Source organism: Acinetobacter sp. YH12126 (assembly GCF_013418745.1).
Classification (GTDB): domain Bacteria; phylum Pseudomonadota; class Gammaproteobacteria; order Pseudomonadales; family Moraxellaceae; genus Acinetobacter; species Acinetobacter amyesii.
The window spans coordinates 57,672-115,342 of sequence record NZ_VPBM01000010.1; the positions used below are offsets into that span (position 1 = coordinate 57,672).

Below are 57,671 nucleotides of genomic sequence, written 5' to 3' on the forward strand. Positions count from 1 at the left end.
TAGTAATGTTTGATTTAAGGTATTCAGCAACTTTCTCTTCAGAAAGCGTGATAGAACAGCCTGCAGCAGAACGTTCAGCAGATGCGTCAGAAAGTTCGAACGCTTGCTCAACAGTAAGGTCAGTTTCCATTTCTGTAAGGTCGATCTCAAGGATACGGCCAGAGAAGATGTTCTTCTTACCTTTTTTCTCTACAGTTAAGTCGCCTTCTTGGATCGCTACGTAAGGAATTGCATGTACTAGGTCACGTAGAGTGATACCAGGTTGCATTTTACCTTTGAACTTAACAAGAACAGATTCAGGCATATCTAGTGGCATAACACCAGTCGCTGCAGCGAACGCTACAAGACCAGAACCCGCTGGGAACGAAATACCGATTGGGAAACGAGTATGCGAGTCACCACCAGTACCTACTGTATCTGGAAGAAGCATACGGTTTAACCAAGAGTGGATAATACCATCACCTGGACGTAGAGAAACACCACCACGGTTCATGATGAAATCAGGAAGCGTGTGCTGCATTTGAACGTCAACTGGTTTTGGATACGCAGCTGTATGACAGAAAGATTGCATAACTAGGTCAGCAGAGAAGCCTAGGCAAGCAAGATCTTTAAGTTCGTCACGAGTCATTGGACCTGTTGTATCTTGAGAACCAACAGTAGTCATCTTAGGTTCACAGTAAGTACCTGGAAGTACACCTTGACCTTCAGGAAGACCACAAGCGCGACCAACCATTTTTTGAGCTTGAGTGAAGCCTTTACCAGTAGCTGCAGGTTGAACTGGAGTACGGAATAAAGTTGAAGGTGCAAGACCAAGAGCTTCACGAGCTTTAGTTGTTAAACCACGACCAACGATAAGGTTGATACGGCCACCAGCACGTACTTCATCTAAAAGAACTGGAGTTTTAAGTTCAGATTCAGCGATTTGAACGCCGTCTTTGAACGCAGTTACTTTAGCAGCAGCGTGGTCGATTTTAAGCGTGATTTCGTCGCCCATGTTCATGTTTTGAACATCGATTTCTACTGGCAATGCACCAGCATCTTCCATTGTGTTGAAGAAAATCGGAGCGATTTTAGAACCTAAGCAATAACCACCGTCTTTTTTGTTCGGGATGTGAGCAATTTCGTCACCAAAGAACCAAAGTACAGAGTTAGTTGCTGACTTACGAGAAGAACCAGTACCAACAACGTCACCTACGTAAGCAACTTGGTTGCCTTTCGCGATAAGCTCTTTGATTTGGCTAAGTGGACCAACTTCGCCAGGAACTTCTGGATTGATACCGTCACGTACGTTTTTAAGCATTGCGTTAGCATGTAACGGAATGTCTGGACGGCTCCACGCGTCTTGTGCAGGTGACAAGTCGTCAGTGTTAGTTTCGCCAGTTACTTTGAAAACTGTAAGTTTGATTTCTTCAGGAACGTCTTTACGGCTAGTGAACCATTCAGCATCTGCCCAAGATTGCATAACTGCTTGTGCATTCGCATTGCCCGCTTTTGCTTTATCAGCAACGTCGTGGAAGGCATCAAATACAAGAAGAGTTTTCTTAAGTGCGTCAGCAGCTAATTCACCAAGCTCTGCATCATCAAGAAGTGCAACTAAAGGAGCAACGTTATAACCACCAAGCATAGTACCTAGTAGGTAAACCGCACGTTCTTTAGTTACTAGTGGAGAAGTCGCTTCACCTTTTGCCAAAGCAGCTAAGAAAGCAGCTTTAACGTATGCAGCTTGGTCAACACCCGCTGGAACACGGTTTTCTAGTAAATCAACTAAAAATGCTTCTTCGCCAGCTGGTGGGTTTTTTAATAATTCAACTAATGCAGCTGTTTGAGCATCGTCAAGTGGCTTCGGTGGGACTCCGAGTGCGGCACGTTCTTCAACGTGTTGGCGGTAAGCTTCTAGCACGGTGTTATTCCTCTTTTTTAAAAAATTATTTACGCATTCCTGCTTTAAATAAAGCTACGCAAATAATATGGACTGCTAAATTTTACTAAAATTCCAGTTAAAAGTTAATGCACTACAAGTGTTTCTTCGTGATGCCCGTTATTTTATAAATAAATGATCCTCATATCGTTTATACATTAAGCAAAATCAATACTTAGAACACGCTTTTCTTGCGCATATTAACTTTTGACTAAAATTAACCATCAAAAAAAGGCAACTAAATGTTGCCTGTTTTTATCAGCATTGGATATTCCACCTTAGTGTACAGTGGTTGCAGTGATATATTGCTGAAGTTCTGCTCGATCGCCTGTAAATCTGAGGCACCATTCGTCCTGACATGTGGTTTGATGTTGATTACTTGCAAAGCTGATATCGACCAAATAGCGTTGATAAAATTCATCTACTTTTTGGCGTAATGTGACTTTATCTCCAATGCTGAGCACGTAGTTCCCACCACCGATAATTGCTACGCCTTGTTCATCTTCTAGGAGTAGATCTGAGTGATGCATATAACCTATAACGTCCATATTCTGCTCCTCTACTGTTTTTTATTCTCCATTTCATTATTCATTAAAAAGATTTGCTTTTCTATATTTATGATTTAGCAAGTTGTCACAATTTGTATTCCACTCTGCTTAGGCTATTTTAAAATCTTTAAGCATCTCATATTCAAAGTAACCCGAAGATAAATATGCATTCGCAAAATAAGCATGAACTCCATCATATGGCTAAACAACGGATAGTTACCCCGTTGTAACTACTCACTGCTGAATAGAGCCTTTAGGTTTTGCTTTACGCGCTTTCTCGCATAAAAAACCGTTCCTTAGAACGGTTTATAATCTGGCATTTCGGTATGCGGTGTTGCGATACATTTTTCAGTAAACTCAGCACGAATTTTTTCACGTGCTTTTTCAACATCAGTATTAATCTCAGCTTGCGGCAAGGCATAAACTTCATCAATGATGTTCAGGATAAATCCTTTGGTGGTTTCATCCTCAATTTTGTTGGCATGCTCAACTGCTTTGTCTTTTTCAATTGCATTTTGACGATCTAACATAATCGTACGTGCAGCATTACCTACACTGCGGCAGTAACCCTGCCACTGCTCTTCAGGGGTTAATGGTTTTTTTTCAGCACAGCCGACCAAAGCCACCATAACGGATAAAGCAAATAACTTTTTCATGAACTTCTCCTTACGAGGGGCAATATAAAAGATCGTAATGGATTTGTCATTTAAATTAGTCGTAGCCGAACAAACAAAAAAAGCCCTTTCGGGCCTTTTTTATGCGTTTGAATTAACCACAAGTTGCTTGAATAATCTTTTTATTGATTGGATTTACAGTGACGGTGACGCGCTCTACACGATAATCCATTGTTACTGGCTGCCCAGGTTTTACTAAACGGACAATTTGAGCTTGGCTAATCGCCTTGATCTGATCTTCAGTCAATTTTGCTTGACCAATCAGCGTCTTAGCCTTATCAGCTACACATTCAGTTTGGCTACTACGGAATAATGCCCACTCTTCAACCACTTGTCCGTTTGGCAGATGGCAATACCCGACCTGAGCATTTGCTTCATCACGAATTTCAAGCTTACCTTTTTGTTCTACACAATACTGGCTGGCTGGATTTGCCATACCAATTTTTTCTGATGTAGTTTCAGTTTGCTGTGTTGTGCTACAACCCGCCATAAATGCTGTCAGTGCAGCTAAAATCCATATATTTTTCATCAAGTCTATTTCTGAATATAAAAATTTAACTTACCAAGTTTGTGCCAAATAAACGAGTTGTTTATTGAAATTTTTAGTTGTCATTCCACTTTCTTTAATTAGGCAGCAATGTGCCCTATGTTCAAAATACAGAACGTCATTTTCTTTGAACTGATGATGATTTTTGCAATATTTAAAACGACTAAACTTGTCGCAGCTTTGATTTTAAAGGTTTTATAAATTTGAAAAATGACCTGCTCAACGCGTATGCTAAAAAAGTACTTTTCTTCAAACACGCCACGTTGCGTAGGAGCAAAATATGTCAAAAAAACTGCCGATTTATTTTTCGGACGAAGCTTGGTCGTCTTTGCAACAGCTCATGGGCGCAGATGGCAAACCCAGTCCCACCATCAATGCCCTGCTTGAAAGGCAATCTCAAGAACTATCTATGGATCCATTTTTGGATTCTTCGCTCAATGTTCAGCCTGTTCAGAAAAATACCCGTATTGAACTTCCCGTTGCCTTGGAACGTATTCCTGCTGGCCCAGCTTTCGCCAATAAAGATGTTTTTGAAAAAGCCTTAGACCTAAATGATTATTTGGTAATTAACCCGCTCGCTACATTTATTGCGCATGTCGATAGCGAGTCTTTACTCAACGCCGGCTTTGAAATTAATGATACTTTTTTAGTCGATCGTAGCTTAGAAGCCAAACATGGCGATATCGTGGTTGCACTGATTGATAATCGTGAAATCACCTTAAAGCGATTGATGATCACCGCAAAAATGTCAAAAGAAGAAATTGCCGACATTTTTGGTGACCCCAATAAAGTCTTACCCAAAATTTGGCTAAAAGCAGAAAATCCAGCCTATGCGCATATTATCCCTTCAGATAGCGAATCTATCGTTGTTCAGGGTGTCGTGACCTTTAATTTAAAGCAATTTTATAAGCGCTCATCACACACCTAAACACAAGAATTCACAATGAAAGCTGCAAATAAAATATTTGCGTTAGTTGACCTTAACAACTGCTACGTCAGTTGTGAGCGTGTCTTTAACCCAAAGCTCAATAATGTCCCTGTCGTCGTGCTGTCCAATAACGATGGCTGTGTTGTATCCCGAAGTCAGGAAGCCAAAGACCTCGGGATTAAAATGGCTGTGCCAGTCTATCAAATTCAGGATTTAATCCAACAGCATCATGTTCAGGTGTTGTCGAGTAACTATGCTCTCTACACCGAAATGTCGAATCGATTTATGAATATTTTAGGCCTGTATGTCGGCCCCGAAGACCGTGAAGTTTACTCGATCGATGAGTGTTTTTTAGATTTCACTGCCTATCAAGAACTGTTTGATTTGAGCCTATATGCCAAAGAAATACGAGATACGATCCTAAAATGGCTAGGTTTAACCTGCTGTGTCGGGATTGGTCGCTCTAAAACGGAAGCCAAAATGGCCAACCATTTTGCCAAAAAAATGCTTATTTGAACGGTGTGTGCAATTTAGTTGAAATGGACCCTTGTTCCTCAGAACAACTCCTTGCGCAGACACCAGTCAATGAAGTTTGGGGCGTCGGTCGCAATCATACAAAAGCCCTGAATCAGCTTGGCATTCATTATGTTTTAGATCTGATCAATGCACAGCCTAAAGATATTCGAAAAAAATTTAGTGTGGTGATGGAAAAAACCGTCTTGGAACTGCAAGGTCTATCTTGTCTGTCTATTGAAGAAGAAGCACCGAGCAAACAGCAAATTATCAGTAGTCGTTCCTATGGTCAGCCAGTCTACGAACTGGAAGATATTAAGGCCTCTATTCGTGTATATATCGCGCGAGCCGTCACACGTTTAAGAGCAGATCATTCTCTATGTCGTATGGTGGGAGTTTTTATTCAAACGAGTCGCTTTAATTCTGCTGAAAAATACGCACCTTATCTGGCCATTACACTGAATGAGCATACCGATGACTTAATTAGTATCACCCAAGCAGCAACGCGTGCCGCCGAAAAAATCTTTAGAGCGGGATTTAAATATAAAAAAGCCGGTGTAGTGTTATTAGAAATCATTCCAAAACAAAATTTTACCCCAGATTTGTTTTGCGATATGGCGTTAAGACAAAGCCGTTTGAAACTGTCCGACACCATCGACGATATTCAAAAAAAATTTGGGCATCATTTTGTCTCGATCGGCTTAGCGCAGGACGATGCTGCAACATGGCGGATGAAGAAAAATCTGTGTTCCCCCGCTTATCTGAGTAATTGGAACGAACTGCTCCGTGTGAAATAAAACGTTTGATTGAAACGCTACGCTGTAGTGGCGCTGTTAATGTCTGCTGTGTTAACCGAAATGATCATTTGCAATTGCTGAATATTTATTTAGTATTTAAATGAATATTCATTTGTATATTCTCCTATTTTAAATTATGTCTGATGTTCAATTAACGCTGAGCGAATACCTATCTGCGGTCAAAGAAGTCATTCAATTGGCTTTTGATGATGCCGTGTGGGTCAAAGCCGAGATTCGAAATTTAAACATCAAAGGTGGACATTACTATTTAGAATTGGCTGAAAAAGAACAAGAAAGTGATAGAGTCATTGCCAGTTGTAAGGCCACAATTTGGAAATTTACTGCAAATAAAGTTGTCGGAAAATTTGAACGTGAAAGCGGCATTGAGCTCAGTCGTGACTTAAATGTCTTGGTTAAAGTGCGTGCCAAATTTGACCCGCAGTATGGTTTTTCGGTCAATATCGAAGAAATTGATTCGAGTTTTACTTTGGGTGATCTGGCTCGACGTTATCAACAAATTTTAGAGAAACTCACCAGCGAAGGTCTGATTCATAAAAATCGAAACTTGCCTACGCCATTTGATATTCAGCATGTCTTGGTTATCGCACCTGAAAATGCAGCAGGCTTAGGTGACTTTAAAAAAGATGCAGATGCGTTACAACATGCTGGCTTGTGTGAATTTGTCTATCATGCTGCAACCTTTCAAGGAAATACCGCAGCACAAAGTATCCGAGATGCTTTAGCACTGGGTTTAAGACAATGGGCCAATGACTTTCAAACTGCGCCAGATTTGATCGTGATTATTCGTGGTGGCGGTGCTGTTAACGATCTTGCTTATCTGAATGATTATGATTTGGCTGCACTTTTATCTAAGCGTAGCGTGCCAATTTGGGTCGGTATCGGCCATGAAAAAGACCGCACGATCTTAGATGAAGTTGCACATCGCTCTTTCGACACCCCGAGTAAAGTGATTGGGGGGATTCGTAATCATATAGTTGAGCGAACACAAGAAGTTTTAGAGGCCTTACAAAGCATTCAACTGCGCTCTCAACATCAAATTGCTCTGTATCAAAGTCAAAATGATCAGTTGCTACAGGTCATAAAGACCTTGGCACAGAGTCAAATCAATGACTCAACTCGGCTCTTACAGCAATACCAAGATAACACTGCTTATTTTGCTCAGTTACAACTTAAAACAGCTGCACAGAATATTGAAATACTCATGCGTGAGACTTTGTTGCAAAACCCTGCACATGTGCTCTCCAAAGGTTATGCCATCGTGCGGCAGCAAGGTCACGCCATTCGCGCAACGAAAAATCTTCAGCCTTCAACGCATTCACCGATTGAAATTGAAATGCAAGACGGCATCATCACGGCTGACATTCAACATATACAGGTAAAAAATCATGACGACTGATACTCTAAGTTTTAAAGAAGGCTATGAAGTTTTAAAACGTAATGCTGAATTACTCGAATCTCAGCAAGAACCCGACATTGATAATCTTATGAAAATCGTTGAAGAGTCGATGCAAGCCTATAAAGCCTGCAAGACTCGTGTTGAAGCAGTACAACAGGCACTGAATGATACGTTTAAAGATTGATTTCTCAGCTCATCATTTGCAAAAAAACGCAGCCTAAGCTGCGTTTTTTTGCTCAAATTTTGCTTCACTTAGAAGCGCCAATTATAGAACAAGTCGATTGCTCGTTCTAAAGACTGACTCGCTTCCAAGTACAAACGTTGATTCATTTGATAACGTAAGGTCAGTTTATTCACTGGTGTAAATACCCCGACACCATAACGAATGAATAAGTCAGGTGTGATATAACCCGTCACAGAAACCTGAGTATCATCTCCTGTTCCTTGAGCATCTAATGCCAAACCACTCAGACCAAATGTACGACCAATTTGATTGGTCAATGCACGTGTACCACCCAAGCCCATACTAATACCGGCTGCAGCAATCGTGTTGTTCACATCAGAACGGAAACCTTCCGCCTGACTTAAACCTGAACTTCCTTCATTGATACGACCTGTAATTAAGGCATTTAAGGCTTCTTGTTCAGATAGACCTGCATCGTTATACACCTGAATTGCAGGGCTTGATGCTGTACCTGTCACACGAACACCAACAGTACTGCCTTGCACGGCTTTATTGGCATCAATATCTAAAGTAGGGTTCGCCAATGGTCCATTAAAACGGGCAATCGCACGGTTCAAGTCCAGACTTTGACCATAAGCTTCGATTTTCACACGCTGAGAAACACCGATTGCACCATTGGCACGCATTGCTGTTTCTAATCCACGTTGTGTCAAATTCAAACGACCAATCAACGGAATTCGGCTATCAAAACCTTGGAAAATCACTTGATTACCAATATTCACCTGTACGTCAGCGCGAATATCCCAAGGACGTGCCGATTTTAAGATTTCAAGTTGATTATCACCTTCATGTACCACACGTACATCTGAAGATACCCCAACCACTGTTGCAGACGATTCTGGCATCGAAATTAATGCGCGCGGCACATCAATTTTACCTTTTAGGGTTAATTTCTTACTGAAAGGCAGCACATCTAAAGATAAATCAGGCGTTACAACAGCGGTGATCAATGGTGCTTGACGGACCAACATTTCATTACCCGTTAAATTCAACTGGATACGTGGATCATTTTTCCAGTCAATATTTCCGGTTAATTTGCCCACACCACGACCACTATTAAATGCACCATCAATCGTCGCGTAGTTTTGACGCACAGCAGAATACAACTGAATATTGGTCAAGTTTACAGGCAATGAAATCATGCTAATCGAGCCATTTTTCACTCGAATCTCACCATCCATTAAAGGCTGAGACAATGTTCCGCTAATTTTTGCCGCATAAGACAACGTACCGCCCATTGAACGGACATCTTGTATAAATGGTTTTAAGATTTTCAATTGAACTTGGTTAAAGGCCACTTCACCACGGATCGGTTTGTTGGCTTTATACGGGTCAATAATAATATTGGCATAACCTGTACCAATATCTGGAGCTTTGGTATCAAGTCGAATTTGTAGCCCTTCAGCGACACTTTTCGCAATCAAACCTACTTCATCATATTTTAAAGTAGATGCTAAATACTGTGGGTCTTCCGCTGCTAAACCCAGTAAACCATCACGAGTCACTAAACGTGCATCAATTTTAGGTTTTGCACCTTTCGCCCAAGACGCTTTCGCATAACCATTCACTTTACCCGTAATCGCCAGGCCTTCAGGCATAAATGCTGCAAAATCATTTAAGTCTAGGTTCTTTGTCACAAAAGATACATTGCCGCGGTTTTTATTCACACGAATCGGCTGATCAAAACATAATTCACTTTGCTGACTCATCCAACAATGTGCGCCAACAAATAAGTCAGACTGTGCAGTGTTGTAAATAATCGATGCATTTTGACGCTGCACAAGACGTGTACGCAAGGAGTCAAAATCGCCTTTTTGAATCTGACCAAGCCACTTATTTTGTGCGTTAAAACCACCAGCTAACTGCACATAAAATTTTGATAATTTATTTTCAGCACTGACTTTTAATAAATGCGCATTACGTGTTCCTGCTAGTGAAATTTGACCTTTCACAATCTCACGGTTGTTACTGCGTAAATTATCCATCGTTGCCGTTAATAAACTTGGTGAAGTCGCAGAAGTTGGCAACTCGCCTTGCACCCGTATTTTTTTCACACTGAATAAATTATTAAAAGCAAAATCATCTATTGCGATATTGGCAGATGCTTGCAGTCGTGGCTGTGCTTGAACATTTAAGTAGCCATAAGCACGTCCACGTAGGCCTGCATAAATTTCATATAACGCTGGTGCATTAATTTTCAATTGTAAATTTTGTGCATTACCAGTGGCTTGAATTTGGTTATTGGCATAAGCCAACAGCAAATTATTCGCTTCAAACTGTTTTGGCATAAAACCGGATTGATTTGAATTAATCACCATCGCCAAGTTACCTTGACCACGGACAGGTTTGTTATTGATCATACCTGCCAAATTCAGGCGTTCAATTTGAATACGTTTTAGCGCATCTGACCACACACCACTGGTTTTTAAATTTCCAGATAATTCACCCCGTACATTTGAGGCAAAGTAATGCGGCTTAAAATGCACCAGTGATGCATTGATATCCCAACCAATGGCTTTTTGTAGTAAAACTTGTCCATTAGCAGAAATTTTACCTGCCACGCCATCATGACGCAGCTCGGCTATTTTAATTAATTCAGGTGTACCCGATACTTTGAAAATCAAACTGCCTTTACTTGCAGCAACTTGGCTTGCATTAAGGCCACCATCATAATTCACAGCAAAAGCTTTAAAGCCTCCACCTTGTTTCTCATCATGGAAAGTCAGCGCAGCAGTAGATTGACCTGTTAAATGAACTGTTTCATTTTGCTGTGCTAGTCGGCCTAACAAATCAATATTATTCAGCTGAATAATCTGTTGATTTGGTTTTGCATAACCATTGGCTTTTAATGACCCTGTAATTTGATCGACAGGCGCAGCAGCTACGATGGTTTGCGGATTGAACTGCTGTGCTTGTACATTGGCTTGCCATTTCAGCATACGTTTTTGATCAGGTAATTCTACAACTGCGTTACCTTTGAGCTGACCTTTGTCGGCCACATAACTAAAGGCAGGGACATTGAGATTGTTATTTTTCAGATTGAGTTTGGCTTGATATTGTCCAGCAGGCAGAGCACCTTTTTCATGTCGTGACACGGTGGTCGCCACATTAATGTTTTGCTGACCTTCTGTAAGCGCCAATTGCACATTGCCCGAATCACTACTCAACCATCCAACATATGGCACTGCACGGTCTATATTTTTCCAAGACACATCCATCAGCATCGGCTGAGCTTTATTATTTTTAGCAGGCGCTTGATCGAGTTTTAAATTCCAAGTTTCATATTGATCAAAATCCACCAACGCCGTCAGGTGCATGCCTTTTTCAAGGGTGCCTTTAGACGCAATCTTACTGTTTAAATTTACAGGTAGAAAATCTTGAACCACCTGCGGAATCAACTTATGTTTTGGATTAATTTTATCTAAACGACCGCTTACATCCCAAGTAACCTGATCTTTCCAACTCACCACGCCGCCCAAATTGACAGCGCCGCTCATCACTTGACCATTTAGGTTAGTAATATCAAGTTGGTTGACCAAGTCCGTACTCATGAGCGCAGTATATTTACCCTCAGGAATATTGGCCCCGCTCAGGTCCGTATCTAAATCTAAATTGAGACGCTGAATATCCCCATTGAATTTTGCCAGACCATTTTTAGCAAAGAGCTTTTGCTCAGTCAGTAACGGTAAATGATAGTTTTTAAATTTGAGCGCACCAAACATCGGGACATGTGGACGCATCGGATGGACCACAGCCCAACCAGTTAAAAGATCTGGGGTATGGGTTGCCACACCAGCTTGAATCGTATCAAGAGATCCTTTAGCCACCACTTGAATATCATGAATGTTCAAGCTTTCACGTAGTGAAGGTAAATTGACAATACCCACAGCATTTAGCGGATACTTGCCTTCAAATTTCATATTCCCAGACGCTTGGCGCACAGATAAATAGCCCATATCCATACGGGTATCTTCAAATTTTAATTCCGTCCCAGACCAAAGCGCTTCATTTAATTCAATATCATAAAAATCCACACCTGAACTATGCGTTTTAATCAGCATATGATCTAGATCTGCATGATCGACACGAAGGACGAAAGGAAGACGGATTTCACTAAATGCAAAAGGTTTATCGCTAGGTGGGGTCTTGGTAATAATTTGCAGATTTTTAACATCTGCTTTATTTAAATGAATTTCTTTATTAATAATGGCGCGCCAACCGAGTGTAATATCGGCACGGTCAATTTTTACATCGACAGGTTTTAGCGTAACGAGGACATTTCGTAAAATAATGCCGCGCCACAGGTTACCACCTTCATATTCATAGTGAATGATTTGCTGACGTTCCAGAACACGGTCAAGTAAAAACTTACTGCCTTTGTCTGTAGAGAACATGACTGCTAATGCAGCCACCAAAAAGATAAGCACGAACACGAAGGTCAAAATGACACTTCGAAGAATACGACGCTTCTTCGGCAGTTGCTCTACCGGCGTTTCGTTTTCTGGTTCTTGCTGTTCTTGTTCAGTCATAAAAAACACATCACCTAAAAATTATAATTGTGAACCAATAAAGAAATGTAAACGAATTGGTTTGCTGTCGTCAGAAAGTCCGGTAGCGACATCTAAACGAATTGGGCCAATTGGAGAAGCCCAACGTATCCCCACACCGGCGCTATATGCAGTCGGTGTATTGAAGTCTTTATCGTACGCATTACCAAAGTCACTAAAGACCGCAGCACGCCAGCCTTCTTTAAATTGGTAGTTATATTCTAATGAACCCGTTGCCAAGACTTGACCACCAATTTTATAGCCATTTTCTTCGGCAGCTAAACTCTTATAGTCAAAGCCGCGAATGGTTTGGTCACCACCGGTAAAGTAGCGTAAGTTATAAGGAACTTTATCAAAGTTCTCTGTCAGAATATAACCTAAATCACTGCGCCCAACGACTTGGTGATTATCATTTTCACCCAATGAATAAATAAAGCGCCAGCCCGCATTCAAGATCGCCATATCAGCATCTGAAAGTAAGCTTTCACTTCCGACTTCAACTTTATAGGTTTGCTTGATCCCTTTACTCGGATTCACACGTTTATCAGAGTCGGTTCGAGAAATTTCATAGCCAAACATCAAGGACTGTTGTTCATTGTTGGTATTCACCAAGAATGCATCTGGAATGTCATCACTAGGACTTAGGCCGTCATCGGTAATACGGTCCAAACGGTAACGTAAACCAAAGGTATGCTGCCAACTACCACGTGGGTTTTTAATAATCCGGTCAACCCCAGCTACAGCAGATTCAATCGAAAGATTGACGCCTTGACCGACATCATCACGTTCTTCACGCTCATAACCACCGACCAAGCTGACATAGTCATTTAATGGATGGTTATATGGAATGTTATAGCGACCATCAATCGATTGACGGATTTTGGATACTTCCATGTTGGCGTCAAAAGAATGACCACGTTTGTTTACAATGGCACGACGATACTGGCCACGAACACGTGTACCGGTGTCGGTACCAAAACCAGCACCAATTTCTGCACTATTCAACTTATCTGCATTTAGTGTCACGATCACAGGGACTTTTTTATCTTCACGTGCTTGCGCTTTTAAACGTTCTTGTTCTGCTTGTTTGGCATCTTGCGTATCTTGCAAACTGCGTAATTTAGATGATTGCTCTGCATCATTCACCCCCGCAAATTGGTCTTCATCAACCACTTTTTGCGTGACTTCCTTATTCGACATCACTTCCGTTTTGTCTTTCACTACTTGTGAACTTTCAGACAACTGATTTTGATCGACCAAGGTCTGAATATCTGGTGGTAATTCAAGCGGTTTTTCAATCGGGTCTGGTCGAATCGCATCAACTAAGGTGTAGTTAAAATAGCGAGAGTTGGTCAGGTTATTGGCTAAACCATTTACACGCCAGAAAGTATAATCAGCACCATCTTTCCACGTCACTAAGCTTTCTAAAATATCGCGATCCAATGGAAACTCTGCATTAGGATCACTCATTCGAAATTCGACTTCGCCAAGCTTATAACGCTCACCCGTTTCAAATCGCAAATTGATATCGGCTGTATTTTGTGGTTGAGCCACTCTTACATCGTGCAAACGCCAGTACGAGTCGAAATAACCGTTATTAGTTGCTGCATCATTAATTCGGCCTTTCGTCGTTTCGTATTCACCATGATTAAGAATGTCACCTTCTTCCTGATCTGGTAAAACACCAATCACCTGAAACTGAGCTTGATTTGCTCCAGCCCCTGAAAATTCAATATTTTGCTTTTGAATTTGCACAGGCGTATTTGGTGTAACCAATACACGAACTTTACTATCAGACACTTTTTCAAATTTGAATTCTGACTGATAAAAACCTACAGCTTGTGCAGCTTGATTGGACAAGCTGCGTAATTGAGGCAAAGCCGATGGAAAATCGCTAAAAGACTCTTGAGTAAAACTTGAAAGCTTGCCTTTAATATTGGCTTTGAGATCTTCCAGCGCCGCACCGTAAGCCTTACTCGAAGTCTGACTGGTATTATGTGCTGAGGTAATTTCAACATCCGCACTAATTCGTGGCACTTTTGCCGTATTCATCTGACGTGGCGGACGCACTTTATATAATAAGCGCTTGAAAATACCCGGCTCTGCATCATCTTCCACAGTTGGATTATTCAGCTCTTGCAGCGTACTCGCATTTTCATTTTGTGTTGCAATAATTTCATTATCAGAGCGAATTTCACTCATGAGCTGATCAATATTGACTGGCGCTTGGTTAATTTCCGTTAACTCTTTTTGGGTAATATCCGCTACAGCAACTTCTGTTTGCTGTGTCGCACGGTACTCCTGCGCCTGACGTTTGGCTTCTTCAGCAACTTGGAAGATTTCATTCGCCATGTTTTGATCAACAGGTGTCACGGGTAAGTTTTCTAAATCTTCGAACTCAATGGGTTTAAATTCTTGTAGTTGTGCTCCTGCTTGCTGCTGTTCTTGCAGCATTTTCATGCTATCAACAGATTTTTCCGGCTCATTTATATTTTCAATTTTTTCAATTGCTTCAGGCGTCGACAGCCCTTGCTTTACAGCCTCATCCTTGATTTCAGCAACAATCTCTGCTTTTGTATCTGCAGAGGTTGGAACAGTTTCCGCGGGAGTTTGGGCGAAACTATGCTGAGCACACAAGGTCAAAAAGATGCTCATATATAGACTTTTATTGCTATGATGCTGTCGTATGCAGTGAGCCATACTGTGATGAAGCATTGTTTTTTTAAACTTGATTTTTGCAGGCATAGCAAACTCTAACAAATTTCATTATGTAATGGACTTAGTCAATCAGATGTAGAGCTAAAGATCTTATATCTATTGGTTTTTCGCCATCCCCAAACTCAAAAACATATTACATGATTTTTTTAGAGATTTTACCAATCACTCACATTTCTTAATAAAACTTAATGTAGCAAGACGCTTATGAATAACAACGAACATCTGCTAGGTACACGCCGTTTCCTGCCTATGTTTTTGACCCAATTTTTTGGGGCGCTCAATGACAATGTCTACAAACAGGCTTTATTGTTGGTCATCACCTATGGATTAATCCAACAACAGGCATTACCCATCAGCACGCTAAACAATCTAGCTGCATTATTGTTTATTTTACCCTACTTTATTTTTTCAGCGACAGCGGGACAGATCGCAGATAAGTTTGAACGTTCACAACTTGTCCGTGGCATCAAAATTTTAGAAATTATCATCATGATCATCGGCAGCATTGGCTTTCTGACCGGTCATTTATGGTTGTTATTGTTGGCTCTATTTTTGATGGGAACCCATTCGACATTTTTTGGTCCAATCAAATATGCGATTTTGCCTGAAATTTTAAAACCCAATGAGCTAATGTCAGGCAATGCGCTGTTCCAATCTGCAACATCCATGGCGATTTTATTCGGGATGATTTTGGGTGGTGCTGTGATTGCTTCATCACAAGGCAATTTATTGTGGATCAGCCTGACCGTAATGACCATCGCCATTTTAGGTTATATCACCAGTCGTTTTATTCTTAAGCAAAATGTCACTACACCAGATTTAAAAATCGATTGGAATTTTTTCCGAACTAGTTACCAAACCATCAAATACGCTAAAAGCTTGCCTTTAGTCTTCACAATTTTACTCGGTAATTCATGGTATTGGTTTTATGGTGCAACCTACCTCACCCAAATTCCACAAATGACTCAGCAAAATCTACATGCCTCTGAAAATGTCGTTAGCTTGCTATTGACCTTTTTCTCTGTCGGTGTGGGCGTAGGTTCATTGCTTTGTCGTAAATTGGGCGGCACTCAAGTCAATATTAAGATGGTTCCCATCGGTGCTGTCGGTTTAACGGTATTTGCACTGTATTTAGCGTTTAGTTTGACCCTCGTCCCGACTCAAACTGGCCCACTTATTACCCTTTCAGAAGTATTTCACCAAGGGTGGAGCTATTACCATGTAATGATCGCAGTGACTTTATTGGGGATTAGCGGTGGTTTTTACATTGTTCCACTATATGCCATGATGCAAGCCTATTCGCCTCGCTCACATCGTGCCCGTGTAGTTGCAGCAAACAACATTTTAAATGCTGTATTTATGGTATCTTCTGCTTTATTCTGTATTATTATTTTGAGCATATTACAGATTGATATTAAAATACTTTTCTGCACGACTGCTGTACTTAGCGCCATTTTCTGTATTTGGCTGTTAAAACGAATCAAACCTTTGCTTCAAACTACGCAAGTCTCTCTGGAGGATTAATCCATGCGTCAATTTACAGGTGTCGACAAACTTATTCACTCATTTGATCAAGCCTTACGTAGTTTAGTACCTGGGGCGACTGCCGCACATCGAGAAAACCCTGCTAACATTGAAGAAACACAATTAGCAGTGAGTGAAGCGCGTCATGTTGCAGGTTTAATGCGGGTCAATCATAGTGGTGAAGTATGTGCACAAGCGCTTTATCATGGCCAAGCCCTCACCGCGAAACTGCCAAATGTCCGCCGTGAAATGGAACACGCTGCGATTGAAGAACAAGATCATTTGGCTTGGTGTGAAGACCGCTTAAAAGAATTAGACAGCCATACCAGTCTGCTCAACCCTGTTTGGTACGGCCTTTCTTTTGGGATGGGTGCATTGGCAGGTATTGCCGGTGATCAATACAGCCTAGGTTTTGTCGCTGAAACTGAGCGTCAAGTGAGCCTGCATTTAGAAGATCACATCCGCCAACTTCCTGAACAAGACGAACGTTCACGTAAAATCTTAGTGCAAATGAATGAAGATGAGCTGCATCACCGTGATACAGCACTCAATGCAGGTGGTGTAGACCTTCCTGTTCCAGTTCGTATTGCCATGACTGGTATTTCAAAGCTGATGACCAAAACCAGTTATTACATTTAATGATTTTCTAATGATTGTCGCTAAGTTTTATAAATAGTGAAAAAAAAGCCTGCAATGATGCAGGCTTTTTTATGAGAAATCTTTTGACTTTAATACAATAATTCCTTCACCATCAAAACAGTTTATAGGCTGCCATCGACTTGGTGTAAACCAATCAAAATTCAAACTATAACGTTGTGCAGTGGACGGATAACCTGATCCCCCTAATTCAAGCAGCCATCCTGCCGGACAAATTTCCTTTTGGTTATTAATCACAACAGAATGATCATGTGCCAATTCCAGCAATAAATGACGATCCAGCTCAAATGCAATAACATCAAATCCAGCTATTTGAATAAGCTCTGGAAAACGAGCCGAAGTCAGACCTTGACGAATATCAGTCATCTGTTCAAGAGAATAGTTGGTTTCAAATGATCGGTTGATCCATGTCCCCTGAGGCAATATCACCTCACCATAAACTAAAGGTTGTTTAAGCTGAATAATAATTTGTGCCATATACTCTTGATAAGCACGATCTGATTGATGATTTGAAAAAGCAATCTCTGCATAACTCAAGAGAACAAAAATTGGAAAAATGAGTAAAGTCGATAGCCCCCATTTTACAGTTTTATCTAGTTTAGGATGATACTTGCTTAATTTCTGTTGTTTTTTCTGCCATGCATTCCAATACAACCAAGCAGGAATCACGAATATGACCAGCAACACCGAAAAACACATAATGATAAAGGCAATCGCACCCGCACCATAACCTAAGCCCATATTGCTCTCACTAAATATCCCTTTAAATCTTTTAATTATGTTTTGACGACTTTATCAGATCAAACACTTGCACTTTATCAATGTTGATGATGCTTACGCCACCACTTCAACACCGTATAGAGCACACGGAAGAATACGATACATAAAATAACGGCAATAACGATGTAAATATCTTGATGATAAGGCAGCATTTTCGCCCAAAATAGATGTAAATAATGACTGATTTGGAAGCCAATCGTTGCGACTAACATCGCCCAAATAAAACAGGCAACCAGATTAATCAGCACATATTTCCAAACAGGATAAGCACGCACACCGACTGCAATAGGTAAAATAGTTCTAAAACCCCAAGCAAAGCGCATAAATAAAATGGTCAAAATAGGATAACGTTCAATAAACTGGCTCGCACGATCGAATTTTTGTGCAAATTCTGCATTCGATTGGATAAGTTTTTGCCCATAGCGAGCGCCCATTTGATAATAAAACTGATCGCCAATAAAACTGCCTAGCATCGCCACCGCAATCAACATTGGAAAATGAAGTATGTGTTGATGGACGGCATAGGCGCCAATCATCAGCACTGTTTCTCCTTCAAACAATGTGCCAATAAAAATCGCAATATAGCCATAGTGCTGAATCAGATCAGTCCAGTTCATATCATTATTTTGAAGCTAAAAAGATAATGTAATCCTGCGACAGCCTATACGCTAGCGCATACCATGACAGGATTTGAATATTTTTGTTATTGTTTATCTAGCGTATTTAAGGTCAGTTTGAAATATCACTCATGTGCATTGAAAACATTTCGTTTTATTCGCTCAATCCACTAAAACTTTTTGACAACTCACCATAGGAAATTGATGTGCTGGATGTTCAAACATTTTATTTTTCCAAATGTCGAACATTGGAATTTTAACATCGAGTGCTAAAGGCAGTTTTTTCGGATTAAATTGCATGTGCGCTAAGCCTTCGCCCCACGCGATCAGATCCAGATCCAAAGCGATATTATGAGACGGACGAACACGACCTGAGTCTGCTTCCATTTTTTTCAGTAAGGTGCTGATTTCATCTACAGATAAACTGCTTTTCACCAAACAAGCTGCATTCCAATAATCCGCCCCAATGCCATCACGACAAGGAATCACATAAATTTTGGAAAATTCAGCATGACCCAAAGCCTGAATTTGACGTAAAGCCAGTTGAAAATGCGGTTTGGGATTGAAATTACTCGCCAGAGCTAGGGCGAAAATCGTTTCGGTGGCGTTCAAGACGAATTCCTACAGAATTGGCTTGCGCGATAATGGCAGGCTTCCGGATGGTAATCATAATAGATTCAATGCTGTCATAGGTAGCAAAAAGTGCATCAATCACCAGTTTTGCTGCATGTTCGATCAATTTAGGTTGAGCAGTTTGAATGACTTTGGCTGATATTTCGCAAATTTCAGCATAATTCAAGGTATCTTCAAGCTCATCTGACTGAGCCGCCTGCGCTAAACTGGTTTGAATATTGAGGTCGAGCATCAAAGGCTGAATAATTTGACGCTCCCAATTGAAACAGCCGACTACAGTTTCAACTTTCAAACCTTCAATGATAATTGCGTCCATTCTTACACTCAAAATAAAATCTTAAACATCGATAAAATCCTCCTGTTTAAGCAAGAGGATTTTATTTATATCTTGCGGCTAAATTATTGCTTCAACAATAAATTAGGATCCATAGTCTGCACCATCTGAATACGCTGGTCTGCATAAATATCGGTATATGGCGCAAGGATGCGCATAAAGCGATCGAAGTACAACATTTGTTTGAATAATAAAGCGAAGTCACGTGGGAAGCGAATACCATGACGCTCTCCGACTTGTACCATATCCATCATGATGTCATTCAAATCGGCAGGATTCGAGGTTAATAACTCTTGCGGATCGGCCAAAAGCACACCGCTAAATAAGCGCTCTAAGTCGGCAGCTAAGACTTGTGTGTCAATTTTGACAGCCGTCATGCCCATTTTCAGCATATTTTCAGCCATCAAGTTGTAGTCAGTTTTTTGTAGGGCATCCATAAACGCAATACATGCTGTCCACACTTCAGGTTTCAACTGGCCCACGATACCAAAATCGATGAAGCCTACTCGACCATCTTCTAGCAGCATCAGGTTGCCTGCATGTAAGTCTGCATGGAAACTGTTACATAACATCAAGCTGCCAAACCATGTATTCATCGCTGTCACCAAAACTTGCGATGGATCTTTAGCGACTTTCTTGACCACGTCAAAATCGGTCAATGGCACGCCGTATAAACGTTCCATGGTTAAGACACGACGTGTTGAATATTGGTGATAAACCTTTGGTGCTGTTGCGGCTTTGTTTTGAGTTACGTTCAGATAATTCACAAAGTCGTCAAGATTTTGAGCTTCTTCAATAAAGTCCACCTCACGTACCATGCGAACTTTAATTTCTTCAACGATATCTGCAAGTGAAGCAAATTTGACTTTGGGTACAGCTTTTTCGACCAGTTTAGTAGCCCAATGTAAGACGTTTAAATCTGTATAGAGAATCGTCTCGACACCCGGTTTTTGCACCTTAATAACAACATTTTCACCAGTGACCAATTTAGCGGCATGCACCTGTGCAATCGATGCAGAAGCCAAAGGCTTTTCATCAATTGAAGCAAATATTTCATCTAAATTACGACCAGCAAATTCTGAAGCCAATACCTGCTGCACATAACTAAACGGCAATGACGGTGTCTGATCTAAACAGCCTTGGAACTCTTCGACATATTCACGCGGAAATAAAGAAGGTGTACTGGCAATAAATTGACCCAATTTAATATAGGTTGAACCTAGTGATTCAAAAGTTTCACGCATTAATTTTGCGTTACTTGGTTTTTCAGTTGCATATTTAAAGCCGGCTTTTGCCGCAACGACAGCGGTCTCACCCATGCGGGCAACCGAGCGAATTCCATCTAACCAGATATTGTTTTTCATAATGTCTTAGAAAAAAATAATTAACGTGAGTGTAGCAAAAAAATAAGGACTTGCTGCTTTATCTTGCCTGACAGATTGGACAATCGGGATCTTTTTCAAAAGCGAGAATTTTTTGCTTCATTGACCGACCGTCCCACAACAAAAGCTTTTGTTTCAGTGCTGTCGTCCCCAAACCCAAATAGAGTAAGGCATGATGTGCTTGCAAACTTGCCATAACATTTGGTGTCGTTGCAAGTACACCCGAGTCTGCACAGCGTAAACTTTCACTGGCATGTTGTTCTTTTGGAAATAAACATTCATAACAAGCAGCATCGGCTTCAACCATAAATAACTGCCCTTGAAAGCCAATTGCAGAAGCACTAATCAGCGCCACATTATTTTCCACACAGCTTGTGTTAACCAAATACCGTGTACTGAAATTATCACAACCGTCGAGAACCAAATCTTGTTGTGAAATCAACGCCTTTGCGTTGCTTTCATCTAATTTTGTGGTATAGCTTTGCACTCGGATATGCGGGTTAATCGCTTGTAAGCGTTTAGCCAAAATTTCCGATTTATAAAAACCTACGTCATTTTTGGTATACGCGATTTGTCGTTGTAAATTACTGATTTCAATTCGATCTGCATCGATTAAAGTAATTTGTCCGACGCCTGCACGTGCCAATAATTCGGCTGTGGTACACCCAATTCCACCACACCCTACGATGAGTACATTGGCAAGTTTTAGCTTCTCTTGTGCATCGATGTCCCATCCATCAAGTAATATTTGACGGCTGTATAAATGCATTTCATCATCACTTAATTCAAATTCAGATGTTGATTCATTCGATTTAAACGTAGACAAAGTATTTCCTTATTAAAATTCGTCAAGCATAAAAAATGGGCGAGTTTATATCGCACGCAAAAGATTAAAACACCGATATCCATCAAATGTTGTTCGAGTACAAACCCGAAACAGTGTAAAAACACCCTGCTATTTGAGCAAGACAATATACAGCTTAAAGTTAAAATAAATGCTCTGTAGACATGGTATTTTTCTTAGTTAGCGTATCTTCAATTACACAATTTAAAATACAGTATCTCAAACACCTTAGTATGTAGAAACATCATAGAGGTATAGCGTATACATGTTTTAAAAATAATAAATATAGTTATATTTTTAACCATATTTAGTTGCACTAGAGCTGCTTACATTAGATTCATTTTAATGATTCTTTTCTACCTTAGCCTCAAAAAATAAAACTTAATTCAAGACATTTTAAGCGTTTATGTATGCAAAGAGATTTAATCCGTAGGTATATGTATGAATTCAGTGAGAATTAAATTAGATCTCTTTCATAAATCAAAAAACGATCTTCTTTTTGGTTAATATTTGCACTCCGGATTTCTTAGCATTCGTGCATAATCTGCGGATGAAATACATCGATTCAAACAAGCTTTCTGATCCTCAGTTCAAGCGATACACAGGCATCTCATGGTCAACTTTCTATTTGATGGTTGAGCAATTGAAGAAACATGTCCCTGCCAAAGGCAGACCGCCCAAGTTAAGCCTGGAAGACCAGGTTCTGCTCTGTCTAAGCTATTGGCGGGAATACCCAACCTTATTTCACGTTGCGACGAGCTACGGGGTTTCAGAGCCCACAGCCTCAAGAATTGTCCGTCATGTTGAAGACTGCCTGATTCGGTCCAATCTCTTTAATTTACCCAAAGATTTACCCGAGGGCGAAGGCATCGATTGGAATGTTGTGATCGTGGATGCCACAGAAATTCCAATCCAAAGGCCTAAAAAAACAGAAGAAAAGCTATAGCGGCAAGAAAAAGACCCACACTTTCAAAGTACAGGCCATCATTCATTATCAAACTCAAAAAATCCTGAGTTTATGTACGAGTCGTGGTGCCGTACATGATTTCGAACTCTTCAAACGTAACTTGAATCAGATTCCTGCAGGTGCATTTATCCTTGCGGATAAGGGTTATCAGGGAATTTATATAGTGTATCCAAATAGCTTGTTGCCATTAAAAGCAAAGAAGCGCTGTAAACTGGATTCCGAACTAAAAATCTATAATCAGGAAATCAATAAAAGAAGAATTGGAATTGAGCATGTATTTGGCAGTTTGAAAACCTTCAAAATTCTTGCTGAGCGATATCGCAATCGAGGCAAAAGACTAGCATTAAGATTCAATCTAATTGCTGGAATTTATAACTTGGAGCTGAGTGAAAAATGACTTATGAAAGAAATCTATTGCTGACACAATATGTTAGATAAACTTATGAGCTAACACACATTATTCAAATACTTTGTGCTCAGTCATATTTACCCCTTTACCCCAAAGTGATTACTTAAAAGTGGAGAATAAAATGTCACAAGAATACGTTGAACAAGATCAGCGACAAAAATTATGGGAACTCATTAAAGACGTGCGTTTCACCATGATTAGCCATGTTACTGACAAGCAAGAAATTCATTCTCAACCCATGACCATGCTTAATTCTGATAAGATGAATGAGCATGAAAATATCTATTTTCTTATGAAAGAAAATAATGACCTTGTAGAGGCAGTCAATGCAGGTCGTAATCATCTTGGATTAGCATTCGCTAAATCTTCAGACGATATTTATGTATCAATTAGTGCTCATGGAGAAATCAGTACAGATGCGGCCCTAATCGATAAATTATGGAATCCTTGGGCTGAAAACTGGTTCGATGGCAAGACTGATCCTACTGTTCGCGTTTTGATAGCTAATGCTATTAGTGCAGAATTTTGGAATGTCAAAGACAATAAAGTCACCCATTTATTCAAAGTTTTGAAGGGCAATTTAACGGGTAAAACTCAAGAACTTGATACTGAACATAATACCCTGAACTTAAAATAAATGATTTTATTGATTTGAATGAATGCTTTAATTTTAGGTTAATTTGGATTGTCCCATAGTTAGTCAAATACATATATGATCTCGAATGAATGGTTTCACCAGCTCAAACATCAATTTAAAAAAGGCTGCATCATGCAGCCTTTCTTGCGTATATAAATTGACTCAACTGACCTTTTGAATTAATTGAGCTTTGGCCACTTCTTGTTGCTTCAACAGATTACGTTGGATTTTTCCACTCGATGTTTTAGGCAACCCATCTACAAATTCAATTTCTTTTGGATAAGCATGCTTGGATAAACGAGATCGTACATAAGCTTGTAGCTTATCCATGAGTTCTGAACTTGCTTGATATTGTGGTTTCAATACCACAAAAGCTTTGACTAATTCTGTACGCTCAGGATCAGGCTTACCGACAACTGCCGATTCTAAAACCTCTTCGCACTCTAATAATGTGCTTTCCACATCGAAAGGCCCTACACGATAGCCTGACGTTGTAATGACATCGTCAGCACGACCCACAAAATCAATGCCGCCTTCTTCATTTAACCTAACAGTATCACCAGTTAAATAGTAGTTCCCGACAAAGGCTTTACGGTTATTGCCGCCATAGCCCGTGAACCACATGAGTGGAGATTGCGACCAGTCTAATGCTAATGTTCCAATCCCACCACGTTCAATTTCTTGGTGGTCTTTATTGAGCACCGCGAAACGATGACCCGGTATAGCAAAACCGGCTGAACCCACTTTTTTGTAGTGTTCTAAAGCGTGATGATTTGCAATCACCATACCGAGTTCTGTTTGCCCATATTGGTCATAAATATTGACGTTTAAGTCGTGATTAAACCATTGAATCACTTCAGGCGTTAGCGGCTCACCTGCGCTACTCACAACCCGTAAATGTGATTTTATGGATGCGTCAAATTTTTCTTTGAAGCCAAAGAACATACGAAAAGCCGTTGGAGAACCGGTCAAATTACTGACTTTATATTTTTTGATGACTTGAAGTGCATGATCAACACTAAAAGCCCGTTCATCCATAATAATGCTGTGTCCTAAACTTAATGGCCCTGCAATTCCATAGTACAAACCATAAGCCCAACCCGGATCTGCCAAATTCCAAAATGAATCTTCATCACGCAAATCAACCGCATGTGTCATATACCCTTTAAATGCCAATAACGCTTTGTGTGGCACAGGTACAGACTTGGCCAAACCGGTCGTTCCCGATGTAAACATCATTAAAAATTCATCGTCAAATGAACGGGGAACTGAGTTAAATGTGGCGTCATGCAATTGCAACTCTGACCAAAAGTCAGGATCTGTCTGAATCGCTTGATCGGCATGTACAGTTAAAATATGCGGTAAATCAATATAATTGAGTTTTGAGCGTTGTTCAGTGTTGGTTACAATCAGCTTTGTTCCCGCAGTTTGCACCCGATGTTCAATCGCTTTGGACTCAAATGCAGTAAATAACGGTTGATAAATTGCCCCTATACGCCATGTTGCCAATACGGTGATCAATAACTCTGCTGTACGGGGTAATAGACCTGCAATGCAATCACCTGCTTTCAGTCCAATGCGCTGATAATAATTCGCCAATTGTGCAGAAGCTAAATCTAATTGCTCAAAAGTCCATTGTTCAGATTCACCATTTTTACCTTCCCAGATCAGTGCAGTTCGATTTTGCCCAACATAGCGCCCACAACATTCATCATAAGCATTGATTGAACTTGGCGTACCGACCAATTGTTCTGCAACCATTTTTTCAAAATTAAAATCACGATATGCTTGTTCTAGTGTCTTCATGACGACAATTCCTATCCTGTTCTCTATGACTCAAAGTGCAAGACTTTGAGGTTTATTGATCTTGTTGTTGTACCGCTGCGTACTAGTGACGATTCCTTTGCCACATCCGCTTTTACTGCTTTTCTATACACCGATTGCAATGTCGGTTTTTTAGTTTTGAAACTTATACTCTTCGACAATCTATTCGTAAATTACCTATTCTTAGACTGTCTATATCTAGATAACCATGTTTGGATGTGCCCTGCAATTTCCATAACCATCAACGCCATTGCAGGGTTTGAACATCGACTAAAGTCTATTTTTTAACCTTTCACCCTTTGGTGACTTCACGTGCAATCACCAGCCGCTGAATGTCCGATGCACCTTCATAGATTTGACTGACACGCACATCACGATAAATTCGTTCTACTGGAAAATCAGATACATAACCATAGCCCCCATGGATTTGAATGGCATCTGAACACACCCGTTCAGCCATCGTCGATGCAAAAAGTTTCGCCATCGAGGCTTCTTTTAAACATGGAAAACCTGCATCTTTTAACGTTGCTGCATGGAAGATTAATTGACGTGCTGCCTCAATTTGGGTGGCCATATCTGCGAGGCGAAATGCCACGGCTTGATGCTGAACAATCTCCACCCCAAATGCCTTGCGTTCATTGGCATATTCAACGGCTGCATCTAATGCTGCTCGTGCCATACCCACAGACTGCGCTGCAATACCAATTCGACCTGACTCTAGGTTTGATAAGGCAATTTTATAGCCTTCACCCTCTTCGCCTAAAAGACTATCCGCAGGAATACGACAGTCATCTAAAACAATCGTTGCTGTATCGGAACAATGCTGACCCATTTTGTCTTCTAATCGCGATACGATATAACCCGGCGCATCCGTTGGTACTAAAAAGCACGAAATCCCTTTTTTACCTGCAGACTTATCCGTTACCGCAAAAACCAAGGCTACTTGGGCATGTTTTCCTGTGGTAATAAATTGCTTGGTGCCATTTAACACCCACTCATCACCATCACGCTCCGCTTTACATTCCAATGCGCTCGCATCTGAACCCACTTGTGGTTCTGTTAGGCAAAAACAACCTAACCATTCGCCTGTGGCTAATTTTTTTAAGTATTTTTCTTTTTGTGCTTCTGTACCATAACGCTGCGTAATGCCACATGGCAGTGAATTTTGTACGCTAACAATTGTGGAAATCGCACCATCGCCAGCAGCAATTTCTTCTAAGGCAACAACCAAAGACACATAGTCTAAACCTGCACCACCCCATTCATCCGAAACCGTCATGCCTAAAGCACCCAGTTCACCAAGCTCCTTAAGTTCTTGTGCAGGAAATGACGCCGTTTTGTCACGCTCTGCAGCCGTTGGTTTCAGTTTTTCTTGCGAATAACTTCGCATCATGTCCTGAACCATTTTTTGTTCATCATTTAAAATCATGGGACTTCCTTTTCTAAATCTTTTATAGCGCGTATAGCTTTAAATGTTGGATAACTGCGGAATTAAAAATTCTTTGACTGTATTAAAGCAAAGTTGGATACACGACGAAGTCATTTGCAACTGTCTGAGGCAGGACGCCATTAATCTCTAATCTTTCTGCAACCTATAAATCAATAAATACTTGATGACGAGTTTTACAAATGACAATGTTTTTGGTTACTTTTGCCGAAACAAAAGTAACGAGATGAGCTACTGTCAACGAAGTTATTCTCGATAAGACTCCGTCGTAGAAGCCTGAATAAGCAGTTTTAATAAATAACTATTTAGGCTGCATACGGATCGCGCCATCAAGACGTATCACTTCACCATTGAGATAAGCATTTTCAAAAATATGCGTCACTAATTTTGCAAACTCTTGTGGTTTTGCTAAACGTGGTGGGAAAGGCACCATTTTCCCCAAAGCATCTTGTACATTTTGTGCTAAGCCTTTGAGCATCGGGGTTTCCATAATGCCCGGAGCAATAGTCATCACACGAATCGACTCACGTGCAAGCTCACGTGCAAGAGGTAATGTCATTGCAACCACTGCCCCTTTAGATGCTGCATAAGCCGACTGACCAATTTGACCATCAAAAGCAGCAACTGACGCCGTATTCACAATCACGCCACGCTCTTCTTCACCCGCTTTTAATTCATATTTAGCAATCAGTTGTGCCGCATAGCGCAGCATATTAAATGTACCTGAAACATTAATATTTAATACTTTTTGGAACATCGCCAAATCATGCAATCCGTCACGACCTAAAACTTTTGCAGAGGGTGCGATACCGGCACAGTTCACTAAGCCATTAAGTTGACCAAATTCCGCTTCAACTTGTGCAAAGAAAGCGCCAACCGCTTGTTCATCAGTGACATCCAATTGAACAAATTTGGCATGATCACCCAGTTGACGTTGCATCGCTTCGCCATGCTCATGATTCATATCCACAATAATCACTTTTGCACCCAGGCCAATCAGATGTGTTGCTGTCGCAGCGCCTAGTCCTGATGCACCACCTGTCACAACGAAAACTTTTCCTTTAATGTCCATAGCATTTCCCTATTTATGATGTCTTGTTATAAATTCGACTTAAGATGCAGAGTAAACAGAGAATTTATTCAGTACAATTTCCAAATGTTGCATCTTTTCTGATGTATTTGGACAATTCTGAACAAGGACCTATCCGCACATATGCCGAAGCATGGACTCGAATACAGTAAAGGGACGATTTCTATCGACTTGGTGCATGAAGCATTACACGATGCGCAACAAAAGCACTTTGATATTTCTGCTATTTTACAAAAGGCGGGTATTCCCTCTGAGTTACTGCTATCGCGTAAAACCAGAGTTTCTGTTTCTCAATATGCGGCTTTATGGACTCATCTTGCAGATGTGATGGATGATGAATTTTTTGGCATGGATCGGCATGCCATGCGACGTGGTAGTTTTAAACTACTTTCGAAAATGGTCATGCATAACAGCACCTTGGGGGATGCACTTAAGCAAATCCTACAATTTTTAAATCTGGTTTTAGATGACTTGCATAGTGATTTAACCATTGAAGATCACTTTGCTTATATCGTGATCTATGACCAACAAGCGCCTAAACGCATGTTCAGCTATGCAACATATTTGATGCTCATCCACACGCTACTGTGCTGGCTAAGTGGACAACGGATTTTATTAAACCAAATCCAATTTAAATGTGATGCACCGCTTGATGATCACGACTATAAAGTTCGCTTCTGTGAAAATATTCATTACCAAGCCAGTCAAAACTATATTCAGCTAGATGCCAGTTACCTAACCCTGCCAATCAAACAAGATACACGTTCGTGGTATCAATTCCTACAACAAACACCTGAAAACCTCTTGGTACGCTTTAAAAACCCGTATGCACTCAGCAGCCAAATTCGTAAACAACTGTTAGACGTTTCTCCTGCCGAATGGTTAGAGTTTTATGAGTTGGCAGTCAAAATGAATATGTCGGAAGCCACAATGCATCGCCGTCTTAAAAGTGAAGGTGTGAGTTATCAACAACTCAAAAATGATATCCGACGTGATACTGCCATCGATTTTTTAACCCATACCGATAAAAGTTTGCAAGATATCAGTGAAGAACTAAATTTTCATGATCCGAGTGCTTTTCATCGGGCATTTAAAAAATGGACAGGCGTCAGTCCCGGTGCGTATCGACAAAATAATGCGCCTGAATTCAAGGCCTAAAATTTGATATTCGCTATTTATAAATTGAATATTCATCTAATTAATAGAAAATCAATAACTTAAAAATATTCAATAAATAGACTGACCATTCATCCTTGAAGGATTGCTACTTTAGTCTAATTAGGTTATTTTTCACTCAATTTAAAGCACTTTGCTTATTTATTTTCCAATTCTCCTGCATCTCCTTGAAAGGCTTTCCTATGCTTAAGATGATTGATGTTCTTGAACAACAACTTGTTCAAAACTTTTCAGATTCTCTTTTCACTCAGATTGACGCAATTGATGAACTGTTTCATGAACAGCTTAAAACTGTCGCAGATATTGATTTGCAAAATTTGATCTCACAATTTTTTAGCACTGAAAATGCAGTTGAAGTTGCTCATGCACTGGATATCCAAGCAAATGACATTGAAGCAATTCAAGCAGGTGCAAATCTAAAAGATGAAAATTTAGTCAATGCAACTGCAAAAATTATTGCTTACTGTCTTGCAGTAGAAACATCAGCTTTAGAACAAGTTGAAGTTTTCGATAGCTTACAAGACTACCCAATGTAAGTATTGATCACATATAAAAAGCAGCGAAAGCTGCTTTTTTATTGAAAAAGTTATTTTAAGTCTGTAATTCACTATAATTTTTGAATATTACTAAAATATCTAAGCATTTTTCATGCAAGTTTACACATTAATTTATATAACGAAATTTCATCACAATTAAATCCAATAAAGTATTTTAAATCAAATACCTATATTTGATTTATACGCTTATCTCGATTTCTATTATTCTTAGCATTTATTCTGTTTTGTTTCTGAAATATTTCCGTCGTATCTATGTGCTCATAATTCAACACTTGATTGTGAACGATATGACTTCCCTATTTAAAAGCTCAAAACTAATTTTTTCTACGCTAACATTCAGCCTACTCAGTACCTCTATCTTTGCTGCGATTCCTTCGACACTTAAACTGGATTATGCCTACTATGCACCGACCAGTTTAGTGGTGAAGGAACAAAAACTCTTAGAAAAAGCATTACCCAAAACACAAATTAAATGGGTCTTTAGCCAAGGTAGTAATCGCTCACTCGAATATCTCAATAGTGGCAGTGTGGATTTTGCCTCAACAGCAGGACTTGCAGCCGTTTTGAGTCGTGCCAATGGCAGTCCGATTAAAACCGTATATATCCAGTCACAGCCTGAATGGACGGCATTGCTTGTGGCAAAAAACTCTCCGATTAAAAGTCTGAAAGAGCTTAAAGGCAAAAAATTGCGTCGACCAAAGGAACCGATCCATTCATGTTTACTTTGCAGTCGTTGGAAACAGTCGGCCTCAATAAACGTGATGTGCAATTGGTACATTTACAACATCCTGATGGAAAAACAGCTTTAGAACGTGGTCAAGTCGATGCATGGGCGGGATTAGATCCACTCATGGCATCGGCACAGGTACAATCAGGCGCGCGTTTGCTTTATCGAAATGTGGGTTTTAACAGCTATAGCGTTTTAAGTACCAAACAACAATTTAGCCAGCAAAGTCCTGAAGCCGTTGAAGCTGTGATTAAAGCCTATGAACAAGCACGACAATGGGCCAAAGCCAATCCAGATAAATTAGCCGAATTATTGGCACGTGAGTCTAAGCTTCCATTGGCTGTTGCCAAGCTCCAGTTAAGTCGTACCAACTTTGATCAAAATATCCCAACAGCTAAACACATTGCGGCCTTAAAGAAATCTGGCACGATTTTGACTGAAGAAGATTTAGTTCGTAAAGGAACCAATGTCAATCAAGTCATTGACCAACTTTTTGAAGCACGTTATGCGAAAAAGGTTGTGAAATAACATGTTATCATCACTGACTCAACCCAAAATCGATACAGCGGTTTCGACCGCTTCCGATTCATCAAACCATATAAAACCCAAGTTGATCTTGATTTTAAAAGGTCTTGCTCTACCTGTGGTTTTATTGCTGCTATGTGAAATCTTGGTCAAAAATGGTGTTATCGAACCGTATCTACTCCCCGCTCCGAGTAGTCTTTGGCAGTCATTTATAGAGTTATCTGAAGGTGAACTTTGGCAGCATATCTGGACTAGTACTTGGCGGGTATTTTTAGGCTTTTTTATTGGTAGCGGACTTGCTCTGATTTTTGCACTCTTAGTTGGTTTGAACGAACAAGCCGAAGCATTTTTGGAACCTACATTTTCAGCAATTAAATCTATCCCTAGTTTGGCATGGATTCCCTTACTGCTCTTATGGTTAGGTATTGATGAATCATCAAAAATCATCCTCATTGCCATAGGTGCTTTTTTCCCGACCTATACCAATACCGTTGCAGCAATTCAAGGTGTAGACCGAAAACTCATTGAAGTTGCTCAAGTTTATCGTTTGAAATATTTGAGACAGATTCGTGAGATTATTTTACCTGCAGCATCACCGGGTATACTTACAGGCTTACGCAATAGTTTAAGTTTGGCGTGGATGTTTATGATTGCTGCCGAACTGATTGCAGCCACGCAAGGTATTGGCTATTTGCTCAGTGATGGTCGTGAAACCTCACGTCCAGATATCGTGATTATCGCCATTATTCTATTGGCACTCTTAGGGAAAATCACCGATAGCCTAATGAAATATCTAGAACAATATCTATTGCGTTGGCGAGATGTGGTGAAGTAAACCTATTTTCTACACTTGCAAATGCACACATACAAACGCTCACATGTGAATTGAAAAACAAAAAAATAAAGCGCATTCAATGCGCTTTATTTTTGACTATTTCTCTAATACCAAATCAATGTTGCCACTGACCTAAGCTGACACGGTCATTGCCACCATAATCTTTTACAGTCCGAACATTTCGATACCCAGCTTGTAAGAACAAATGTCTGACCGCTTCACCTTGGTCATAACCATGTTCGAGCACCACCCAACCATTCACGGTTAAATGTTTTTTGGCTTGAAGAATGATTTGCTCAAGATCTGCAAGCCCATGATTGTCTGCAACCAAAGCACGTTCAGGCTCTGTCGCCAAATCCTTCATGTGTACATCCTCAGCATCGATATACGGCGGATTTGACACAATTACATCAAAGAAAGCACGTCCAAAAGGTTTTAACCAAGAACCTAAGACAAACTGCACATGTTCAAGATCATGCTTTTTGGCATTAAATTCAGCAACTTCCAATGTAGGTTCATAAATATCCGAAGCCACAATTGACCAATCTGGACGTTCACTGGCTAATGACAATGCTACTGCACCAGTTCCTGTTCCTAAATCGACCACACGAGCATCTTCTGGAAGTTCTAAACGCAGTACAGTTTCAACAAGTACTTCCGTATCAGGACGTGGCACCAAAGTATCTTTAGTCACTTTTAAGTCTAGCGTCCAAAATGGCTGAGAACCTGTGACATAAGCCAAAGGCTCACCTGCTGCAATACGTGCAAGTGATGCGACATATTGTTGTTCTTGCTCAGCTGTTAATTCTTGATCCTTTTTCATGATTAAATCAAACGAATCAATCTTGATGATATGCTCTAACAACCACGCATTTTCCTGACGTTCATAACTTTCAGGTTCACCACGATAGGCCAAAGCCTGTGCAATATTCATTAACCACCATTCTGCTGTGCTAATAACGCCAACTGATCGGCTTGATATTCACGATGCAAACTATCTAGCAATTCAGTCAAATCACCTTCCATCACTGCATCCAACTTATACAGTGTTAGGTTAATACGATGATCAGTCATACGACCTTGTGGATAGTTATAGGTACGAATACGCTCAGAACGGTCACCAGAACCCACCAAGTCACGACGCATTTCAGACGTCGCGGCATCTGCCGCTGCGCGTTTGGCATTTTCTAAACGAGAAACCAACAGCGCCATCGCTTTGGCTTTGTTTTTATGCTGTGAACGTTCGTCCTGACATTCTACAACTGTACCCGTTGGAATATGGGTAATACGTACAGCAGAGTCAGTTTTGTTAATGTGCTGACCACCCGCACCAGAGGCACGATAGGTATCAATACGTAATTCTGAAGGATTAATTTCAACACTAGTGTCTACATCAACTTCCGGCAAAATCGCAACAGTACATGCCGAAGTATGAACACGACCTTGTGACTCAGTTGCAGGCACACGCTGTACACGATGCGCGCCACTTTCAAATTTTAAGCGACCATATACGCCTTCACCATTGATGAGGCAAATCACTTCTTTATAACCGCCGTGTTCGCCGTCATTTTCAGACAACACTTCAATACGCCAACCTTGTGATTCAGCATATTTACTGTACATGCGATACAAGTCACCCGAGAAAATTGCAGCTTCGTCACCACCTGTTCCGGCACGGATTTCTAAATAAGCAGAGTTCGCATCATTCGGATCTTTTGGAATCATCAGAATGTTTAAGTCTGCTTCAAGCTGGCCAATCAAAGCTTTATTTTCTTTGATTTCCTCAACGGCCATCTCTTTAAAATCTGGATCCGTCATCATCACTTCAGCAGTCTCAATATCTTCTTCTGCTTGACGGTATTTTTTCCAAACTTCAGTGATTTCAGATAAATCACTATGCTCACGTGACAACTGACGGAAACGTTTGTTGTCTGAAATGACTTCTACATCTGCGAGTAATGCATTTAATTCTTCGTGACGGTCAGAGAGCTGATCTAATCGTAAACGTAACGATTCTTTCATTTTTCAAAAAATCTCAATACACAGGCTCTACCGCTAAACTTTCACGGATATGCCAAAATTCAAAATAATGGCGCTAGTGTACCGATAATGGGTCTGAAATGACATATATATTGTTTTTTGGCCTATCAATGACCCTAAATATCAAAGTGTGAACTTCATCACTCCTACCTTTCTCCACAAAGTCGTACAGATTTTCTGCATTCAACCATTTTTTTCACAATATTAATAAAACTTATACAAACTAGACACTCAAATCACCAAATAAAGAGAAAGCTCTCCATATTTATAGCGAATAGTTTTGTTACATTTACTGCCATCGAAATGATTATGAAAAGTCCTCGCGTTTATGAAGGACATGGAGTGAACTATGAAACTGAATACTCTTTTAATGACAGCCACTCTAGCAACTGCTTCTATGTTCACTGTGTCTGCAAATGCAGATAGTACAACACGCGTTGCTGCAGCTAGTGCATTAGGTAGTGTTGCAGGTACTGCAATTGGTAAAAACATGGGCGGTAATACCGGCGCTACAATTGGTGCCGCTCTTGGTGGTGCTGGTGGTGCTGCGGTAGCAAGTAATAAACGCAACCGTACAGAATCTGCTATCGGCGGTGCTTTAGGTGGTGGTACAGGTTATACTGTTGGTAAAAGCATGGGCGGTACAAACGGTGGTTACATCGGCTCTGCACTAGGTGCTGCTGGTGGTGCTGCTCTAGGTAATAAAATCTCTAAAGATAAAGCTTACGACAAACACCAAGAACGTAAATACAAAAAACGTTACCGTCGTCGTCACTAATTCAAAAATTAGTGAGTCCTTATTGAATAGTGAAAATAGCACCTTCGGGTGCTTTTTTATGTATCGCCTTTTTTCAAATGATAAATACAACTTTATTTATTGCTCCTGATAAATATTTAGATTTGCCTTCCCTCCAACCAAGTCATCAATCATGTAGAAATAAAGTGCAAAATTTACATTGCAGCAACGGAACACGTATTTTATTTCACATCACGCTCCAAATATTCGCTATGTGTTTTCATATATTGATATCAACAGATAAACATCATGCTTCGTAAGGAGTTTAAAAATGAAAATTAATAAAATTCTATTCAGTGCAGCAATTGCCGCTTCAGCACTTACTATGACTGCAACACATGCAGGTAATAGCACCAATACTGCATTAACATCTGCTTTAGGTGGTGTTGTTGGTGCAGCAATCGGTAACCAAGTTGGCGGCCAAACTGGCGCAATGATTGGTTCAGCAATTGGTGGCGGTGCAGGTGCAGCAGCATCGGCAAACAAACGTGACCGTAATGGTGCCATCATAGGTGGTGCACTTGGTGGCGCAGGTGGTTATACCGTAGGTAAAAACATGGGCGGCACAAACGGTGGTTATATCGGTGCTGCACTTGGTTCAGCTGGTGGTTCTGCACTAGGTAAAAAAGTGTCTGAAGACCGTCGCTATGATGACCGTTATAATGGTCGTTATGATGATCGCTATGACCGTCGTTATAACAACCGTGGCTATCGTACCAATAATTATAGCTACAACGACCGAGGCTACCGTGGAGACAATGGTCGTCACTTAGGTTGGTACAAAAACGGTAAACGTTAATCGATATATTTCAATGGAAAAAAATCAGCACCTTCGGGTGCTTTTTTTGTATATAAAAAAAGTTTAGATATATCTAAAGTTGTCTTTTTACACCGCCCCACACCATATCGAATTTATTCGATATACATTCAGCTTTTTATATCGTATTATTTCGATATAAAGATCTCTGAGAGAAAACATGCGTACTCTAGCCGATACAAAATTTTCAATACTTGAACTCGCACCTGTTCGAGATGATAAAACCATCGAATTTTCACTCAAACATGCACTCCAGTTAGCACAGAAAGCAGAACAACTTGGCTATGAGCGTCTATGGTTAGCCGAACACCACAATATGGACGGCATCGCAAGTTCTGCAACTGCGGTTTTACTCGGTTATCTCTTAGCAAATACACAATCTATCAAGCTCGGTTCAGGCGGGATTATGTTGCCTAACCATGCGCCGTTGGTTGTCGCTGAACAATTTGGCACGCTTGAAACGCTATATCCTGGCCGCATTGAACTCGGCTTAGGTCGGGCACCAGGTACCGACCAAACCACCATGCGCGCTTTACGCCGTGGCCGTCAGGAAACCGAAGATCAATTTCCACAAGATGTCCTTGAGATATTGCAATACTTTAAAGCACCTGAGCCACAGCAGCGCATCATTGCTACACCGGGACAAAATACACATGTTCCTGTATGGCTTTTAGGTTCAAGTCTGTTCAGTGCACAACTCGCTGCACGTTTAGGTCTACCCTATTCTTTTGCTTCACATTTCGCACCACGCATGCTTGGACAAGCAATTCAGCTCTATCGTGAAAATTTCCAAGCATCCGAATATTTAGATCAACCTTATGTGTCTATGGGCGTACCGACGGTTGTTGCTGAAACAGATGAAGAAGCAGAATATCTAGCAACGAGTGCTTACCAACGGGTTTTAGGTTTAATGCGCGGTCAAAGTTTAAAACTCAAGGCTCCAGTCGACAGTATGCAAGGTTTATGGTCTGCTGCAGAAAAAATGTCTGTTGATAATTTCTACGCTATGGGACAAGTCGGTTCAAATGCAACCGTTCGAGTAGGTTTAGAAAACCTACTCACTAAATATGACGTTGATGAATTTATTTTCACCTGCGACATTTACGATACCGATAAGCGCATTGAAAATTTCGAACGTTTAATGCAAATCAAAAATGATCTGGCTTAAGACTCTAAGCTTAATGATTTAATCCAAACGTTTGATCCGTCTAAAGCCAGAAGTGTGACTACATGTTTGTGGTTCTTTAGACGGATAGCAGTCAACAGACAATATGGTTTTGGCTAACAACGACCAAACCTGTACTTAAAAACCATCATTGCCTCAACGAAATAATTGATTTACTCATTTTTATTGGTGTATAGATATTTAATATAAAAAACAATCATGAGCCCATATGTTGATAAACTAACACCGCATTTATCACAGCAAGTTGGTGTGCACTGATCTTAGGCGCTGTGGTGTTTTGCATAGGTTTATTCAATGCAAATATGATGCTGAATGAAAAAGGCTTTTATCTCATTTTATTGCTCTATGGATTATTTTCATCGGTTTCACTACAAAAAATCATTCGTGACCGTTTAGAAGGAATGCATGTCACTGCAATCTACTTTGGACTCTGCTGGGCATCCGTCATTATTTGCCTCGTACTTCTTGCCATTGGCCTATGGAATGCTGAACTGGCATTAAGTGAAAAAGGGTTTTACATGATGGCTTTCCTAATGAGTTTGTTTGGTGCAGTTGCGGTACAAAAAAATATTCGTGATATGGACTATTTACGTACACGTACCGACCAACTCGAACTTAAGCATTCAACCCCGAGTCAGCTTGACTATAGCTCACAAAATGATGAACCACTTTAAAATTCGCCACATCCATAGTTCTCAGAAGCTGTTCATGCAGGTCGCTTATTGTTTTATCGATCTGCTTGAGCGGTTAATGAACTACAACGCATAAAAAAATCAGTTCACTCCTAGAAATGTATAAATGACAAGGGCCAAGCAAATCAATTCTACACAAATTGCATGACTCTTCAGACTGAAATAACGCTTTACGCCAAGTGGCCCATCACAGAATATATTCTTATCTAAGACTCAACTAAAAAAACAAAAGATAAGGAATAAATATGGCCAACAAGCAGGATGCAACCCACCATATTTTTAATAATCATCTAGAGGATTTTGAACACTTTCGTGGAACGATCATCGGTTCAGAACAGATCAAAGATTATGATTTTAAGAATCAAAAAATCGCAATTATTGGGATAGATCATCATGTGGTCTCTGAACTACATCATCTATGTCAGGTTGCAGATAACATCATGGTCTATCAAATCAAACCGCAATTTGTCTTACCACGCACCGAACGTCTACTGAATAAATTAATCCAACATCCACTGATTGCAAAAAATCGACGTTTATTTAGCAATCGTATTAAGAGTATTTTGGCGATTCGCTTTTTAGAAGATCAAGTGCCGAACCATTGGTTAAGACATTTACTCAGTCCAAATACCGCAATTCAGAACAAAACCTTCCTAAAATCGGATCATTATTATGCTGCATTACAGCAGCCCAACTGCATCTTAAATACTTGGCCAATTGCGAATATTCAGAATAATTCAATCACGGCTTTAGATGAGCATACGTTTGAGTGTGATGTCATTGTGCGCAGCGAACCTAACCAGCCTAAAGAAAAGTAATTACAATGAAATGATTTTCACATAACATTTACTAAAATTTATCTGATTGATCAAAAATCACAATACCAAAAGCCATCTCTAGCGGCTTTTGGTAGCTCCCCTACTATATTGGATACTTCAATTCGATAAGGCTAAGGATTCTTAAAAATCCATAAATGAAAATAGCTTTAATCGTGCTACATGCTTTTTCAGCTCTCAGACTTAAATCATGCTTCCGACCTGCACCAGCAGCTACAGCGAGTTTATAGACGTGCAATTTTGAATAGTTATGATCAATTCTTCATGAAAATTTTATTTCAAACTAATAAATTTTCAGTCGCTTAATTTGGTCTTACACAACTCTTTTAATCCCTAACTATAAGTTAGAAAATTTATACCGATGCTCATGTTCAGCCAACATTTACTTATGTTCTAATCTATATTCAATAGGAAAATAACAGCTAAAAATCCAATTTTAATATTACTTCATATCAGCTTTTAAAGCCTGAATGTTATCAATTTGAATATTTTTCACTCACATCAATTAAATAAATGGTGCCATTTCTTTATATTTAGCACCCAAAAGCAACTGTTTGATTATTTTTTATTCTATTTTCTGCCTATTTTTTTAGCATTTAAATCAGTATTTTTGAAAAATTGATTAAATATTAAACCATATTAGCTAAATCTTGTATTTATACAACTCATATCAAGTGGATTATTCAGGCTTAATTCATAGATAAAAATACAGCAAAACACGGATTTTTATAAAAGATTTGTGCTGTCAATTTGGCCATATTTTATAAATTTTCAGCCAAAGAAATTCATCGAACTGGTACACAAATGAATGCAAAAATTGCTTAAAATTTAAGTCTAAATATTGAGGAAAATTTTCATCAATATCTTAAATATTTATCATTCATTAAAAGTATGACAAACCAGAAATTAATACTATTTTTATATAATTTATACAGTAATTTATTATCATCAGAAGAGCCACCAAAGTGGCTCAATTTACACTTAACCAATGCGACGCTTCAGTCCGGTCATTTGTAAAACACGTGTTGAAATTTCTTCAATCGACATTTCTGACACGTTTAAGTATTTAATTCCTTCAGAAATATAAATACCTTCAATCGCACGTAGTTCCATTTGGCACTGACTAAAACTTGCATAACGACTATTGGCCTTACGCTCTGAACGAATTGCTACAAGGCGCTCTGCATCAATCATCAAGCCAAATAACTTATGCTTATGTTCACGTAAAACTGCAGGTAAACGGTTGTCATCCAAGTCTTCTTCTGTCAAAGGATAGTTCGCTACACGAATACCAAATTGCAAAGAGAGATAGATTGAAGTTGGTGTTTTACCCGAACGTGATACTCCAATTAAAATCAAATCTGCTTTATCATAATGACGAGTACGTGCCCCATCATCGTTATCTAAAGCAAAATGCACCGCATCAATACGTGCTTTATAAGACTCAGAATCTGTAACTGCATGGGTTTGACCGACTAAAGTCGTAGGAGCTGTACCCAACTCGTCCGACAATTTACTAATAAGCCCTTCAAAAACATCAAGATTTATTGCATTTGCAGTATTAATAATGTCACGTACATACGGGTCTACAAGGGTATCAAACACCAAAGGCTTTTGACCGTCTTGCTGCGCTCTAAGATTGATCTCTGCAACCACATTTGTAGCAGCTTCTTCAGAGGTAATATATGGAATAATATGAATGTCAAAATCTACATGAGGGAACTGGGCTAACAGTGAGTGTCCGAGGGTTTCTGCGGTAATCGCGGTACCATCCGAAACAAAGAAAACACTACGCTGAATCTGTTTACCTTCTGACATTAAAATTCTCCTCCAAAATTTGTCTTAGTGCTATATAATCTTTATAGTAAACCATCTTACATGACTGTCACTTAGTAAATTTAGAATGCTAAGTAATTTGTTATAATTTCATGCCAAGATAGTGATTAATACTGCAAAAGTGGAGTAACAACTTTGGAAGCGCGCGTAATTGGTCTAGAAAAATTAGGGAAACACGACGTAGAACTCGTGGGTGGTAAAAACTCATCATTAGGTGAAATGATCAGCCATCTAGCAAATGCTGGTGTATCTGTTCCTGGTGGTTTTGCTACTACAGCTCAAGCATATCGTGAATTCCTCGAGCAAAGTGGCCTAAACGCTAAAATTAACGCTGAACTTGCTGCACTCAATGTTGACGATGTAAATGCACTTGCTGAAACTGGTGCAAAAATCCGTCAATGGATTGTAGACACTCCGCTTACAGCTGAACTTGAAACAGAAATTCGTGAGGCTTTCACAGCTCTTTCAAACGGCAACCCTGATATCGCGGTTGCCGTTCGCTCATCTGCAACAGCAGAAGACTTACCAGATGCTTCATTTGCTGGCCAACAAGAAACTTTCTTGAACATCCGTGGTATCGACAACGTCCTTATTGCGATTAAAGAAGTATTTGCTTCACTTTATAACGACCGCGCAATTTCTTACCGTGTACACCAAAACTTCGCACATGACGTTGTTGCGTTATCTGCAGGTGTTCAACGTATGGTTCGCTCTGAAACAGGTGCTGCTGGTGTAATGTTTACACTAGATACAGAATCTGGTTTCCGCGACGCAGTTTTCATCACAGCTTCTTATGGCTTGGGTGAAATGGTTGTACAAGGTGCTGTTAACCCTGACGAATTCTATGTATCTAAACCACTTTTAAATGCAGGAAAACACGCTGTATTACGCCGTAACCTTGGCTCTAAACACCAAAAAATGATTTATGGTGAAGAAGGCGCTGCAGGTAAGTCAGTAGTTGTTGTAGACGTTGAAAAAGCAGATCGCCAACAATTCGCTTTAAATGACCACGAACTTCAAGAACTTGCTAAACAAGCATTGATCATTGAAAACCATTACGGTTCAGCAATGGACATCGAATGGGCGAAAGATGGCGATGATGGCCAAATCTATATCGTTCAAGCACGTCCTGAAACTGTGAAGAGCCGCCAAAACGTAGGCACAATGGAGCGTTACCTGCTTAAGCAAAAAGGTAATGTGATTTGTGAAGGCCGTTCAATCGGTCAACGCATTGGTTCTGGTCGCGTTCGTATTGTGACTTCAATCAAAGAAATGGACAAAGTTCAAGACGGCGACGTACTTGTATCTGACATGACTGACCCAGATTGGGAACCAGTAATGAAACGTGCAGCTGCGATTGTCACTAACCGTGGTGGCCGTACTTGTCACGCTGCGATTATTGCACGTGAGCTTGGTGTTCCTGCAATCGTAGGTTGTGGTAATGCGACTGAAGTATTGACTGACGGTCAAGAAGTGACTGTTTCTTGTGCTGAAGGTGACACAGGCTTTATTTACGAAGGTGCTTTGGACTTTGAAATCCAACGTAATTCTATCGAATCTATGCCTAAACTTCCGTTCAAAATTATGATGAACGTAGGTAACCCTGACCGCGCATTTGACTTTGCTCAAATTCCTAACGAAGGTGTTGGTCTTGCTCGTCTTGAGTTCATCATCAACCGTATGATCGGCGTACATCCTAAAGCATTGCTTAATATTGACAGCCTACCACGTGAAACTCGTGCTGCTGTAATGTCACGTACTGCGGGTTATGCATCTCCTATCGAATTCTATGTTGAAAAACTAGTTGAAGGTATTTCTACACTTGCTGCAGCGTTTGCTGACAAACCAGTGATTGTTCGTATGTCTGACTTTAAGTCAAACGAATATGCAAACTTAATCGGTGGTAAGTTATACGAACCTGAAGAAGAAAACCCAATGCTTGGCTTCCGTGGTGCAAGCCGTTATGTATCTGACAATTTCCGTGACTGCTTCGAACTTGAATGCCGCGCACTGAAAAAAGCGCGTGACGAAATGGGCTTAACCAACATTCAAATCATGATTCCTTTCGTACGTACTGTTGCTGAAGCGAAACGTGTTATTGAATTGTTAGCGCTTAACGGTCTTAAACGTGGTGAAAACGGTCTTAAAGTGATCATGATGTGTGAACTTCCAACTAACGCATTATTGGCTGAACAGTTCCTTGAACACTTCGACGGTTTCTCTATCGGTTCTAACGACTTAACTCAGTTAACACTCGGTCTAGACCGTGACTCTGGTATCGTTTCTCACCTATTTGATGAACGTGATCCAGCCGTTAAAGCACTTCTTTCTATGGCAATCCATGCTTGTCGTAAAGCTGGCAAATACGTAGGTATTTGTGGTCAAGGCCCTTCAGATCACCCTGACCTAGCTAAATGGTTAATGGAACAAGGCATTGAGTCTGTTTCGCTTAACCCAGACTCAGTATTAGACACTTGGTTCTTCCTTTCTGAAGAAAAAGCTCAACAAGCTTAATAAACTGTGTTAAAAAAAGACCCACATGTGGGTCTTTTTTTTTATTTATACTTTTACAGACGTTTTTTGAGATTTTAGTTTTATGCAGATTTACTTGGCACGAAATAACCAACAAGCTGGTCCCTACACCTTAGAACAACTTAATCAAATGCTCGCGAGCCAACAAGTGTTACTCACGGACTTGGTTTGGCACCAAGGTATGACCGAATGGAAAGCTTTGGGTGAACTCACTCAAGGTCAGTTGGTTTATATGCCTGCAGGTTATATAGCACCGACAGCATTCGAATCAAATCAAACTGCAACTACGCCATCGAACACCTACGCACAGCCTCAAGCGGTACAATTGCAAACTAGCCTAGCCAGTATTCCTAAACGTGTTTTGGCTAAGATCGTTGATTTACTGCTTTGGATACCGGCAACTTTTATCTTAACGGCATTTTTTAATCCAAGTGAAAAGACACAATTTGCCAATCTAAATGAACAGTTTATGCAAGCTGTGATGACCCCAAATGCTGACCCTAATGTTTTACAAGCACTACAAACACAAATGGTTGAGATGTTTCCCAACCAAGCTTGGATTGCAATGTTTGCTTACCTCTTCATTATGCTTTTCATTCAAGCGTATTTGATTGCTAAATCTGGTCAAAGTATTGGTAAAAAAATCACCAAAATTAAAATCGTAGATGCCGAAACCAGCCAACCTGTAAACCTCATGCGTGGCTTCACTTTACGTAGTGTTTTATTTATTTTTCTGAACTTTTTATCGATGCCTTTAAGCGCAATCATTGATTCCGTTTTTATTTTCGGCAAAAAGCGTCAAACTTTGCATGACAAGTTAGCAAAAACCAAGGTAATAAACCAATAACTTTCACTTTTATTGAGGGATGAATTTCTCATCCCTTTTTTGTGCATTACATTGAAATTAAAATAAAATTCAGATAAAAAAAACACAATCCCGACCAACAAAATAGGGTTTTAATACAGTCATTTAAAGCATCTTTATGTATAGCTTAGTTTGCCGATATCAGGCATAATGCCCTACAACGTAGCGGTGTCACATCATTGTGAACTTTTTTTCATATCTGAAAAATCACAATCATGCGACACTTTATTCGCTATCCCAATTTTAAAAATTAGGGAATGGGACTCTTCACCGAGGTTGTAAAATGAGACAAACAATTTTAGCTGTATTGTCTTTATCTGCGATCGCTGCACTCTTAACTGGGTGTGGTGGTGATATGGTACTTCTAAACTCAAAAGGTCCAGTTGCTGAAGGTCAGTCAAACCTCATGCTTACTGCGATCTACCTAATGTTGTTGGTAGTTATTCCATCAGCACTTATGGCTCTTTGGTTTGGTTGGAAATATCGCGCGTCAAATAAAGATGCAGACTATGCACCTACTTGGGCACACTCGACTGCAATTGAAGTTGTAGTTTGGGGTATTCCCGTAATTATTATCGCTATTTTAGCTTGGTTAACTTGGTGGGGTTCCCACAAGTATGACCCTTACCGTCCACTCGAGTCAGATAAAGCTCCTTTAACTGTTCAAGTTATTGCTGAACAATTTAAATGGATCTTCATCTACCCTGAACAAGGCATCGCGACTGTAAACGAGATCCGCTTCCCTGAGAAAACTCCTGTAAGCCTTCGTTTAACATCTAACTTCACAATGAACTCATTTTTCATTCCGGCGTTAGGTGGTCAGATTTATGCTATGGCAGGTATGCAAACTCACTTGAACTTATTAGCTGATGAAACTAGTCCTGCTGAAGGCTTCCGTGGTTTCTCTTCTAACTATTCAGGTTATGGCTTCTCACAAATGCGCTTCCGTGCACATGCTGTGACTGATGCTCAGTTTGCTGAATGGGTTTCTGCTGTTAAAGCTGGTAATGGTTCTTCAGTTAATCCTGAAGCGGTTCAAAAAACTGTTTTAGACCAAGCTGAATTTGCAACCTTACGTGACGGCAACCGTTCTAAACACCAGATCGAAGTTTTAGTTGCCAAAGCAACTACTCCTGAAGAGAAGGCTCTAGCTGAAGCAATGAAGCCTTACCCTACTAAGCCACACCCAGTGACTTACTATTCTTCAGTTGAACCTAAATTGTTCGAATCAGTGATTAACAAATACATGAGCAACTACCACGGTGCTGATCATACAGCTACTGTTGGACACGAAGCTGCTGCTTCTGAAGCTCATGCAGGCGTTGAACATGCGACTGTTGCAGGGGAATAAGACATGAGCTTATTAGGTAAGTTAGGACCAGATGCAATTCCACACGACCCAATCGTGTTGGTTACTGTTGCAATGATGATCCTTGGCGGTATCGCAATTGTTGCTGGTATCACCTACTTTAAAAAATGGGGCTACTTGTGGAACGAATGGTTCACATCTGTAGACCATAAAAAAATTGGTATCATGTATATCCTCGTGTCAATTGTCATGCTTGTGCGTGGTTTTGCCGATGCGATTATGATGCGTCTTCAACTGTTCCTTGCAAAAGGTGGCGGTGAAGGTTACTTACACCCAGAACACTATGACCAGATCTTTACTGCCCATGGCGTAATCATGATCTTCTTCGTAGCAATGGGTCTAGTTGTTGGTTTAATGAACGTTGCTGTACCACTTCAAATTGGTGCACGTGACGTAGCATTCCCATTATTAAACTCTCTTAGCTTCTGGTTATTCGCCGGCGCTGCGGGCTTGATGATGGCTTCTCTTGCAATTGGTGAATTCGCTGCAACAGGTTGGATGGCTTACCCTCCACTTTCTGGCATCGAATACTCTCCAGGTGTAGGTGTAGACTACTATATCTGGGCACTTCAGGTTTCTGGTCTAGGTACGCTTCTTACTGGTGTTAACTTCTTCGTTACCATCATCAAAATGCGTGCGCCTGGCATGAAACTTATGGACATGCCTATTTTCACTTGGACTGCATTAGTTACTGTAGTGCTTATCGTTGCAACATTCCCAGTTTTGACTGCGACTATTGCAATGCTTTCACTTGACCGTTACTTCGGCTTCCATTTCTTTACAAATGACATGGGTGGTAGCCCAATGTTGTATGTAAACTTGATTTGGACTTGGGGTCACCCGGAAGTTTACATCTTGGTATTACCAGCTTTTGGTATTTACTCAGAAGTTACTGCTGTGTTCTCACGCAAAGCGTTGTTCGGCTACAAATCTATGGTGTACGCAACTGTAGCAATTGGTGTTCTTTCACTAGTTGTATGGGTTCACCACTTCTTTACAATGGGTGCTGGTGCCAACGTTAACGCGTTCTTCGGTATCATGACCATGATCATTGCGATCCCTACTGGTGTGAAAATCTTCTCTTGGTTATTCACCATGTACAAGGGCCGCATCACCTATACAACTCCAATGCTTTGGACACTTGGCTTCCTTGTGACTTTCGGTATTGGTGGTTTAACAGGCGTATTAATGGCAGTTCCACCAGCGGACTTCTTAGTACACAACTCTTTATTCCTTATCGCTCACTTCCATAACGTAATTATTGGTGGTGTAGTGTTCGCGATGTTCGCGGGTATCATTTTCTACTGGCCAAAAATGTTTGGTTGGAAATTGAATGAAACTTGGGGTAAAGCAGCGTTCTGGTTCTGGTTCTTCGGTTTCTACTTTGCATTCATGCCACTTTATATCCTTGGTTTCATGGGTATGACTCGTCGTTTGAATACATATGACAACCCTGAATGGGATCCGTACTTAGCGATCGCTTTATTTGGTTCTGTATTGGTTGCTATCGGTATCTTCTGTTTTGTTATGCAAATCGTTGTTGGTTTCCTTCAACGCAAAGACAACATGGACGTTACTGGCGATATCTGGGATGGTCGTACTCTTGAGTGGGCTACTTCATCTCCTTCACCATTCTATAACTTTGCTTATCTTCCAAAGATCAATGGTATTGATACTTTCTGGACTGACAAAGAAAATGGTGTTGCTTACGCTAAGCCAACTACATACGAAGACATCCATATGCCTACAAACCGTGCGGCAGGTTTCGTAATTGCAATGTTTATTACAGTTATGGGCTTCGCATTAATCTGGCATATCTGGTGGTTAGTCGTTGTAACTTTCATTGCTTCAATTATCAGCTTCATCGTTTCTTCTTTCACTAAGAAAGTTGACTACTATGTTCCAGCTGCAGAAGTTGAACGTATTGAAAATGAACGCTACGCGCTTCTTGAAAAACATTTGAAGAAGGACTAAGACAATGGCTGAAGTACTTCATCACGACAACCACGGACATGACGAACATCATCATCACGATGATACTGACATCACTGTCTTTGGTTTCTGGACTTACTTGATGAGTGACTTGGTTCTTTTCGGGACACTCTTCATCGCGTTCGCTGTATTAAGTAGCCACGTTCCAGTGGGTACGCCAAGTGCACAAGAGCTGTTTGGTGAATCTTTAGGTTTCGTTTTAACTGAAACTTTCGCCCTTCTTATCTCTTCTGTAACTTTTGGTTTTGCTGTTCTTGCGGCATACAAGAAAAATGTTGGTCAAGTTTTAACTTGGTTAGCAGTTACTTGGGTATTTGGTGCAGCCTTCATTGGCATGGAACTTTATGAGTTCAATCATTTAGTTCATGCTGGTCATGGCCCAAGCACAAGTGCGTTTTTATCTGCGTTCTTTACTTTAGTTGGTACGCACGGTATTCACGTAACTTCTGGTTTGGTATGGATGCTTGTGTTGATGTTCCAAATCAAGAAATATGGTTTGACACTTCCAAACACTCGTCGTCTTGCTTGCCTAAGCTTGTTCTGGCACTTCCTTGACATCGTTTGGATCTGTGTATTCAGCGTTGTTTACTTGATGGGAGTTATCTAATGAGTCACGATCATAACTCTGCTGGTGCAGCTCACGGTAACGTTAAACAATATACAATCGGTTTTATTCTTTCTGTTCTACTTACCGTAATTCCATTCGGTATGGTAATGGCAGGTGGTTTTAGCCGTGGTCTATTGGTTGCCGTAATCGCGATTACTGCGGTTGCTCAGGTTCTTATTCAGTTAGTTTACTTCCTGCATATGAACTCTTCTTCAGAGCAACGCTGGAACGTGATTGCATTTGTTTATACAATCCTCACAATTGCTATCCTTTTAGTAGGTTCTGTGTGGATTATGAACTACCTTCACTTCAACATGATGATCTAAACTGGTCGTCATGCTGAAAAAGTATTTATTCCTGACTAAACCAGGAATTCTCTTTGGTAACTTTGTTACCGCTTTGGGTGGCTACTTTGTAGCTGCCCAAGGTTCTGTAGATTTCCTTCTGTTGCTTCTTACCCTCTTAGGCACCCTCTTTGTGGTCGCTTCTGGATGTGTTGTCAATAACGTTATTGACCAAGACATCGACTCAAAAATGCAACGCACACAAAATCGTGCGATGGTTAAAAAATCAATCTCGATTCCTGTTGCTTTAGTTTTTGCTTTAGTTTTAGGTGTATTTGGTTTTAGCATTTTATGGTTCTGGGTAAATGCTTACGCTTTTCTTTTTGCTGTTATTGGTTTTGTCGTATACGTTGGTTTTTACAGCTTATGGACAAAACGAACAACAATCCATCAAACCATTATCGGCAGTCTTTCTGGCGCAGCGCCACCTGTAATCGGGTATACGGCTGTTGCAAACCAGTTTGATTTAGGTGCATTACTGATTTTTATTGGTTATGCATTTTGGCAAATGCCTCATTCTTGGGGAATTGCAGTTTACCGATTTGATGACTACAAAAATGCAGGAATTCCAATTTTACCTGTAGCACGTTCAATTCACCGTACCAAGGTTGAATCTTTGGTTTACGTGATTTTGTTCTGCATCACCATGAACGGTTTATACTTTTATGGTTATGCCAATTGGATTTATATGATTGTCCTGAATGCCTTAAGTCTGTATTGGATTTATTTAACCATTCAAGGATTCAAAGCTGAAGATGATCAAATTTGGGCAAAACAATATTTCATGTTTTCAGTCAAATTGATCACAGTGATTAGTTTAATTTTTAGTTTTACTTCCACTGCCCCTCTGAAGCCAATTGTATTTTTTTAAAGAAGATAGAGTTTTACTCTATCTCTTTTTATTTCTAGGCATCTTCAATGCAAAGCAAAAATTTAAATCGAAATACTACTATACACACTAAAACTGTTTTAACGCTGATTCTCCCAATATCTACCCATGTACAATAGATTTCAGACAAGTACAAAAATATTTCATATTTGTATTAGGATTCAAATCGATATCTACAATCAAATATGACAAAAGATCTTTAATTTAAATCAAATTTATATCATTACAACGTCTATATGATCGTAACTCATCAAATACAAGATAAGCTCCCCGCAATTAAAAACATATCTCCTATTTTACAATCTGCATCCGATTCTAGCTGTGTATTAAAGATAGTCATTAAACCACAAAATAATTAAGCCTTTTTAGGTGTATGCCTTGTATTTCAAACCTAAACGCTCTAAAATTCACGCTTCGCAAACTTTGCGACACAACTTTAGTTGTGACTCCTTGCTTCAATCAATTAATGATTGGGGCTGCCTAAACCGTAAGGAGCTGACAATGCGTCACTACGAAATCGTACTATTGGTACATCCAGACCAAAGCGATCAAGTTGTGGGTATGGTAGAACGTTACCTAACTCACATCAAAGAAGCTGAAGGTCAAATCCACCGTCTTGAAGACTGGGGCCGTCGTCAATTGGCTTACCCAATCAACAAGATCCACAAAGCTCACTACATTCTTATGAATGTTGAGTGTGGTCAAACTACTCTTGATGAGCTAGAAGAATTGTTCCGTTACAACGATGCAATCATTCGTAGCCTTATCATCCGTCGTGAAAACGCTATCACTGAAGAGTCACTATTGGCTAAGAGTGCTGAAGAAAAACGTGCGCGTAAAGCTCAACGTGAAGAAGCACAACAAGCTCAAGACTCTGCTGAAGCATAAGGAGAACATAACATGGCACGTTTTTACCGTCGTCGCAAGTTCTGCCGCTTTACAGCTGAGAACGTTACGTACATCGACTACAAAGATATCGACACTTTAAAACAGTACATCACTGAAAACGGCAAGATTGTTCCTAGCCGTATTACAGGTACTAAAGCTCGTTACCAACGTCAATTAGCGCTTGCTATCAAACAAGCTCGCTACTTGTCTTTGATCCCTTACACTGACAATCATAAGTGAGGTTGAGCTGTGGATATTATCTTATTACAACGCATTAAAAACCTTGGTAAATTAGGCGATAAAGTTTCAGTTAAAGCTGGTTACGGCCGTAACTTCCTTATCCCTCAAGGTAAAGCAGTTGCTGCTACTGAAGCTAACACTGCTGCATTTGAAGCTCGTCGTGCTGAACTTGAGAAACAAGAAGCTGAAGTATTAGCTGCTGCTCAAGCACGTGCTGACCAATTGAACGAAGTTAACATCGTGATCACTGCTAAAGCTGGTGACGAAGGTAAACTATTCGGTTCTATCGGTACTCGTGACATCGCTGACGCGTTAACTAATGCTGGTCTTGTTGTAGACCGTGCAGAAGTTCGTTTACCAAATGGTGCGCTTCGCAACACTGGTGAATTCAACATCGCAATCCAATTGCATCATGATGTTGTTGCAGAAGTACTAGTTACTATCGTAGCTGAGTAATTTCTTGCAAAGAAAAGAGCATGCTTACGCATGCTCTTTTTTTATCTGTAAAAAATAGTGCTCCAACTTTTTTTATATTTTTAACTCTTCATTCAATTCAATGAATGACGAATTAATCGGAAATACTTGTTCGCATTTCTGTAGAAAACGCCTATCATTTCAGTTAAATGAAGAGTTGAAAAACTGTCATTAGCACCCATTTCCATCACATTAAATGGTTTCAGCATCAGGGATTTTTATGTCACAGGCGAATGCCATCAAGCCAAACTCTACGCCAACAGCAAAAACCACAGAACAAAGTTCGTTGAAAGAGTTTCGTACCCCACCCCATAACCTTGCGATTGAACAAGCCGTGCTTGCTGCACTGATGACCGTTGCAGAATCTTTTGAGCAAGTGGGTGATGTACTGACTGAAGCTGATTTTTATGCGACCCGTCATAAATATATTTTCCGTGCCATCGACCAGCTATCAAAAGATAGCTCTCCTTATGATGCGGTCTTGGTCAATGACTGGCTGATTAAACAAAACTTGCTCGATGCTGCAGGTGGCGAAGAATATCTGATGCAACTGATGTCAGATTCACCTTCAAGTTTCTATAATCTTGAAACTTATGCTGCAAAAATTAAAGAATTTTCCACTTTACGCAGCATGATTAAAGTCAGCTCAGAAATTTTACAAAATGCCTATGACACCAAAGGTCGTACGGTCAGTGAAATTTTAGATCTCGCAGAAACCAATATTTTCTCGATTGCCGAGCAACACAACAACAACGCCAAAGCACAAGGCCCTAAAGCTATTAACTCTGTCGTTGCTAGTGTTTTTGATAAGTTGAATGAACTTTCACAAACTGAAGGCAGTATCACGGGTTTAACCACTGGATTTGTAGAACTTGATAATAAAACCTCAGGTATGCAAGCAGGCGATTTGATTATTGTGGCGGCCCGTCCATCGATGGGTAAAACTACTTTTGCCATGAACTTGGTTGAAAGTGTGCTGTTTAATAACAACCTGCCCGCTCTAGTTTACTCTATGGAGATGCCCGCTGACTCGATTGCGATGCGTTTGATTTCATCATTCGGTCGTGTACACCAAGGGCATTTACGTGCAGGTAAAATGGATGCTGATGAATGGTCAAAAGTCACCAGTACCATTGTGCATCTCCAAGAAAAGAATTTGTATATCGATGACTCGTCTGCACTACCTCCAACGGAAGTACGTGCCCGCGCGCGCCGAATTGCCAAAATGCATGGCGGTAAACTTGGCTGTATCATGGTCGATTATTTGCAGCTTATGAAAGTACCCGGTATGGGTGATAACCGTGTTGGCGAGATCTCGGAAATTTCTCGAAGCTTAAAGGCACTGGCTAAAGAAATGCACTGCCCAGTAATTGCACTGTCTCAGTTGAATCGATCACTGGAAAACCGTCCTAATAAACGCCCAGTGATGTCCGACTTACGTGAATCGGGTGCAATCGAGCAGGATGCCGATTTGATCATGTTTATTTACCGCGACGAGGTTTATAACAAAGAATCTAAAGAAGCGGGTACTGCAGAAATTATTATTGGTAAACAGCGTAATGGTCCTATTGGTACTGTGCGCCTTGCCTTCGAAGGTCAATACACCAAATTTAGTAACCTCTCCCCTGAGTTTTATGCTCAGTATGATGATGAAGAGTAAAGACTCTTTATCATCCATTAATTCATCGACCCTGTAGGAGTATTTAGGGTGCGCCAAGCTACAGTTTATATTGATCAACAAGCACTTCAATATAATTTAAACCGTGTCAAACAACTTGCCCCAACCGCTAAAATTGTAAGCATGGTAAAAGCCAATGCTTATGGACATGGAGTTAAAGACTGCTTAGCAGCCTTAAAAGACAGTGATGCCTTCGGTGTTGCCTGCCTAGAAGAAGCCTTAGAAATTCGTGAACTGGGTTATGAACAGCCAATTACACTCATTGAAGGGATTTTTTCAGATGATGAAATGCAAATTATCATCGATAAAAAAATTGAATGTGTGGTGCATCATCAGCAACAACTAGATTGGTTACGTGAGCATAAAGATGCCTATATCGCTCAAGGTCTGAAAGTTTGGGTTAAACTCAACAGCGGTATGAACCGTTTAGGTTTTAAAGTACCTGAAATTATTGATGTTATCAATGCATTAAAGGCGGACGGTTTTACTTGCGTACTGGCTATGCATTTTGCCAATGCTGACGCAGAAAATCATCCACTAAATGACCAACAACGTGAACAATTTTTACACGTAAAAGAAGCCTGTGCGCCAATCATGGGTTCGTGCTGTAACTCAGCTGCAATTTTCAAATGGCCAGAACTGAATTTTGATTTTGTTCGCCCAGGCATCATGCTATATGGCGCTACACCTTTTGCAGACCGTTCTGTAGAAGCATTAGATCTTAAACCGGTGATGACCTTTACCGCTGAAGTCATAGCTTTAAATACCATTCAAGCTGGTGAATCTGTGGGTTATGGATCGACTTTTGTTGCAGAGCAAGAAATGAATCTTGCGATTGTGTCGATTGGTTATGGTGACGGTTATCCACGTGCCTTCCCTAAACAAAACTATGTATCTATTCAAGGACAGAAAACACGTGTGATTGGTCGTGTTGCCATGGATATGATTGCGATTGATATCACTGGTATGAATGCACCAATAGGCACTGAAGTTGAGCTTTGGGGTAAAGACCGTTTAGTTGATGACGTTGCAGAAGCGAACGGAACCATTGGCTATGAATTATTATGCCGTATGAGCGCGCGCCCTGTACGTAAATTAGCTTAATTAGCCAAATCAAAAAGCCTAGATCAAATCTGGGCTTTTTTTATTCGCTTTTTAAATTGATCTATTCGTTGATCAAATCGTTATTGAAAATAGTCAGCTGTTGGTTTTGCCAATTCTATTAAGCCCTGACGCAATGCTTCCGACCAGCCTTTACTGATCATGGTGAAGTATGGGTCTTCTTCATAAATGCGCTTACCATTTGGTATTTCTAAACTGTCCTTTTTATAAACCAAAGCATCTAAAGGCATACCTACAGACACATTCGAACGTATCGTTGAATCAAAAGAAATTAAGCAACAACGCATTGCTTCATCGAGTGGCATATCGTAACGCAAAGTTCGGTCAAGTATCGGCTTACCATATTTACTTTCTCCAATTTGAAAATATGGGGTATCCGGTGTCGCACAAATAAAATTACCTTGCGGATAGATATTATATAGCTGCATATCAGCGCTACCAATTTGACCACCTACTAATAAACTACAGTAATAATTACTTTGTTCTAAAATATCTGAGGTGACATCAGAGATAACTTTTTTTAAGGTATGCCCGACCAGTTCAGCCACTTCAAACATCGTATTTACACTATATAGATTCGGCTCTTGTTTGACTTCTAGTCTATTTTGTAAATGCCCGATGACCGCTTGTGTAGTAGCTAAATTCCCAGAGGTTTGGATGGTAATAAATCGCTCACCCGCAACACCAAAGGTATAAAGTTTACGAAAAACTGAAATATGGTCAACTCCTGCATTTGTACGTGTATCACTGACAAATACCATGCCATCTTTTAATCGTAATGCACAACAATAGGTCATTTTTATCCCTCTAAGATTAACAACTCAACACTTGTACAATTGAACTCATTGACTCAATACCACCTTTATCACGAACGCCTCGAACTGGAGCTACATCCCAGTAGTCCCGCCCAATCGCGACATAAATATGTGATTGTGGTGTAAATAGCTGATTACTGACATCAAAACAATACCATTTATTTTCGATATAGACTTCTACCCAAGCGTGACTGGCAAGGTGGCTACTATTCGGCACAAATAAATACCCAGAAATATAACGTGCAGGAATACCCAAATAGCGACACATTGCGATCATGACATGAGTATGATCCTGACATACCCCCTGCTTATAATGAAAAGCATCTATTGCAGAAGTATGTACAGATGTCTGATTCGAAACATAGGGAATATGCGCCAAGATCGCTTCAGCCAAACGAATTAGATTGACACGATTGATACGAGGGACATAACAATCGGCAAAACTTTTCATGTAAATGTCGCATTGCGTACTCGGCGTTGGCTGTAAAAACAATTTCGGGTTTAAATCATCCGCATTTGAATCATTTGAACTCAAATTCATCTCTACGATGCCCTGCGCCATAATGGTCATTTGAAGATAAGGTTCGCTCTGCGTTGTGGTCAACCACACATTACCAAAAGTATCCAATTGCATATCACGTTGCCCCGGCACACTCACATCCCAATTTTGCACCTGTTGATGCGCATTAGTGGATGGGGTCATTTTGATATATTGAATGCTTCTGCTAACCACATCAGTGTAAACATAATGGGTCTGATGGTTGATCATGAGCCTCATACAGCCACCTCAAACATATTTTGGATATGATCACTGAAATGGTAAAAATTTTGGCTATTCGGTTGTTGCTTTAGTGCCTGCCATGCCTCTTGCACACTTTCCCAGCCAAACTGAACTAAAGCGATTACGATATGTTCAATCTTCGCTAGGGTGTATTGAATCTCCTGCTGCATGCGTAACTGGCGATCAAGCTGCTCTATGGCTTGTCCTAAACTAAAAAATAAAAATACATCTTCAGATTCGGACTCTAAAACATCTTGGCAATCTGTTACCACGTCACAGATATAACCTGGGTTATCACTCGCATTACGAATTAAACGGCTGAGTTCTGCATAACTTTTTGCTGAAAGCACACCCCTTAAGTCCTGTATATTACTTTGGGCATATTTAAATTGGCTGGAAAATGACGCCGGTTGCTCCGCATTTAAAACCAATTCATTCATTGAGTCGGCATCGAAGGCTGGTAAACAAAAAGCATGTGCATAGTTCAATGCCATATCGACATCTTGAAATGGAAAAATACTGCATAAATATTGAGTGCGTGCTAAATAACGTCCCAACCAAAAAATATGTTCTGCATTACTGTTTAATAAAATCATGTTTTGCTCCTTCACTGGAGTGCTATGAGCGTAAATCGTCTACTACCCACGTATCTTTAATACCGCCGCCTTGCGAAGAATTCACTACCAATGAACCTGCTTGCATCGCGACACGAGTTAAGCCACCCGGTACAATTTCAGTTCGATATGGAGAACTCAGTACAAATGGGCGTAAATCGATATGGCGTTCCGAAACACCCGCCTCACTTAGGGTTGGGCTGACAGATAAATTTAAAGTCGGCTGTGCAATATATAAATGTGGTGCTGCGGCCACTTTATCTTTAAAGCTATTTAATTCTTGTAAAGAAGCTTGTGGACCGATCAGCATGCCGTAACCACCTGAACCCTGCGCTTCTTTGACCACCAATTTTTCGATATTCGAGAGCACATAATCCAATTCGTTCTGCTCACGACATTGATAGGTCGGCACATTTTTCAGGATCGCTTGTTCGCCTAAATAGAAATGAATCATTTTATCCACATATGGATAAATCGATTTATCATCTGCTACGCCTGTTCCTGGTGCATTTGCAATGACCACATTATGTTGCATATACGCTGACATGAGCCCTGCTACGCCCAAAGTACTGTCAGGTTTGAAACATAATGGATCGAGGAAAGCATCATCCACACGACGATAAATTACATCAACCTGTTGTCGACCTTTGATGGTTTTCACATAAACCTTATCGTTTTCTACATAAAGGTCACGCGATGTCACTAAGGGTACATCCATCTCCCTTGCCAAAAAGGCATGTTCATAATACGCACTGTTAAAACGCCCTGGGGTTAAAACCACGATAAACGGGTTATCGACGTAGGCATTTTCTGCAAGAATTTCACGTAAAAGCTGCGGATACTGCTCAATCCCCATAATGTTGCTTTGCTGGCAAAGTTCAGGCATCAGTTTTTGACTGATCTTACGGCTTTCTAGCATATATGACACACCCGACGGTGTTCTAAGATTATCCTCAAGAACGTAAAATTCGCCTGATTGATCACGTATGATATCAATGCCACTGATTTGGCTATAAATTTTACCTTTTAGCCCATGCATATACATTTGTGGCAAATAGGCTTCATGCGTTAAGACTTGCAGTTCAGGAATAATTCCTGCTTTTAAAATATCTTGTTGATGGTAGACATCATGTAAAAACAGATTGAGAGCTTTCACGCGCTGTGCACAGCCCAGTGATAAATTATTCCATTCCTTTCGTGCAATCACACGAGGAATAAGATCATAAGGAATAGTGCGTTCAATGCCCTCATCTTCGCCATACACTGTAAAGGTAATACCCTCATAGAGAAAATGTTGTTTTGCTACCTGATTTAGTTGTTTTAATTCATCAAGTGTATGCTGTGATAACCACTGCTCTATCCGTTGGCATGATTCTTTAGCTACCGTTTTGCAGTCGCGCATTTCATTAAAAAAATTCGAATTAAATTGATTAAACAGCGCATGTCCTCGAGTAAGAGGTAAATTTTTTAATGTAGAGACAGAAGTATTGACCAACTTTGCCTCATAACCCTCAATTCCATTTGAAGTTGTATTACGATTTTCTTTCAGCATAGCAACTCCATGTTTTTCTCATGTTTTATGAACTAGATAATGCAATATATATGCCATCAATAAATATGTTGCTTCTCTTTGATTATTTATGCATCATTTTTGCAAAGCGGTACAGCATCTAACTGCTCAAGTTTTGTCAAATTGCGTTATTAAAATCATCTTAGTTTTTTTCAGATGAAGACTTGCTTAACGCAGGAAGATTTCTTATTGTGTCCCACAGCATCATTTTATTTATTTAAGTTCAAGTTCAAGTTCAAGCACTAGATTATGTCTTCACAAGAAAAAGAAACGTCAAACAGCCTCTATCGTCAGTGGCAAATTCTTTCACGACTGTCCACAGGTAAGTGGATGGGTACTCGTGAATTACAAGAAATACTGAACCGTGAAGGCATTGATATCAGCCTACGCACCATTCAGCGTGACTTAAATCAAATTTCTCTGCGTTTCCCAATTGAGAGCAGTAAAACAACGCCACAAGGCTGGCGTTGGCGTTCCGATGCACCGATTCAAAGCTTGCCACATATGACCAGCTCGCAGGCGGTCACCTTTATGATGGTTGAGGAACACCTAAAACATTTGCTTCCACCAAGCTTAATTGAAGAAATGAATCCTTGGTTTGATCTCGCACGTCGAAGTTTGTCGTCGCAAAATAATGTCCGTCAGTGGATTAACCGCGTGCGAATCGTGCCAGCTACTCAGCCATTGATTCCTCCTGTGGTTGAAAAAGCTGCACAGCAATCAATTTATGAAGGCTTACTACAAGACAAACAACTCGAATGTCTTTATCAAGGTCGTGGACAACAAAGTGAAGAAAAGACCTATATTTTAAATCCACTGGCTTTGGTCCAAAAAGGTGCAATTATTTATTTGGTTTGCACACGTCATGACAA

At 40.3% G+C, this 57,671-nt stretch carries 51 protein-coding genes and 2 pseudogenes (2 of these 53 cut by a window edge); 31 read left to right on the forward strand and 22 right to left on the reverse strand.

Annotated elements, in window-relative coordinates; all coding sequences use genetic code 11:
* The 4 genes from FTU62_RS09155 to FTU62_RS09170 form a co-directional block, all read right to left on the reverse strand.
* Positions 1–1,900: the 5' portion of a bifunctional aconitate hydratase 2/2-methylisocitrate dehydratase gene (locus tag FTU62_RS09155; protein WP_180004960.1), read on the reverse strand. Its footprint begins 740 nt before the window's first position; only the first 1,900 of its 2,640 coding nucleotides appear in the window; its start codon is at positions 1,898–1,900; the stop codon falls past the left edge of the window.
* Between the two features lie 296 nt (positions 1,901–2,196).
* Entirely contained in the window at positions 2,197–2,466 is a 270-nt protein-coding gene (locus FTU62_RS09160) for a hypothetical protein (RefSeq protein ID WP_180102487.1), read from the reverse strand.
* Between the two features lie 296 nt (positions 2,467–2,762).
* Positions 2,763–3,122, reverse strand: a complete 360-nt coding sequence (locus FTU62_RS09165; RefSeq protein ID WP_078193938.1) for a hypothetical protein — start codon at positions 3,120–3,122, stop codon at positions 2,763–2,765.
* A 112-nt stretch (positions 3,123–3,234) separates the two neighbouring features.
* On the reverse strand, positions 3,235–3,669 hold the full coding sequence (locus tag FTU62_RS09170) for an I78 family peptidase inhibitor (RefSeq protein WP_078193939.1): 435 nt from the start codon (positions 3,667–3,669) through the stop codon (positions 3,235–3,237).
* Between the two features lie 298 nt (positions 3,670–3,967).
* Between FTU62_RS09170 and FTU62_RS09175 the strand changes: the two genes are divergently transcribed.
* From FTU62_RS09175 to xseB, 4 genes and pseudogenes are all read left to right on the forward strand, one after another.
* The gene (locus FTU62_RS09175) at positions 3,968–4,615 is read left to right on the forward strand and encodes a LexA family transcriptional regulator (RefSeq protein WP_111884977.1); all 648 of its coding nucleotides are present in this window, start codon (positions 3,968–3,970) and stop codon (positions 4,613–4,615) included.
* A 15-nt stretch (positions 4,616–4,630) separates the two neighbouring features.
* A pseudogene (locus tag FTU62_RS09180) lies at positions 4,631–5,925 on the forward strand (Y-family DNA polymerase).
* A gap of 136 nt (positions 5,926–6,061) precedes the next feature.
* Complete coding sequence (gene xseA, locus FTU62_RS09185; RefSeq protein ID WP_180102488.1) at positions 6,062–7,342, forward strand: exodeoxyribonuclease VII large subunit; 1,281 nt, start codon at positions 6,062–6,064, stop codon at positions 7,340–7,342.
* Positions 7,332–7,526, forward strand: coding sequence for an exodeoxyribonuclease VII small subunit (xseB, locus tag FTU62_RS09190; RefSeq protein WP_078188551.1), 195 nt, complete (start codon positions 7,332–7,334; stop codon positions 7,524–7,526). The genes xseA and xseB overlap by 11 nt, the downstream gene beginning before the upstream one ends.
* 68 nt (positions 7,527–7,594) lie before the next feature.
* Here the strand turns inward: xseB and FTU62_RS09195 are convergent, their stop codons facing one another.
* Positions 7,595–12,115: a translocation/assembly module TamB domain-containing protein gene (locus FTU62_RS09195; protein ID WP_180102489.1), complete on the reverse strand. Its 4,521-nt coding sequence runs from the start codon at positions 12,113–12,115 to the stop codon at positions 7,595–7,597.
* Positions 12,116–12,136: 21 nt separating this feature from the next.
* Positions 12,137–14,878: an autotransporter assembly complex family protein gene (locus FTU62_RS09200; RefSeq protein WP_180102490.1), complete on the reverse strand. Its 2,742-nt coding sequence runs from the start codon at positions 14,876–14,878 to the stop codon at positions 12,137–12,139.
* A 177-nt stretch (positions 14,879–15,055) separates the two neighbouring features.
* Between FTU62_RS09200 and FTU62_RS09205 the strand changes: the two genes are divergently transcribed.
* Together FTU62_RS09205 and coq7 are read left to right on the forward strand one after the other, a co-directional pair.
* Positions 15,056–16,375, forward strand: a complete 1,320-nt coding sequence (locus tag FTU62_RS09205; RefSeq protein ID WP_180102491.1) for an MFS transporter — start codon at positions 15,056–15,058, stop codon at positions 16,373–16,375.
* Between the two features lie 3 nt (positions 16,376–16,378).
* Positions 16,379–17,014, forward strand: coding sequence for a 2-polyprenyl-3-methyl-6-methoxy-1,4-benzoquinone monooxygenase (coq7, locus tag FTU62_RS09210; protein ID WP_180102492.1), 636 nt, complete (start codon positions 16,379–16,381; stop codon positions 17,012–17,014).
* 69 nt (positions 17,015–17,083) lie between these two features.
* Here the strand turns inward: coq7 and FTU62_RS09215 are convergent, their stop codons facing one another.
* The 6 genes from FTU62_RS09215 to FTU62_RS09240 form a co-directional block, all read right to left on the reverse strand.
* On the reverse strand, positions 17,084–17,773 hold the full coding sequence (locus tag FTU62_RS09215) for a hypothetical protein (protein WP_180102493.1): 690 nt from the start codon (positions 17,771–17,773) through the stop codon (positions 17,084–17,086).
* Positions 17,774–17,850: 77 nt separating this feature from the next.
* Positions 17,851–18,429, reverse strand: a complete 579-nt coding sequence (locus FTU62_RS09220) for a DedA family protein (protein WP_257220684.1) — start codon at positions 18,427–18,429, stop codon at positions 17,851–17,853.
* A 162-nt stretch (positions 18,430–18,591) separates the two neighbouring features.
* Positions 18,592–19,041 (reverse strand): 2-amino-4-hydroxy-6-hydroxymethyldihydropteridine diphosphokinase, encoded by a 450-nt coding sequence (locus tag FTU62_RS09225; RefSeq protein ID WP_180102494.1) that lies wholly within the window; start codon positions 19,039–19,041, stop codon positions 18,592–18,594.
* Positions 18,998–19,378, reverse strand: coding sequence for a dihydroneopterin aldolase (folB, locus tag FTU62_RS09230; RefSeq protein ID WP_111884985.1), 381 nt, complete (start codon positions 19,376–19,378; stop codon positions 18,998–19,000). Before folB ends, FTU62_RS09225 begins: the two co-directional genes overlap by 44 nt.
* A gap of 83 nt (positions 19,379–19,461) precedes the next feature.
* The gene (locus FTU62_RS09235) at positions 19,462–20,760 is read right to left on the reverse strand and encodes an AarF/ABC1/UbiB kinase family protein (protein ID WP_180040380.1); all 1,299 of its coding nucleotides are present in this window, start codon (positions 20,758–20,760) and stop codon (positions 19,462–19,464) included.
* Between the two features lie 58 nt (positions 20,761–20,818).
* On the reverse strand, positions 20,819–21,547 hold the full coding sequence (locus tag FTU62_RS09240; protein ID WP_180102522.1) for a HesA/MoeB/ThiF family protein: 729 nt from the start codon (positions 21,545–21,547) through the stop codon (positions 20,819–20,821).
* A gap of 625 nt (positions 21,548–22,172) precedes the next feature.
* Here FTU62_RS09240 and FTU62_RS09245 point away from each other — a divergent pair.
* From FTU62_RS09245 to FTU62_RS09255, 3 genes are all read left to right on the forward strand, one after another.
* On the forward strand, positions 22,173–22,568 hold the full coding sequence (locus FTU62_RS09245) for a transposase family protein (RefSeq protein ID WP_180102495.1): 396 nt from the start codon (positions 22,173–22,175) through the stop codon (positions 22,566–22,568).
* On the forward strand, positions 22,516–22,986 hold the full coding sequence (locus tag FTU62_RS09250; RefSeq protein ID WP_180102496.1) for a transposase family protein: 471 nt from the start codon (positions 22,516–22,518) through the stop codon (positions 22,984–22,986). The genes FTU62_RS09245 and FTU62_RS09250 overlap by 53 nt, the downstream gene beginning before the upstream one ends.
* Positions 22,987–23,119: 133 nt before the next feature.
* Positions 23,120–23,635: a pyridoxamine 5'-phosphate oxidase family protein gene (locus FTU62_RS09255; protein ID WP_180026408.1), complete on the forward strand. Its 516-nt coding sequence runs from the start codon at positions 23,120–23,122 to the stop codon at positions 23,633–23,635.
* A gap of 162 nt (positions 23,636–23,797) precedes the next feature.
* Here the strand turns inward: FTU62_RS09255 and FTU62_RS09260 are convergent, their stop codons facing one another.
* The 3 genes from FTU62_RS09260 to FTU62_RS09270 all read right to left on the reverse strand — a co-directional run bounded on the left by FTU62_RS09260 (position 23,798) and on the right by FTU62_RS09270 (position 27,978).
* The gene (locus FTU62_RS09260) at positions 23,798–25,441 is read right to left on the reverse strand and encodes an AMP-binding protein (RefSeq protein WP_180102497.1); all 1,644 of its coding nucleotides are present in this window, start codon (positions 25,439–25,441) and stop codon (positions 23,798–23,800) included.
* 310 nt (positions 25,442–25,751) lie between these two features.
* The gene (locus tag FTU62_RS09265) at positions 25,752–26,888 is read right to left on the reverse strand and encodes an acyl-CoA dehydrogenase family protein (protein ID WP_180102498.1); all 1,137 of its coding nucleotides are present in this window, start codon (positions 26,886–26,888) and stop codon (positions 25,752–25,754) included.
* A gap of 319 nt (positions 26,889–27,207) precedes the next feature.
* Positions 27,208–27,978 (reverse strand): 3-hydroxyacyl-CoA dehydrogenase, encoded by a 771-nt coding sequence (locus FTU62_RS09270; RefSeq protein ID WP_078193953.1) that lies wholly within the window; start codon positions 27,976–27,978, stop codon positions 27,208–27,210.
* Positions 27,979–28,119: 141 nt separating this feature from the next.
* Here FTU62_RS09270 and FTU62_RS09275 point away from each other — a divergent pair, with 141 nt between their 5' ends.
* The 4 genes and pseudogenes from FTU62_RS09275 to FTU62_RS09290 all read left to right on the forward strand — a co-directional run bounded on the left by FTU62_RS09275 (position 28,120) and on the right by FTU62_RS09290 (position 31,816).
* Positions 28,120–29,154 (forward strand): AraC family transcriptional regulator, encoded by a 1,035-nt coding sequence (locus FTU62_RS09275; protein WP_180102499.1) that lies wholly within the window; start codon positions 28,120–28,122, stop codon positions 29,152–29,154.
* Positions 29,155–29,354: 200 nt separating this feature from the next.
* Positions 29,355–29,708, forward strand: coding sequence for a hypothetical protein (locus FTU62_RS09280; RefSeq protein ID WP_180055898.1), 354 nt, complete (start codon positions 29,355–29,357; stop codon positions 29,706–29,708).
* A 308-nt stretch (positions 29,709–30,016) separates the two neighbouring features.
* A pseudogene (locus tag FTU62_RS09285) lies at positions 30,017–30,984 on the forward strand (aliphatic sulfonate ABC transporter substrate-binding protein).
* 70 nt (positions 30,985–31,054) lie between these two features.
* Positions 31,055–31,816 (forward strand): ABC transporter permease, encoded by a 762-nt coding sequence (locus FTU62_RS09290; protein WP_373684747.1) that lies wholly within the window; start codon positions 31,055–31,057, stop codon positions 31,814–31,816.
* Positions 31,817–31,931: 115 nt separating this feature from the next.
* Here the strand turns inward: FTU62_RS09290 and prmC are convergent, their stop codons facing one another.
* Complete coding sequence (prmC, locus tag FTU62_RS09295; RefSeq protein WP_180093573.1) at positions 31,932–32,750, reverse strand: peptide chain release factor N(5)-glutamine methyltransferase; 819 nt, start codon at positions 32,748–32,750, stop codon at positions 31,932–31,934.
* Positions 32,750–33,838 carry a peptide chain release factor 1 gene (prfA, locus tag FTU62_RS09300; RefSeq protein ID WP_078193958.1) on the reverse strand — a complete coding sequence of 363 codons (1,089 nt, stop codon included), beginning with the start codon at positions 33,836–33,838 and terminating at the stop codon, positions 32,750–32,752. Before prfA ends, prmC begins: the two co-directional genes overlap by 1 nt.
* A gap of 367 nt (positions 33,839–34,205) precedes the next feature.
* Here prfA and FTU62_RS09305 point away from each other — a divergent pair, with 367 nt between their 5' ends.
* The 5 genes from FTU62_RS09305 (at position 34,206) to FTU62_RS09325 (ending at position 38,165) form a co-directional block, all read left to right on the forward strand.
* Positions 34,206–34,634: a glycine zipper domain-containing protein gene (locus FTU62_RS09305; RefSeq protein WP_078193959.1), complete on the forward strand. Its 429-nt coding sequence runs from the start codon at positions 34,206–34,208 to the stop codon at positions 34,632–34,634.
* Positions 34,635–34,923: 289 nt separating this feature from the next.
* Positions 34,924–35,451: a hypothetical protein gene (locus tag FTU62_RS09310; RefSeq protein ID WP_168377731.1), complete on the forward strand. Its 528-nt coding sequence runs from the start codon at positions 34,924–34,926 to the stop codon at positions 35,449–35,451.
* A 178-nt stretch (positions 35,452–35,629) separates the two neighbouring features.
* Positions 35,630–36,637, forward strand: coding sequence for an LLM class flavin-dependent oxidoreductase (locus tag FTU62_RS09315; RefSeq protein WP_180102501.1), 1,008 nt, complete (start codon positions 35,630–35,632; stop codon positions 36,635–36,637).
* Positions 36,638–36,912: 275 nt separating this feature from the next.
* Positions 36,913–37,329 carry an inner membrane protein YiaA gene (yiaA, locus tag FTU62_RS09320; protein ID WP_373886357.1) on the forward strand — a complete coding sequence of 139 codons (417 nt, stop codon included), beginning with the start codon at positions 36,913–36,915 and terminating at the stop codon, positions 37,327–37,329.
* Between the two features lie 263 nt (positions 37,330–37,592).
* The gene (locus FTU62_RS09325) at positions 37,593–38,165 is read left to right on the forward strand and encodes a flavoprotein (protein ID WP_180102502.1); all 573 of its coding nucleotides are present in this window, start codon (positions 37,593–37,595) and stop codon (positions 38,163–38,165) included.
* A gap of 999 nt (positions 38,166–39,164) precedes the next feature.
* Here the strand turns inward: FTU62_RS09325 and FTU62_RS09330 are convergent.
* Entirely contained in the window at positions 39,165–40,001 is an 837-nt protein-coding gene (locus FTU62_RS09330; protein WP_078193964.1) for a pyruvate, water dikinase regulatory protein, read from the reverse strand.
* 153 nt (positions 40,002–40,154) lie between these two features.
* On the opposite strand from FTU62_RS09330, the gene ppsA reads away from it, so the two are divergent.
* From ppsA to alr, 12 genes are all read left to right on the forward strand, one after another.
* On the forward strand, positions 40,155–42,533 hold the full coding sequence (gene ppsA, locus FTU62_RS09335) for a phosphoenolpyruvate synthase (protein ID WP_111884281.1): 2,379 nt from the start codon (positions 40,155–40,157) through the stop codon (positions 42,531–42,533).
* 82 nt (positions 42,534–42,615) lie between these two features.
* Positions 42,616–43,398, forward strand: a complete 783-nt coding sequence (locus tag FTU62_RS09340; protein WP_180093567.1) for an RDD family protein — start codon at positions 42,616–42,618, stop codon at positions 43,396–43,398.
* A 301-nt stretch (positions 43,399–43,699) separates the two neighbouring features.
* On the forward strand, positions 43,700–44,767 hold the full coding sequence (gene cyoA, locus FTU62_RS09345; RefSeq protein WP_078193967.1) for a ubiquinol oxidase subunit II: 1,068 nt from the start codon (positions 43,700–43,702) through the stop codon (positions 44,765–44,767).
* 3 nt (positions 44,768–44,770) lie between these two features.
* On the forward strand, positions 44,771–46,759 hold the full coding sequence (gene cyoB / locus FTU62_RS09350) for a cytochrome o ubiquinol oxidase subunit I (protein ID WP_078193968.1): 1,989 nt from the start codon (positions 44,771–44,773) through the stop codon (positions 46,757–46,759).
* A 4-nt stretch (positions 46,760–46,763) separates the two neighbouring features.
* The gene (gene cyoC, locus FTU62_RS09355) at positions 46,764–47,384 is read left to right on the forward strand and encodes a cytochrome o ubiquinol oxidase subunit III (RefSeq protein ID WP_078188581.1); all 621 of its coding nucleotides are present in this window, start codon (positions 46,764–46,766) and stop codon (positions 47,382–47,384) included.
* Entirely contained in the window at positions 47,384–47,710 is a 327-nt protein-coding gene (locus tag FTU62_RS09360) for a cytochrome o ubiquinol oxidase subunit IV (protein WP_078188582.1), read from the forward strand. Before cyoC ends, FTU62_RS09360 begins: the two co-directional genes overlap by 1 nt.
* 10 nt (positions 47,711–47,720) lie before the next feature.
* Positions 47,721–48,599: a heme o synthase gene (cyoE, locus tag FTU62_RS09365; RefSeq protein WP_180035271.1), complete on the forward strand. Its 879-nt coding sequence runs from the start codon at positions 47,721–47,723 to the stop codon at positions 48,597–48,599.
* A 519-nt stretch (positions 48,600–49,118) separates the two neighbouring features.
* Complete coding sequence (rpsF, locus tag FTU62_RS09370) at positions 49,119–49,505, forward strand: 30S ribosomal protein S6 (RefSeq protein ID WP_004696436.1); 387 nt, start codon at positions 49,119–49,121, stop codon at positions 49,503–49,505.
* A gap of 12 nt (positions 49,506–49,517) precedes the next feature.
* Positions 49,518–49,745: a 30S ribosomal protein S18 gene (gene rpsR, locus FTU62_RS09375; protein ID WP_004278792.1), complete on the forward strand. Its 228-nt coding sequence runs from the start codon at positions 49,518–49,520 to the stop codon at positions 49,743–49,745.
* 9 nt (positions 49,746–49,754) lie between these two features.
* Positions 49,755–50,201, forward strand: coding sequence for a 50S ribosomal protein L9 (gene rplI, locus FTU62_RS09380; protein WP_078188585.1), 447 nt, complete (start codon positions 49,755–49,757; stop codon positions 50,199–50,201).
* Positions 50,202–50,439: 238 nt separating this feature from the next.
* Positions 50,440–51,879, forward strand: a complete 1,440-nt coding sequence (gene dnaB, locus FTU62_RS09385) for a replicative DNA helicase (protein ID WP_111884293.1) — start codon at positions 50,440–50,442, stop codon at positions 51,877–51,879.
* Between the two features lie 48 nt (positions 51,880–51,927).
* Positions 51,928–53,001: an alanine racemase gene (gene alr, locus FTU62_RS09390; RefSeq protein WP_180102503.1), complete on the forward strand. Its 1,074-nt coding sequence runs from the start codon at positions 51,928–51,930 to the stop codon at positions 52,999–53,001.
* Between the two features lie 80 nt (positions 53,002–53,081).
* On the opposite strand, the gene FTU62_RS09395 is transcribed toward alr, so the two are convergent.
* The 4 genes from FTU62_RS09395 to FTU62_RS09410 are packed head-to-tail and all read right to left on the reverse strand — an operon-like array spanning position 53,082 to position 56,781.
* Entirely contained in the window at positions 53,082–53,816 is a 735-nt protein-coding gene (locus tag FTU62_RS09395) for a proteasome-type protease (protein ID WP_180102504.1), read from the reverse strand.
* Between the two features lie 16 nt (positions 53,817–53,832).
* On the reverse strand, positions 53,833–54,612 hold the full coding sequence (locus FTU62_RS09400; protein ID WP_180102505.1) for a transglutaminase family protein: 780 nt from the start codon (positions 54,610–54,612) through the stop codon (positions 53,833–53,835).
* Entirely contained in the window at positions 54,609–55,211 is a 603-nt protein-coding gene (locus FTU62_RS09405; RefSeq protein WP_180102506.1) for an alpha-E domain-containing protein, read from the reverse strand. Before FTU62_RS09405 ends, FTU62_RS09400 begins: the two co-directional genes overlap by 4 nt.
* A gap of 22 nt (positions 55,212–55,233) precedes the next feature.
* The gene (locus tag FTU62_RS09410; RefSeq protein WP_180102507.1) at positions 55,234–56,781 is read right to left on the reverse strand and encodes a circularly permuted type 2 ATP-grasp protein; all 1,548 of its coding nucleotides are present in this window, start codon (positions 56,779–56,781) and stop codon (positions 55,234–55,236) included.
* 267 nt (positions 56,782–57,048) lie between these two features.
* On the opposite strand from FTU62_RS09410, the gene FTU62_RS09415 reads away from it, so the two are divergent.
* Positions 57,049–57,671: the 5' portion of a YafY family protein gene (locus FTU62_RS09415; RefSeq protein ID WP_180102508.1), read on the forward strand. The gene runs 376 nt beyond the window's last position; 623 of the gene's 999 nt are visible here — the first part of the coding sequence; its start codon is at positions 57,049–57,051; its stop codon lies off the right edge, out of view.

What these genes read in the sequence shown, in the direction of transcription:
- FTU62_RS09160 (WP_180102487.1), bottom strand. Translation starts at nt 2,466, where the DNA reads ATGGACGTTATAGGTTATATGCATCACTCAGATCTACTCCTAGAAGAT.
- FTU62_RS09165 (WP_078193938.1), bottom strand. Translation starts at nt 3,122, where the DNA reads ATGAAAAAGTTATTTGCTTTATCCGTTATGGTGGCTTTGGTCGGCTGT.
- FTU62_RS09170 (WP_078193939.1), bottom strand. Translation starts at nt 3,669, where the DNA reads ATGAAAAATATATGGATTTTAGCTGCACTGACAGCATTTATGGCGGGT.
- FTU62_RS09175 (WP_111884977.1), top strand. Translation starts at nt 3,968, where the DNA reads ATGTCAAAAAAACTGCCGATTTATTTTTCGGACGAAGCTTGGTCGTCT.
- xseA (WP_180102488.1), top strand. Translation starts at nt 6,062, where the DNA reads ATGTCTGATGTTCAATTAACGCTGAGCGAATACCTATCTGCGGTCAAA.
- xseB (WP_078188551.1), top strand. Translation starts at nt 7,332, where the DNA reads ATGACGACTGATACTCTAAGTTTTAAAGAAGGCTATGAAGTTTTAAAA.
- FTU62_RS09195 (WP_180102489.1), bottom strand. Translation starts at nt 12,115, where the DNA reads ATGACTGAACAAGAACAGCAAGAACCAGAAAACGAAACGCCGGTAGAG.
- FTU62_RS09200 (WP_180102490.1), bottom strand. Translation starts at nt 14,878, where the DNA reads ATGCCTGCAAAAATCAAGTTTAAAAAAACAATGCTTCATCACAGTATG.
- FTU62_RS09205 (WP_180102491.1), top strand. Translation starts at nt 15,056, where the DNA reads ATGAATAACAACGAACATCTGCTAGGTACACGCCGTTTCCTGCCTATG.
- coq7 (WP_180102492.1), top strand. Translation starts at nt 16,379, where the DNA reads ATGCGTCAATTTACAGGTGTCGACAAACTTATTCACTCATTTGATCAA.
- FTU62_RS09215 (WP_180102493.1), bottom strand. Translation starts at nt 17,773, where the DNA reads ATGGGCTTAGGTTATGGTGCGGGTGCGATTGCCTTTATCATTATGTGT.
- FTU62_RS09220 (WP_257220684.1), bottom strand. Translation starts at nt 18,429, where the DNA reads ATGAACTGGACTGATCTGATTCAGCACTATGGCTATATTGCGATTTTT.
- folB (WP_111884985.1), bottom strand. Translation starts at nt 19,378, where the DNA reads ATGGACGCAATTATCATTGAAGGTTTGAAAGTTGAAACTGTAGTCGGC.
- FTU62_RS09235 (WP_180040380.1), bottom strand. Translation starts at nt 20,760, where the DNA reads ATGAAAAACAATATCTGGTTAGATGGAATTCGCTCGGTTGCCCGCATG.
- FTU62_RS09240 (WP_180102522.1), bottom strand. Translation starts at nt 21,547, where the DNA reads ATGCATTTATACAGCCGTCAAATATTACTTGATGGATGGGACATCGAT.
- FTU62_RS09245 (WP_180102495.1), top strand. Translation starts at nt 22,173, where the DNA reads ATGAAATACATCGATTCAAACAAGCTTTCTGATCCTCAGTTCAAGCGA.
- FTU62_RS09250 (WP_180102496.1), top strand. Translation starts at nt 22,516, where the DNA reads ATGCCACAGAAATTCCAATCCAAAGGCCTAAAAAAACAGAAGAAAAGC.
- FTU62_RS09255 (WP_180026408.1), top strand. Translation starts at nt 23,120, where the DNA reads ATGTCACAAGAATACGTTGAACAAGATCAGCGACAAAAATTATGGGAA.
- FTU62_RS09260 (WP_180102497.1), bottom strand. Translation starts at nt 25,441, where the DNA reads ATGAAGACACTAGAACAAGCATATCGTGATTTTAATTTTGAAAAAATG.
- FTU62_RS09265 (WP_180102498.1), bottom strand. Translation starts at nt 26,888, where the DNA reads ATGATTTTAAATGATGAACAAAAAATGGTTCAGGACATGATGCGAAGT.
- FTU62_RS09270 (WP_078193953.1), bottom strand. Translation starts at nt 27,978, where the DNA reads ATGGACATTAAAGGAAAAGTTTTCGTTGTGACAGGTGGTGCATCAGGA.
- FTU62_RS09275 (WP_180102499.1), top strand. Translation starts at nt 28,120, where the DNA reads ATGCCGAAGCATGGACTCGAATACAGTAAAGGGACGATTTCTATCGAC.
- FTU62_RS09280 (WP_180055898.1), top strand. Translation starts at nt 29,355, where the DNA reads ATGCTTAAGATGATTGATGTTCTTGAACAACAACTTGTTCAAAACTTT.
- prmC (WP_180093573.1), bottom strand. Translation starts at nt 32,750, where the DNA reads ATGAATATTGCACAGGCTTTGGCCTATCGTGGTGAACCTGAAAGTTAT.
- prfA (WP_078193958.1), bottom strand. Translation starts at nt 33,838, where the DNA reads ATGAAAGAATCGTTACGTTTACGATTAGATCAGCTCTCTGACCGTCAC.
- FTU62_RS09305 (WP_078193959.1), top strand. Translation starts at nt 34,206, where the DNA reads ATGAAACTGAATACTCTTTTAATGACAGCCACTCTAGCAACTGCTTCT.
- FTU62_RS09310 (WP_168377731.1), top strand. Translation starts at nt 34,924, where the DNA reads ATGAAAATTAATAAAATTCTATTCAGTGCAGCAATTGCCGCTTCAGCA.
- FTU62_RS09315 (WP_180102501.1), top strand. Translation starts at nt 35,630, where the DNA reads ATGCGTACTCTAGCCGATACAAAATTTTCAATACTTGAACTCGCACCT.
- FTU62_RS09325 (WP_180102502.1), top strand. Translation starts at nt 37,593, where the DNA reads ATGGCCAACAAGCAGGATGCAACCCACCATATTTTTAATAATCATCTA.
- FTU62_RS09330 (WP_078193964.1), bottom strand. Translation starts at nt 40,001, where the DNA reads ATGTCAGAAGGTAAACAGATTCAGCGTAGTGTTTTCTTTGTTTCGGAT.
- FTU62_RS09340 (WP_180093567.1), top strand. Translation starts at nt 42,616, where the DNA reads ATGCAGATTTACTTGGCACGAAATAACCAACAAGCTGGTCCCTACACC.
- cyoA (WP_078193967.1), top strand. Translation starts at nt 43,700, where the DNA reads ATGAGACAAACAATTTTAGCTGTATTGTCTTTATCTGCGATCGCTGCA.
- cyoB (WP_078193968.1), top strand. Translation starts at nt 44,771, where the DNA reads ATGAGCTTATTAGGTAAGTTAGGACCAGATGCAATTCCACACGACCCA.
- cyoC (WP_078188581.1), top strand. Translation starts at nt 46,764, where the DNA reads ATGGCTGAAGTACTTCATCACGACAACCACGGACATGACGAACATCAT.
- FTU62_RS09360 (WP_078188582.1), top strand. Translation starts at nt 47,384, where the DNA reads ATGAGTCACGATCATAACTCTGCTGGTGCAGCTCACGGTAACGTTAAA.
- cyoE (WP_180035271.1), top strand. Translation starts at nt 47,721, where the DNA reads ATGCTGAAAAAGTATTTATTCCTGACTAAACCAGGAATTCTCTTTGGT.
- rpsF (WP_004696436.1), top strand. Translation starts at nt 49,119, where the DNA reads ATGCGTCACTACGAAATCGTACTATTGGTACATCCAGACCAAAGCGAT.
- rpsR (WP_004278792.1), top strand. Translation starts at nt 49,518, where the DNA reads ATGGCACGTTTTTACCGTCGTCGCAAGTTCTGCCGCTTTACAGCTGAG.
- dnaB (WP_111884293.1), top strand. Translation starts at nt 50,440, where the DNA reads ATGTCACAGGCGAATGCCATCAAGCCAAACTCTACGCCAACAGCAAAA.
- FTU62_RS09395 (WP_180102504.1), bottom strand. Translation starts at nt 53,816, where the DNA reads ATGACCTATTGTTGTGCATTACGATTAAAAGATGGCATGGTATTTGTC.
- FTU62_RS09400 (WP_180102505.1), bottom strand. Translation starts at nt 54,612, where the DNA reads ATGAGGCTCATGATCAACCATCAGACCCATTATGTTTACACTGATGTG.
- FTU62_RS09405 (WP_180102506.1), bottom strand. Translation starts at nt 55,211, where the DNA reads ATGATTTTATTAAACAGTAATGCAGAACATATTTTTTGGTTGGGACGT.
- FTU62_RS09410 (WP_180102507.1), bottom strand. Translation starts at nt 56,781, where the DNA reads ATGCTGAAAGAAAATCGTAATACAACTTCAAATGGAATTGAGGGTTAT.